The following is a 55,700-nucleotide window of genomic DNA, read 5'->3' on the forward strand; positions in this document are numbered from 1 at the left end:
TCCTTGTCGTTGAGGATGTCGAGGCGGACCGCAGCGTTGTCGTCACGCGAGTCGAAGATGAAGCGATGCGCGTTGACGATGGCCGCCGGACCGAAGTACTGTCCGTCCGTCCAGAACACCGGGCATGACGACGTGCACGCGGCGCAGAGGATGCACTTGGTGGTGTCGTCGAAGATCTCGCGGTCGGCGATGGACTGCGTGCGCTCCTTGCCCTTCTCCGGCACGGAGTTCGCGACGAGGAACGGCTGCACCTCGCGGTACGACGCGAAGAACGGCTCCATGTCGACGACGAGGTCCTTCTCCAGCGGCAGGCCCTTGATGGCCTCGACGTAGATCGGCTTCGAGATGTCGAGGTCCTTGATCAGCGTCTTGCACGCCAGGCGGTTGCGGCCGTTGATGCGCATGGCGTCGGAGCCGCAGATGCCGTGGGCGCAGGAGCGCCGGAAGGTGAGCGAGCCGTCGACCTCCCACTTGATCTTGTGCAGGGCGTCGAGGACGCGGTCGGTGGAGTAGAGCTCCACGTCGTAGTCGACCCAGTGCGGCTCGGCGTCGATCTCCGGGTCGAACCGACGGATGTTGAAGGTGACGATGAAGGACTGGATCCCGGTCTCTTCCGTCGTGTCTGCCGGGGCCTCGGCGAGGGCGTTGGACATGCTCAGTACTTCCTCTCCATCGGCGGGTAGTTGAACTCGCCCTTGTCGTTCTTGGTGAAGACGACGGGCTTCCAGTCGAGCTTGATGTGGTCGCTCGGGTCGGAGGAGTGCGGGTCGCCCGTGAGGTACGCCATGGTGTGCTTCATGTAGTTCTCGTCGTCGCGCTTCGGGAAGTCGTCGCGCATGTGGCCGCCGCGGCTCTCCTCGCGGTTCTGTGCGGCGTAGACGACGACCTCGGCGATGTCGAGCAGGAAGCCCAGCTCGACCGCCTCGAGCAGGTCGGTGTTGAACCGGTGGCCCTTGTCGTCGACGTGCACGTTCTTATAGCGCTCACGGAGCTCGGCGATCACGCCGAGGACGTGCTGGAGGGATTCGTGCGTGCGGAACACCTGCGCGCCCTTGTCCATCTCGTCCTGCAGCGTCTTGCGCAGCACGGCGATCCGCTCGGTGCCCTGGTTGTTGCGCAGGCCCTCGAGCATGTCGGAGACGAACGCCGCGGGGTTCTCCGGAAGCGGGACGAAGTCCGCCGTCTTGACGTACTCCACCGCGTTGCGACCCGACCGCTTGCCGAACACGTTGATGTCGAGCAGCGAGTTCGTGCCGAGACGGTTGGCGCCGTGCACCGAGACGCAGGCGCACTCGCCGGCGGCGTAGAGACCGGGGACGACGGTGTCGTTGTCCGCGAGCACCTCGCCGTTGTTGTTCGTGGGGATGCCACCCATGGCATAGTGCGCGGTGGGCATGACGGGCACCGGCTCGACGACCGGGTCCACGCCCAGGTACGTGCGGGCGAACTCGGTGATGTCCGGGAGCTTGGTCTCGAGTACCTCGGCGCCCAGGTGTGTGCAGTCCAGCAGCACGTAGTCCTTGTGGGGACCGGCGCCGCGGCCCTCCGCGACCTCCTGGACCATGCAGCGCGCGACGATGTCTCGGGGCGCCAGGTCCTTGATGGTCGGGGCGTACCGCTCCATGAAGCGCTCACCGGAGGCGTTGCGCAGGATCGCGCCCTCGCCGCGGGCGCCCTCGGTGAGGAGGATACCGAGGCCGGCGAGGCCGGTCGGGTGGAACTGGAAGAACTCGAGGTCCTCGAGGGGGAGGCCCTTGCGCCAGACGATGCCCACGCCGTCGCCGGTGAGCGTGTGCGCGTTGGAGGTCGTCTTGAAGATCTTGCCGAAGCCGCCGGTCGCGAAGATCACGGCCTTGGACTGGAAGACGTGCAGCTCGCCCGTGGCGAGGTCGTACGCGACGACGCCGGCGACCTGCGTCGCCCCCGCCGCGTCCTTCACGGTGATGAGGTCGAGCACGTAGAACTCGTTGAAGAAGTTGATGCCGAGCTTGACGCAGTTCTGGAACAGCGTCTGCAGGATCATGTGGCCGGTGCGGTCGGCGGCGTAGCACGCGCGGCGGACCGGGGTCTTGCCGTGCTCGGCCGTGTGGCCGCCGAAGCGGCGCTGGTCGATCTTGCCCTCAGGGGTGCGGTTGAAGGGGAGGCCCATGTTCTCGAGGTCGATGACCGCGTCGATGGCCTCCTTCGCGAGGATCTCCGCCGCGTCCTGGTCGACGAGGTAGTCGCCGCCCTTGACGGTGTCGAAGGTGTGCCACTCCCAGGAGTCCTCCTCGACGTTCGCGAGGGCCGCCGCCATGCCGCCCTGCGCGGCACCGGTGTGCGACCGCGTCGGGTACAGCTTGGAGATCACGGCCGTCTTCGCGCCGGGGCCGGCCTCGATGGCCGCCCGCATGCCGGCGCCGCCGGCGCCCACGATGACGATGTCGAACTGGTGGTAGTGCACGCCGTCACGGACGACGGAATCCTGCGTCTGGGTAGTCACTTCTCGTTTGCCTCTTCTTCTAGCCCTGCGCCTGGCAGGTCTCCCACAGCGTGCTCGACTCGGTCACACCCAGGCACGGGTCGAACGTGAAGACGACCAGGGTGCCGAGGAGGATGAGCAGGCCCGCGGCCAGGCCGAGGGCCCAGACGAGCGCCTTGCGCGCGGTGGGGTTGGTCACGTAGTCGTTCACGATCGTGCGCATGCCGTTGGCGCCGTGGATGAGGGCGAGCCAGAGCATCAGCACGTCCCACCACTGCCAGAACGGCGTGGCGAACTTGCCGGCGATGAAGGCGAAGTCGAGGGCGTGGATGCCCTCGCCGACCATGAGGTTGACGAAGAGGTGGCCGAAGATCAGCACGACGAGCACGACGCCCGAGACGCGCATGAAGACCCAGCCCCACTTCTCGAGGTTGATGCCGCGCTGACGGCGGGCGGGAGCGGCGACGGTCTGCGCGCTCATCAGTGTCCTCCTCCGAAGCCGGCGAACGCGAGCATCAGGTGACGCGGCACGAAGCCGGCCATGATGATGCCCCACACGAGCAGCACGCCCCAGAACAGCTGGCGCTGGTACTTGGCGCCCTTCGACCAGAAGTCGACGGCGATGATGCGCAGGCCGTTCATGGCGTGGAACACGATGCCCGCCACGAGCACGACCTCGCCGATCGCCATGACCGGGTTCTTGTACGTGCCGATGACCGCGTCGTACGCCTCCGGCGACACCCTGATCAGCGCCGTGTCGAGCACGTGCACCAACAGGAAGAAGAAGATGGCGACTCCGGTGATGCGGTGAAGCACCCACGACCACATGCCTTCGCGACCCCGGTAGAGGGTGCCGCGGGGGGTCTTGGACGTGGTTTCCGAAATCGACGGTGTCAAGCGAGCGCTTGTGGACACGGTCGTCCTCCCTGGATCGATGTGTTTCGGTCGCGTGCGCTGCTTCGTCCACATCTGGCCTGGAGGAGGGTCAGGCACGCCCGATCGGAGTCCATCCTATTCCCGTGCGGACGCCGCGGGCGACGAAGGGGAGCCTAAGTCGAACCCGCCGCTACGCTGGCCTGCATGAGCGAGCCGATCGAAGACTTCTATGCGGTCATCCCCGCCGGTGGCATCGGCAGTCGGCTGTGGCCGCTGTCCCGCGCGGACGCCCCGAAGTTCCTGCACGACCTCACCGGCTCCGGCCATTCGCTGCTGCGCGATACGTGGGACCGGCTGGAGCCGCTCGCCGGACCGGACCGGATCGCGGTGGTCACCGGCCGCGCCCACCGAGCTGCGGTGGAGGCGGAGCTGCCCGGCATCGCCGACCTCAACGTCTTCCTGGAATCCGAGCCCCGCGAGTCCGCGGCGGCGATCGGGCTGGCCGCGGCCGTGCTGCATCGGCGCAACCCGGACGTGATCATCGGCTCGTTCAGCGCGGACCACGTCATCCGGGGCACGCGGGTCTTCGAGTTCGCCGTCCGCGACGCCGTCGAGGTCGCCAGGGAGGGCTACATCTGCACGATCGGCATCGCGCCGACCGAGCCGGCGGTCGGCTTCGGCTACATCAAGAAGGGGCCGGAGCTGGTCGTGGAGCGCGCCAGGGAGGCGGCCCTCGTCGAGAGCTTCGTCGAGAAGCCGGATCTGGAGACGGCCAGGGCCTACCTCGCCGAGCGCACCTACCTGTGGAACGCGGGCATGTTCATCGCGAAGGCGAGCGTCCTGCTGGACGAGCTCGCGGCCAACGAGCCCGCCCTGCACGCCGGTCTTCTCGAACTCGCCGAGGCCTGGGACGACCGGGAGCTCCGCGGGCCCGCCGTCGACCGCATCTGGCCACGGCTGAAGAAGATCGCGATCGACTACGCCGTCGCGGAGCCGGCGGCGCGGCGCGGGCGTCTCGCCGTGGTCCCCGGGCACTTCGACTGGGACGACGTGGGGGACTTCGCGTCGCTGACGAAGCTCATCACGAACGGCCGCAAGAACGACCTCGCCGTCCTCGGGCCCCGCGCCCGGGTGCTGACCGACGCGGCCAGCGGCATCCTCGTCAGCCAGACCACCCGCGTGATCAGCCTGGTGGGGGTGCAGGACATCGTCGTGGTCGACACCCCCGACGCGCTCCTGGTCACGACGGTCGAGAACGCGCAGCGGGTGAAGGGCGTGGTGGAGTCGCTCAAACTCAACGGCCAGGGCGACGTGCTCTGATGAGCAGCGCTCCGTGCTCATCGGCAGGGTTGATTTCAGCTTTGTAACCATTGGCCCGGCCGCCCGGGGCCGACGTGCACGAACGTCGAAACACTAGGTAACTTTGATCGATCCGCGATGGCCGCGGGTTCGTTGAGGGAGGCATCCGTGACCATCTCCACCACCAAGAAGCTGCTCGGCGCGACGGTCGCCGCCGGTGTCGTCTTCGCTCTTGCCGGCTGCGGTCAGGCGCCGACCGACGAGTCCGAGGGCGGATCCGCCCCCGTCGACTCCGACTTCAAGCCGTGCCTCATCTCCGACGCCGGCGGCTGGAACGACAAGTCGTTCAACCAGTCGGCCAAGGAGGGCATGGACAGCGCCGCCGACGAGCTCGGCATCAAGCCGCTGGAGTTCGAGTCCGCCAACGACAACGACTACGCGCCGAACCTCGAGACCGCCGTCTCCGAGGGCTGCTCGCTCATCGTCTCGGTCGGCTTCAAGCTGTCCGCAGCCACGGTCGAGTCCGCGCTCGCGAACCCCGAGATCGACTACGCGATCATCGACGACTGGGCTGACAACGACTTCGACGGCACCACCGACGCGCCGAACATCAAGCCGCTCGTCTTCGACACCGCTCAGGCTGCCTACCTCGGCGGCTACGCCGCGGCCGCCTGGTCCGCAGAGGCCGGCGTGAACAAGGTCGGCACCTTCGGCGGCATGCAGATCCCGTCGGTCGCCGTCTTCATGGACGGCTACCAGCTCGGTGTCGAGAAGTACAACGAGGACAAGTCGGCCGACGTCCAGGTCTTCGGTTGGGACGCCGCCACCCAGAAGGGCTCCTTCACGGGCGGCTTCGACGCCAACGACACGGCCAAGCAGACCGCCCAGGGCGTGCTCGACCAGGGTGTCGACGTCATCCTCCCCGTCGGCGGCCCGGTCTACCAGAGCGCCGCAGCGGCGATCAACGACAGCGGCAAGGACACGCTGATGCTCGGTGTCGACAGCGACCTCGCCGTCGCCGACCCCAGCGTCGCCGACATCACGCTCGTCTCCATCATGAAGGCCATCGACGTGGCCGTCCGCGACGCGACGCTCGCGGCCGCCGCCGGCGAGTTCGATCCGGAGCCCTACATCGGCACGCTCGAGAACGAGGGCGTGAAGCTCTCCGGCTTCGGCGACTTCGAGGCGGACCTGCCCGAGGGCCTCACGGACGAGCTGTCCGCTCTCCAGGAGCAGATCATCTCCGGCGACATCACGGTGGAGTCCGAGAACTCTCCCACCCGCTGAGTCGGAGCCGTACCCAGCACGGGGCGAGTGGCGCAGGCTGCCACTCGCCCCGCACTGTGGGCGGCGACGATTCTCCTCGGTGACTCTTCTGGATAAGGTGCAGATATGAAGCTCGAACTTCGCGGCATCACCAAGCGATTCGGCAGCCTCGTGGCGAACGACCACATCGATCTCGTGGTCGAACCCGGTCAGATCCACGCTCTCCTCGGCGAGAACGGTGCAGGCAAGTCGACGCTGATGAACGTGCTCTACGGCCTGTATCAGGCCGACGAGGGCGAGATCCTCCTCGACGACGTCGTGCAGCACTTCCGCGGCCCCGGAGACGCGATGGCCGCGGGCATCGGCATGGTGCACCAGCACTTCATGCTCGTGCCGGTGTTCACGGTGGCCGAGAACGTCATGCTCGGTCACGAGCAGACCAAGGGCCTCGGCACGCTCGACATCGCGAAGGCGCGCGAGCACGTGCGCGCGGTCGCGGCGCGGTTCGGGTTCGACATCGATCCGGACGCCGTCGTCGGCGACCTGCCCGTCGGTGTGCAGCAGCGCGTCGAGATCATCAAGGCGCTGTCCCGCGACGCCAAGGTCCTCGTCTTCGACGAGCCCACCGCGGTGCTGACGCCGCAGGAGACCGACGAGCTCATGGCCATCATGCGCCAGCTCCGGGACGAGGGCACCGCGATCGTGTTCATCACGCACAAGCTGCGCGAGGTGCGCGAGGTCGCCGACCGCATCACGATCGTCCGGCTCGGACGAGTGGTGGGGGAGGCCTCGCCGACCGCCACCAACGCCGAGCTGGCCTCGCTCATGGTCGGCCGCGCGGTCGAGCTGACCGTGCATAAGGAGGCGCCCCGCCTCGGCGAAGGCGGCCTGGAGGTCCGCAACCTCCGGGTGCTCACCTCGACCGGAGCCATCGTCGTGGACGACGTCGACTTCACGGTCCGCCCCGGTGAGGTCCTCGCCATCGCCGGTGTGCAGGGCAACGGCCAGACCGAGCTCGTCGAGGCCATCGTCGGCCTCGCCGCACGCGTCGAGGGGAACATCATCCTCGACGGTACCGAGCTCGTGGGCAAGAGCGTCCGCGGCATCCTCGACGCCGGTGTCGGGTTCGTGCCGGAGGACCGTACCGAGGACGGCCTCGTCGCCGGATTCTCGGTCGCCGAGAACCTCATCCTCGACCGCTCCGACGATCCCGCCTTCAGCCGGGCCGGGACGCTGCGTCGCGGCGCCCTGGAGGACTTCGCCAAGAAGCGCATCGCGGAATACGACATCCGCACGCAGGGCCCGGACACCCCCGCGGGAACCCTCTCCGGAGGCAACCAGCAGAAGGTCGTGATCGCGCGCGAGATGAGCCGGGAACTGCGGCTCTTCGTCGCGGCCCAGCCGACGCGCGGGGTCGACGTGGGCTCGATCGAGTTCATCCACAAGCGCATCATCGAGACGCGGGACGCGGGCATCCCCGTGATCGTCGTCTCGACCGAGCTCGACGAGGTCGCCGCCCTCGCCGACCGGATCGCGGTCATGTACCGCGGCACCATCGTCGGCATCGTCCCCGGTGACACGCCCCGGGAGACACTCGGACTCATGATGGCCGGAGCGGCCGATGCGGAGGTGACCGCGTGAGCGGCGCGACACCCGGTGCAGGAGACGTCACGAAGGGGCTGCCCCCCGAGCAGCTCCCGCCCAGCACGGGCCTGGCGGACGAGGTGCCCCCGCCCCCGCGCGGCAACGCCGTCCTCAAGGAGATCCTCCGCGGGAGTGCGGTCACGACGATCCTGGCGATCGTCCTCGCGCTCATCGTCGGCGGCATCCTCATCGCTTTCACAAACGAAGACGTGCAGAAGGCCTCCGGATACTTCTTCGCCAAGCCGAGCGACACGTTCGTCGCGGCATGGAACGCGGTCTACAACGGCTACGAGGCGCTGTTCCGCGGAGCGATCTTCAACGCCCGCGGCGCCGACTTCGCCGCGCAGATCCGACCGCTGACGAACACGCTGGGCTTCGCGGCTCCGCTGATCGCCGCCGGTCTGGGCGTCGCGCTCGCCTTCCGCGTCGGCCTGTTCAACATCGGTGCCCGCGGTCAGATGCTCGTCGGCGTCGCGGTCGCGGCCCTGCTGACGTTCAACCTCGACCTGCCGATCTGGTTCCACCTGCCCGTCACCCTGCTGGCCGGTATCGCCGGCGGTGCGCTCTGGGGCGGCATCGCCGGTCTCATCAAGGCACGCACGGGCGCGCACGAGGTGATCCTCACGATCATGCTCAACTACATCGCGTACTACCTGCTGCTGTGGATGATCCGCACGCCGGGGCTCCTGCAGAAGCCGGGGACCAATCAGGCGCTGGGTTCTGCGACGCCCGAGAGCGCGCAGTTCCCGACCCTGCTCGGCCCGCAGTTCCCGCTTCTGGACCTCGGCTTCGTCATCGTGGTCATCGCGACGGTGTTCGTGTGGTGGCTCATCGAGCGCTCCTCGCTGGGCATGCGCATGCGCGCGGTGGGGGAGAACCCGCACGCCGCTCGCGCCGCGGGCATCAGCGTCAAGCGCGTCTACGTCTACGCGATGCTCTTCGCGGGTGCCCTCGCCGGCCTCGCCGGCATGAACCAGCTCCAGGGCGCCGTCACCACCGGCGTCACCGAGACCATCGACGCCGGCATCGGCTTCGACGCCATCACGGTCGCCCTCCTCGGACGCAGCCGCGCGTGGGGGACCTTCGCGGCCGGGATCCTGTTCGGTGCCCTCAAGGCGGGCTCGTTCTCCATGCAGGCGCAGGACATCCCCGTCGACATCGTGCTCGTCGTGCAGTCGCTCGTCGTGCTGTTCATCGCCGCGCCGCCGCTGCTGCGCACGGTGTTCTTCCTCCCCAAGTCCGACGCAGAGAAGGCGGCGAAGGCGAGAGCCAAGGCCGCGAAGAAGGCGGTGACGGCATGATGTCGCTCGTGCAGACCGAAGCCGCCGACGGCACGGTGCAGCTCGCCACCGTCCGGGAGCGTCACCTCAAGGCACCGATCAGCCTCGCGATCGTCACCGCGCTGCTGGCCGTGCTCTTCCTCGCCGTGCCGCGCAGCGGCACCAGCACCTTCCGCCTCGGCGACCGCACGTCGGCCTTCGAGCTCCCCGACGTGGAGCTGCCCACCGCGCCGACCTTCTGGGTCGTCTTCGCCGTGCTCGTCGTCCTCACGGTCGCAGCGTTCCTCCGGGCGTGGACGTACCGCGCCCCGTCGATCTGGCTCATGGTGGTCTACGGCGTGCTCGCGGTCTTCGCGTTCCTGGTCTGGGCCGCAGCCGGGGGCCTCGTCCCCGTCACGAGCCTGCTGTTCGGTGCCGTGTCGCTGTCGGTGCCGCTCGTGTTCGGCGCGCTCGGCGGCGTCATCGGCGAACGGGCCGGTGTCGTCAACGTGGCCATCGAGGGGCAGCTGCTCCTCGGCGCCTTCTCGGCGGCGCTGCTGTCCAGCATCACCGGCAACGCTTTCGTCGGCCTGATCGGCGCCATGATCGGCGGCGTGCTCGTCGCGAGCGTGCTGGCGGCGTTCGCCATCAAGTACCTCGTCGAGCAGGTCATCGTCGGTGTCGTGCTCAACGTCCTCGTCACCGGGCTCACCGGATTCCTCTACGGAGCGCTCCTCGCCCCGAACGAGGCCGAGCTGAACACCCCGGTCCGCTTCTCCCGCATCGAGATCCCGGTGCTGAGCGACATCCCGATCATCGGTCCGGTGCTGTTCAACCAGACCTTCATCGTGTACCTCATGTTCATCACCGTGGCCGTCGTCGCGTGGGGCCTGTACCGCACCAAGTGGGGCCTGCGCCTCCGCGCGGTGGGCGAGCACCCGCAGGCGGCCGACACGGTCGGCATCCGGGTCAACCCGACCCGCTTCTGGAACGTGCTGCTCGCGGGCGCGATCGCCGGCATCGGCGGTGCGTACTTCACGCTCGTGTCGGTCCCGCAGTTCGGCAAGGAGATGACGGCAGGTCTCGGCTTCATCGCTCTCGCCGCCGTGATCTTCGGCCGCTGGGACCCGATCCGCGCGACGCTCGCCGCCCTGCTCTTCGGATTCGCGACGAACCTGCAGAACCTGCTCTCGATCCTGAAGACGCCGATCCCCGGCGAGTTCATGCTCATGCTGCCGTACGTCGTCACGCTGCTCGCGGTCGCCGGATTCGCCGGTCAGATCCGGGGCCCTGCCGCCAGCGGCAAGCCGTACATCAAGTCGTAGAACCCGCAGGGAAGAAGGAACCACCACCATGACGGACATCGACTGGGATGAGCTGCGGCAGGTCGCCGCGGATGCCATGACCAAGGCGTACGCGCCGTACTCGCGCTACCGCGTGGGAGCGGCGGCTCTCGTCAGCGACGGGCGGATCGTCGCCGGATGCAACGTCGAGAACGCCTCCTACGGCGTCACGCTGTGCGCCGAGTGCGCGCTCGTGGGCGATCTGTTCATGTCCGGCGGCGGGCAGCTCGTCGCCTTCGTGTGCGTCAACAACGACGGCGAGACGATCATGCCGTGCGGCCGGTGCCGCCAGCTGCTGTTCGAGCATGCCGTACCCGGCATGCTGCTGGAGACCGTCTCCGGCATCCGCACGATCGACGAGGTGCTGCCCGACGCGTTCGGGCCGCGCGACCTGGAGGACGCACGATGACCGCGGGACAGGCTCAGGGAGCCATCGAGCAGTTCGACGCGATCGACGTGATCCGGGCCAAGCGCGACGGAGGCGTGGTCCCGGAGCCGGCCCTGCGCTGGATGGTGGACGCCTACACGCGCGGCTACGTGTCCGACGCGCAGATGGCCTCCTTCGCGATGGCGATCTTCCAGCGCGGCATGGAGCGCGACGAGATCCGCGTGCTCACCGACGCGATGATCGCGTCCGGGGAGCGGATGAGCTTCGCGACTCTCGGCAAGAAGACCGTGGACAAGCACTCCACGGGTGGCGTGGGCGACAAGATCACCCTGCCGCTCGCGCCCCTCGTCGCCTCGTTCGGCGTGGCGGTGCCGCAGCTCAGCGGCCGCGGCCTCGGCCACACCGGCGGCACGCTCGACAAGCTGGAGTCCATCCCCGGCTGGCGCGCTGCGCTCAGCAACGAGGAGATGTTCGCGCAGATGCAGGGCGACGTCGGGGCCGTGATCTGCGCCGCGGGGTCGGGTCTCGCGCCCGCCGACAAGAAGCTCTACGCGCTCCGCGACGTCACCGGCACCGTGGAGGCCATCCCGCTGATCGCCTCCAGCATCATGTCGAAGAAGATCGCCGAGGGGACCGACGCTCTCGTCCTGGACGTGAAGTTCGGTTCCGGCGCCTTCATGCAGGACATCGACAGGGCTCGGGAGCTCGCGCGCACGATGGTGGCGCTCGGCACGGACTCCGGTGTCGCGACCACGGCACTTCTGACCGATATGAACGTTCCCCTGGGCCGCGCGATCGGCAACGCCAACGAGGTCCGCGAGTCGGTCGAGATCCTCGCCGGCGGGGGACCCGCCGACGTCCGGGAGCTGACCGTCGCGCTCGCGCGGGAGATGCTCGCCCTCGCCGGTCAGCCTGACGCCGACGTGGAGGCAGCGCTCGACGACGGCCGCGCCATGGACACGTGGAAAGCGATGATCCGTGCGCAGGACGGCGACCCCGACGCGGCGCTCCCGGTGGCGCGGGAGACGCACGTCGTGACGGCGCCCGCGGACGGCGTCGTGACCCGCATGGACGCGCTTCCCTTCGGCATCGCCGCCTGGCGTCTGGGCGCCGGGCGTGCGCGCGCGGAGGACCCGGTGGTCTTCGAGGCGGGGATCGATCTGCATGCGAAGCCGGGGGACCGGGTGTCGGCGGGGCAGCCGCTGTTCACGCTCTCGGCAGCCGACGAGGCGCGCTTCCCCCGGGCGATCGAGGCGCTCGAGGGCGCCTGGGAGCTCGGCGACGAGGCTCCGACCGTGGGACCGATCGTCCGCGAGCGCATCACGGCGTGAGGCCCGGGCGCTAGCCTGGACGAACACCCCGCGACCGAGAGGATCCCCATGTCGATCGATGCGAGCGGCGACGTCGCCATCCAGGGCGTCTCCCTGCGGAGTCTGCCGAAGGTGTCGCTGCACGACCACCTGGACGGCGCGGTGCGCCCGGCCACGATCATCGAGCTCGCCGACGCGATCGGTCTCGAGGTCCCGGCATCCGACCCTGCCGCGCTCGGTTCGTGGTTCGCGAAGAAGAGCGACGCGGGATCGCTGGTGGAGTACCTGAAGACGTTCGAGCTCACCACCGCGGTCATGCAGACCCGTGAGGGGCTGACGCGCGTCGCGCGAGAGTTCGTCCAGGACCTCGCGGCGGACGGAGTCATCTACGGTGAGATGCGATGGGCGCCGGAGCAGCACCAGGCGCGCGGTCTCTCGCTGGAGGACGCCGTCGAGGCGGTGCAGCAGGGCATCGAGGAGGGTGAGGACGCTGTCGACCGCGACGGCCGCAGCATCCGCGTCGGCCAGCTCCTCACCGCGATGCGGCACACCGACCGGGCGCGGGAGATCGCCGAGCTCGCGGTGGACTTCCGCGGACGGGGCGCCGTGGGCTTCGACATCGCCGGCCCCGAGGACGGCTTCCCTCCGTCGGACCACCGCGCGGCCTTCGACTACCTCGCCGAGAACTTCTTCCCGGTGACCGTGCATGCGGGGGAGGCAGCCGGGCTCGCCTCCATCCGCTCCGCCCTCCTGGACGGGCGTGCGCTCCGACTCGGACACGGCGTGCGCATCGCGGAGGACCTCGAGGTCGTCACGCAGGAGGGCGACGAGGTGCAGGTGCGCTTCGGCGACCTCGCCCGCTGGGTGCGCGATCGGGAGATCCCGCTGGAGCTCTCCCCGTCGTCGAACCTGCAGACCGGAGCCGTCGCGGCGTGGGGGCAGACCCTCGCCGATCATCCGTTCGACCTGCTGTACCAGCTCGGGTTCGCGGTGACGGTGAACGTGGACAACCGCACCATGAGCGCGACCTCCCTCACGCGGGAGCTGGCGCTGCTCGTGCAGACGTTCGAGTACGACCTCGACGACCTCGAGGCCTTCCAGTTCAACGCCGCCGCTGCGGCGTTCCTCCCCGTCGAGGAGCGCGAGGAGCTCGTCGAGATGATCGCCGAGGGCTTCGGCGCCTGACCCGGCGGCCGACACGACCCGTCGCGGCCGACACGACCCGTCGGCACGGCCGGAACGGGAGGCGGGACGCGAGGATGGGGGCATGCCCGCCTCCGTCTTCCTCGCCGGTCCCGCCTCGTGGAACCGGATGGTCCTGCTCGACCGGCTCCCCGAGCCCGTGCCCCACATGCAGTTCGCGCAGGCGAGCTGGGAGACGGTCGGCGGCACGAGCGCCGGCAAGGCGCTGAGCCTGACGACGCTGGGGCGGCCGGTCGTGCTGCATGGCATCGCCGGAGAGGACGAGGACGGGCTGCGCGTCCGCGAGGCGCTGCAGGCGGCCGGAGTGGTCGCGCACTGGACGGACGGGATCACCGAGCGGCACCTCAACCTGATGACGCCGCGCGGTGAGCGGGTGTCGCTGTACCTCTCGACCCCGGCGGAGACGACGGGGGAGGCGGACGGGGCGCACGCGGCGGAGATGGCTGGAGCCGACGCCGTCGTCCTCGACCTGGCCGCCGAGCCGCGACGGCTGCTCCCGCTCGCAGTGGCCAGCGGCACGCCGCTGTGGGTCGACGTGCACGACTACGACGGCGTCGGGGAGTACCACCGGCCGTTCCTCGCGGCAGCCACGGCGGTCTTCTGCAACGCGGACCGGCTGGACGCGCCGGTGGAGTTCCTCCGCGCCGTCGTCGCGGAGGGAGCGGCGTTCGCGGTGTGCACGCTCGGCGCCGAGGGAGCGGTCGCGGTGGGGGCGGACGGTGCCGAGTTCCGGGTGCCCGCCGTGCCGACCACCGTCGTCGACACCAACGGCGCCGGCGACGCGTTCTTCGCGGGCGTCCTCGACGCGCGGCTGGGAGGCGCGGACCTGGCGTCGGCGCTCTCGGCGGGCGCACGCTCGGCCGCCGGAGTGCTGACCACCCGGCATCTGCACCCGCTGCTCGACCCGATCCTCGGGGATCCGCGGGCGGCCTAGGGCGCGACCTGCTCCAGGAACCCGCCGACGACCTCGGTGACCTCGGCGTCCATCTCGTCGTCGTCGATCGTCGGGGTACCGTCGCCGGACTGGGGTCCGTAGTCGCCGAAGGAGGCGTGGGAGGCGCCGTCGATCTCGACGAACTCGGCGTCCGCGGGGAGCTCGGAGCGGGCGTCCGCGATCTTCTCGGGTGTGGAGAGACCATCCTCGCTGCCGGAGACGCTCAGCACCGGGAGGTCGGTGCCTGCGAGGTCGGTCGCGCAGTAAGAGGCGAAGAGGACGAGGGCATCGGCGTCCGTCGCGAGTTGACAGGCGCGCACCCCGCCGAGGGAGTGGCCGCCCACGGCCCAGACGCCGACGTCGGGCGCGGCGCTCGTGAACGAGTCGAGTCCGCGGGGATCGAAGAAGGCGAGATGGAGCCAGGGCCGCGTGATGACGACCGTGGTGCCCTCCGCCGCGAGCCCCTGGAGGATCGACGCGTAGGCCCAGGGGTCGACCTTCGCGCCGGGGATGAAGACGAGTCCCCGGTCGGAGGAGCCGTCCGCGGGCTCCAGGACGATCCCCTCATCGGCATCGGTCACCGTGATCGCCGGGTTCTCGCGGACGGCGGTCAGCGGTGCGGGCTCCGCGTCCATGACGCCGACCTGGCTCCAGACGAGGACTCCGCCGATGGCGAGGAGGATGACGATCGCCACGCTCCACAGGACTCGCTTCAGGACGCGGCGCCGGGGCTTCTTCTGCACAGCAGCAACGCTACCCCGGCCCCGACGCCGCGTCCCTCAACCGGCGAGCGCCGCTTGACGGAGGGCCACGGCGTCGCGGACGGCGGGGAAGAGCGGGTGCTCCGGATCGAGGCCGGTGGTGCGGACGGTGAAGCCCGCCGCGTTCTCCGTGCGCAGAAGGGTCTGCAGCTCGACCGACTGCTCGTCGGCGGCGTCGTCGAACTCCAGCGCGGCGGCGACGGCGGCCACCAGGGCATCCGTCGGCAGTCCGTGCTCGGCTGCCATCGCCGCGGGGCCGATGAACCGCTCGTGCCGGGAGATCTTCCGCAGGGGCTGACGGCCGACGCGCTGCACGGTGTCCACGAGCTCCGGGTTCCGGAACCGCTCCAGGATGGTCGCACGGTACTGCGCGAGGTCTGCGGGGTCGAGCCCGTGCTCGACGACCAGCACCGCCGAGGTCTCCTCGAGGGCGGCCGACACCTGCGCGGCGATCGCGTCGTCCGCGAGGGCGTCCGAGATCCGCTCGATGCCCGCCCGTGCACCGAAGTACGCGGTGGCGGCATGACCGGTGTTCACCGTGAAGAGCTTGCGCTCGATGTACGGCGCGAGGTCGTCGACGAAATGGGCGCCGGGGATGCGCGGCGGGGTGTCGCCGAACGGCCGGGCCTCGATCGCCCACTCGAAGTACGGCTCGACGGTGACGTCGATGCCCCCACCGTCCGGCTGCGCCGGCACGATGCGGTCGACGGCGGTGTTCGCGAACACCGCACGCGCGAGGAGGACGTCGGCATCCGGCCCCGCCGCCGCGACGATCTCCTGCCGCAGCTGATCGGTGGCGCCGATGGCGTTCTCGCAGGCCATCACCTGCAGAGGCGCGGCCTCGGGGGAGCGCAACGCGAGCCCGGCGACGATCGACGGGGCGACGAACCGCAGCACGGTGGGGCCGACGGCGGTCGTGACGACGTCGGCCGTCGCCACCTCCTCCGCGACGACGGCGGGGTCCGTGCGGCTGTTCACCGCACGGAACCCGGAGACGACGTGGTCGGTCCCTCCGGGGCCGGCTTCGTGCACGGTGTACGAGCCCGCCCGGTCGATCGCCTCCACGAGTGCGTCGGCGACGTCGCTGAACACGACCTCGTATCCGCCCTCGTGCAGGAGCAGGCCGACGAAACCGCGCCCGATGTTGCCCGCCCCGAAGTGGACCGCCTTCATCCCTCGTTCACCTCCGAGAGGAGAGCGAACAGCTCGTCCGGCGTCGCCGCCGCTTCCAGCCGGGCGACGTCGTCCTCCTCCGAGAAGAGGATCGCGATGCGGGACAGGATGTCCAGGTGCTCATCGCCGACGCCGGCGATGCCGATCACGAACCTCGCCTGCTCGCCGTCCCAGTCGACGCCGCCGTCGTAGCGGACGACGGAGAGCGCGGACGCCAGGATCGTGTCCTTCGCCTCGTTCGTGCCGTGCGGGATGGCCAGGCCGTTGCCCATGTACGTCGACACGGTCTCCTCGCGCTGACGCATCGCATCGACGTACGCCGGGGTCACCGCACCGGCGGCGACGAGGATGTCCGTCGCCTCCTGGAGCGCGTCGTCCCGCGACGCGCCTCCCGGGTGGATGCGGACCTGCTCGGCTGTGAGAACGCTCATTCTTCGTCCTTTCGCTGTTCCTTGACCATCTCGACGACCTCGTCGTACTTCGGCGAGTTCATGAAGTTGTCCACCGAGACGTGCAGGGAGTCCGGCGACTTCGCCGTGGCCCGGTCGGTGAGCTGCTGCTGCGTGATGACCACGTCGGCGGCGCCGTCGAGGTTGGCGATGGCGGCGTTCGTGACGGTGATGCCCTCGATGCCGGCCTTCTTCAGCTTGTTCCGCAGCACGCTGGCGCCCATGGCGGACGAGCCCATACCGGCGTCGCACGCGAACACGATGGTCTCGATCGGGGCCGCCGCGACCGCAATGGTGGCGGGAGCGGGCGTGGACTCCGGTGCCGCCGTCGCGGTCGAGGTGCGCAGGGCGTCCATCGCCGCGGACGACTTGCCCTTGTTCGCCTCGGTCTGCGCGATGGCCGCACCGAACGTGTCGCCCTCGGCGGCGAGGTCGCGCTTGCGCGAGGCCCGCAGGATGACGCCGGTGATGAGGAAGGTCACCGTCGCGGCGATGATGACCGACAGGTACACCACGAGGAGGTTGGCGACGCCGGGGCCGATGGCCGCGGCGGTCACGGCGATGATGCTGCCCGGGGCGGCCGGGAAGGCCAGTCCGCCGCCGAGGACCATGTTCGTGGTGACGCCGGCCGCTCCACCCGCGATGAGCGCGAGGATCGTGGTCGGCTTGCTGAGAGCGTACGGGAAGTAGATCTCGTGGATGCCGCCGAAGAACTGGATGATGGCGGCACCGGGAGCCGAGGCCTTCGCGGCGCCGACCCCGAAGAAGGTGAAGGCGAGCAGCAGGCCGAGGCCGGGGCCGGGGTTCGCCTCGATGAGGAAGAGGATCGACTTGCCCGTCTCCGCAGCCTGCTCGATCCCCAGCGGGGTGAACACGCCGTGGTTGATGGCGTTGTTGAGGAACAGCACCTTGGCCGGCTCGACGATGATCGACACGAGCGGCAGCAGGTTGAGCGACACGAGCCAGTCGACGGCGGCGCCCAGCGCGGCGCTGATGCCCAGCATGACCGGACCGAAGGCGAAGAACCCGACGATGGCGAGGAGCATGCCCAGGATGCCGGCGGAGAAGTTGTTGACGAGCATCTCGAAGCCAGGGCGGATCTTGCCGTCCCACAGCCTGTCGACCTGCTTCATGATCCAAGCGGCGATCGGGCCCATGATCATCGCGCCCAGGAACATCGGGATGTTCGTGCCGACGATCACACCGACGGTCGCGATCGTGGCGACCACGCCGCCGCGCTCGCCGTAGACCATGCGGCCGGCCGTGTTCGCGATCAGGAGGGGCAGCAGGTAGGTGACCATCGGGCCGACCAGGCCCACGTAGGCCAGGATGTTGCCGTCTGCGCCTTCGGCGACCGCGGTCATCGCGCCTTGCCAGCCGAGGACGGCGGAGTCGCCGCCGCCGCCGATGATCTCGGCGACGCCGGCCCAGTGCCAGCCGAACGGGCTCTCGGCGCCGAAGAAGCCCTTCGGGATGAAGAGCATCGTGATGAAGCCCCAGGCGATGAAGGCCGCGATGTTCGGCATGATCATGCCGGAGAGGAACGTGCCGAAACGCTGCACGCCCACGCGGAGGCCACCGGGGGCGGTGGCGGCGGGTGACGTCGTCGTCATGATGTGGTCTCTTTCTGATGAGGGGGGAGTGCCGCGGCGAGGGTCGCCGCAGCGGTGCGGGCGGAGGGGGCGTCGTCCGCGGCGAGCGCGGCTTCCGCGAGGCGGAGGGCGTCGTCGCGAGTGCGGGCGGCGAGCGCCTGGCGGACGTCCGCGAGGGCCGACGGCGCCATGGAGAGGCTCGTCGCACCGAGCCCCACGAGGACGACCGCGAGCAGCGGGTCGGCCGCGGCCTCGCCGCAGATGCCGACCGGCTTGCCGAGGCGGGCTCCGGCGGTGCCGACCTCGCGCACCAGGCGCAGCACCGCGGGGTGCCAGGGGTCCTGGAAAGACGCGACCGAGCCGAGCAGCCGGTCCGCGGCCATCGTGTACTGCGTGAGGTCGTTGGTGCCGATGGACGCGAAGTCGGCGTGGGCGAGGACGCGGTCGGCGAGCAGGGCGCTGGACGGCACCTCGACCATGACGCCGGCCGTCTTCAGCCCGTACTCGCGGGCGAGGCCTGTGAAATACACGGTCTCCTCGACGGTGGCCACCATGGGCGCCATGACCCACAGATCGGCGTCGGTCGCGGCGTCGGCCTCGGCCAGCGCGGTCAACTGCTCGCGGAGGATGTCCTCGCTCGCGCGGAGAGCCCGCAGACCGCGCAACCCCAGGGCCGGATTCTCCTCGTGCGCGTCGTTGAGGAAGGCCAGGGGCTTGTCGGCCCCTGCGTCGAGCATCCGCACGACGACCTTCTTGCCGGGGAAGGCCTCCAGGAGCTCACGATAGGACTCCCGCTGCTGGGCCACGGTCGGCGCCTGCGACGCGGACAGGAACAGGAACTCGGTCCGGAACAGCCCGACGCCCTCGGCCCCGCGTGCGACCGCGTCGGCGGCGTCGGCGGGCTTCCCCAGGTTCGCGAGGAGGGCGACCGGTGTGCCGTCGGCGAGCGCACCGGGCGTGAGCGGCGCGTCGTCCGCGACCAGTCTGGCCGCGGCGCGCTCGGCGGCGCGGCTGCGCTCCTCGGCGGTCGGTTCGCGGGTGATGACGCCTGCGGCGGCATCGACGATCACGGTCTCCCCGGTCGTCAGCGCGTGCCCGTCGCCGACGCCGACCACAGCCACGATGCCCTTCTCCCTGGCGAGGATCGCCGTGTGGGAGGTGGGGCCGCCGTCGGTGGTGACGAGGGCGAGCACCTGGTCGAGGTTCAGCAGCGCCGTGTCAGCGGGCGCGAGGTCGCGTGCCACGAGGACGAACGGGTGCCCGGGATCGGGCACGCCGGGGGCGTCCACCCCGCGCAGCCGGGCCAGCACCCGCTGCGCGATGTCGTCGAGGTCGGCGGCGCGCTCGCCGAGGTAGCCGCCGACGGCCTCGAGCGTGGCCCGGAAGCCCGCGAAGGCGTCGTGAACGGCCCATTCCGCGGTGGCCCCGGCATCGATCCTCGCGTCGACCTCGTCCTGCAGCGTCGGGTCCTCGGCGATCATCGCCTGCGCCTCCAGCACCTCCTGCGCGGCGCCGCCGGCGGCCTCGCCACGCTGCGTCAGCTCCTGCGCGACGACGGCGACGGCCTCGCGGACCCGCGCGCGCTCGGCATCGGCCCCGGCGGTGCTCGGGACGTTCTCGGGCGCGGGCAGCGCCTCGGTCATGCGGACGACCGGTCCCTGCGCGACGCCGAGACCGATGCCCACTCCTCGCAACGCGCTCATCCGGCCGCGTCCTGGTCGTGGTCGGTCGTCAGCAGCTCGGTGAGCGTGTCCAGTACGCCCTCGGCGCCGTCGCCGTCGGCCGTGAGCGTCACGTAGTCGCCGTGCTCGATGGCCAGCGCGATCACCCCGAGGATGCTCGCGGCGTTGACCGGCGTGCCGGAGTCCTTGGCGATCGTGACCGCGAGCCCGGAGTCCTTCGCGGCCTGCGCGAAGATCTTTGCGGGCCGGGCGTGCAGTCCGTGCGAGGAGCCGATGCGGACGGTGCGGGTGGCGGTCATGGTGTTCCTTTCGGGGCCCCGCCGGCGGCGGCGAGGGTCGACTGGGCGAGAAGAAGGGTGCGGACGCCGTCGCGGTCCGCGAACACGTCGTCCGGCAGGACGGCGACGGGCGCGCGGGTCAGGTCGCGGATGGCGTCGAGGCGCTCACGCAGATGCGGGCCCACGAGGACGAGGTCGTGTCCGCCGAGGGGGACGGTGCTCTCGACCCCGGCATCCGCATCCCAGTCCAGGCCTGCTGCCGCTGCGGCAGTGCGCAGGCGCTGAGCGACGAACGTGCTCGACGCGCCGGCGCCGCAGACCACGAGAATCCTCATCGATGTCACCCTTCCTGAGAACAGTCTGGGAAACGTGACCACGGCGGCACCAACACGTTCTCTTCCGCCCCTGCGGAATGCTCCTCGCCGCGCCCGTGCCGCCGGAGGCTGTCATCATGGAGAGCAGTCGGACAGTGCCGTCAGCACGGGAACTCGGAGGGACCATGTCGCGCCAGCGTCAGGACCAGCTCCTCGCCGCGCTGCTGCGCGAGGAGGGCTGGGCGACCGCAGGCACGCTGGCCGATCTCCTGGGTGTGACCCCGCGGAGCATCCGCTCCTACGTCGCGGCACTGAACGCCCGCACGCCGGGCGCCGCGGTCGTCGAGTCCGGCCCCGCGGGCTATCGGGCGGGCCCCGGCGCCCGCGGCGCGCTGCGCGTCCGGCAGGGCGGCGACTCCGCCCCGCGCGAACGGCTGCACGCCCTCGTCCGGCTGCTCCTGGACGAGCCGGAGGGGATCGACGTCTTCGACACCGCGGATGCGCTGCACGTGAGCGAGGCGACGCTGGAGGCGGACCTGGTCCGCGTCCGCGGTCTCCTCGACGGGACCGACCTGACGCTCGACCGGGCCCGTGAGCGGGTGCGGCTCCGCGGAGACGAGGCCGCCCAGCGCCGCCTGCTCAGCCGCCTCGCCCACGACGAGATGGACGACGCGTCGTTCCACCCGGAGATCTTCCGGCGGGCCCTCTCCGGGACCGCGGTCGATGCGCAGGCGGTCGGACCCTTCAAGTCGGCCCTCGTGCGCGAGCTCGGCGAACTCGGCTACTACGTCAACGAACTCGCGATCGCCGACGTGCTCCTGCACATCGCGATCGCCGCCGAGCGGGTGGCCGCCGGCCGTGCCCTCGAGGCACCCCCCGTGGGAGCTCGACCGGAGATCCCGCGGGTGGGAGCGGTGATCGCCGGCCTCGCCGCCGAGCACTTCGCCGTGGTCCTGGGCGAGGGCGACAGCGGTCACCTCGCCTCCCTGGTCCTGACGCGGATCGTCGCGCCGGGTGGCGAGGCGGCGCAGGAGCTCGCCCGCAGCGGCGTCGCCCCGGACGTGGAGGCGGCGGTCAGAGCGGAGATCGCGCGGGCCGCGGAGGACTACCGCGTCGACCTCGTCGACGAGACGTTCGTGCTCCGCCTCGCGCTGCACGTGCAGAACCTCCTGCGCCGCGCCGAGGAGAGCGCCCTCACCCGGAACCCGCTGACCCGCTCGCTGAAGACGACCTATCCGATGATCTTCGAGGTGGCGGTGTCGATCGCGAGCGGTCTGCACGACCGGCTCGGCACGCCCATCCACGACGACGAGATCGCCTACATCGCCATGCACGTCGGGGGGCGGCTGGAGCGGAGCCGCAAGGCGGAGTCCATCCTCACCGCGACCATCGTCTGCCCCGGCTACTACGAACTCCACGAACTCCTGCGTTCGAGCGTGGACCGCTCGCTGGGTTCCGCGATCGAGGTCACCAGCGTCGTCACCAACGTCGACCCGGACTGGGCGTCGTTCGACACCGACCTCGTGCTGAGCACGATCGAACCCGGGGCTTCCGGCGACCGGTTCGTGCGCATCCAGCCGTTCCTCACGGACGCCGACGTCGACCGCATACAGCAGGCCGCAGGGCGGCTGCGCCGCGGTCGACGGCTCGCCCGACTCCGGGAGGAGCTCGCGCGCTACTTCCACCCCGATGCCTTCGTGCACCCGCTCCCTGACGAGGGCGAGGAGGCCATCATCCGGCGGCTCGGCGCGCCGCTGATCCGGGCCGGTCTGATCGGCGACGACTACGTGGAGAACACGATCGTGCGCGAGCGCATGTCCTCCACCGCGTTCACCGACGCGCTCGCCGTGCCGCACGCGCTGCAGATGACCGCGACCCGGACGGCGATCGCGCTCGGCGTCGCGGACGGGTCGGCGGCATGGGGGGACGGACGCGTGCAGGTCGTCGCGCTCGCCGCCTTCAGCGAGAGCGACAGGGCGGCTTTCCAGACCGTGTTCGAGCAGCTCGTCGAGGTGTTCAGCGAGCGGGAGAGCGTGCAGCGGATCGTCCGCCGCGGGGTGACCTTCGAGGGCTTCCTCGACGAGCTCGTCGCCGTGATCGACGGCTGAGACTCAGGCGTCGGGCGCGAGCACCAGGGCGAGCTGCGCGAGGACGCGCTCGGACGACGGACCCGGCGGCGTCTCCAGGGTCACGGCGTCCCCGGGGGCGAGGGCGAGGTCCATCACCGCGAGGACGCTGCGCAGATCCACGGCCGTGCCGCCGGCGGTGCGCAGCGTGACCGGGAGCTCGTGCGCCTGCGCGAGGCGCACGAGCTCCGCGACCGGTCGTGCGTGCACCCCGTTGTGGGCGCTGACGACGACGTGGCGGACGGGCATGGTCAGGAGCGCTCGTCCAGGAGGACCCGGACGCCGGCCTCCAGCTCGGCGACGGCGGCCGCCGCACCCTCCGCGGAGTCGGCTGCGGCGTCGATGTAGACCTTCAGCTTCGGCTCTGTTCCGCTCGGGCGCACGATGACCCGGTATCCGTCGGAGAGCCGGTACCGCAGCACGTCCCCGGAGGGCTGCCCCGGTGCGCTCTGCAGCAGGTCCTCGGTCGACGCGATCGAGCGTCCGCCGATCTGCGTGGGCGGAAGCGAGCGCAGCGACAGCATCACCGTGCCGATGAGCGACAGGTCAGCCACCCGCACCGACACCTGGGAGCTCGCGAAGTGACCGTACGTGTCGCCCACCTCGCGGACGAGGTCGGCGAGGGTCAGCCCGCGCTCCTGCGCCTCGGCGGCCAGCCCGAGCACGGCGACCGCGGCGGAGATGCCATCCTTGTCGCGCACGGTCTCGGGGTTGACGAGGTAGCCCAGGGCCTCCTCGAAGCCGAAGACGATGCCGGGAGCCCGCGAGATCCACTTGAACCCGGTGAGCGTCTCGTGGAAGTCCAACCCGTGGTGGGCGGCGATGGCGCCGAGCCCGGGGGAGGAGACGAGCGAGCACGCGAGCGAGGCCCCGGGAGTTCCGGCCGCGGCACGCGCGGCGCGGGCGCCGAGCAGCAGTCCGACCTCGTTGCCGGTCAGACGTCGCCAGCCGTCCGCGGCGGTGTCGTCGGGGACGGCCACGGCGAGCCGGTCGGCGTCCGGATCGTTGGCGAGGATGAAGTCCGCCTTCGCCCTCCGGGCCGTGGCGAACGCCAGGTCCATGGCGCCCGGCTCCTCCGGGTTGGGGAAGGACACCGTGCGGAACGTCGCGTCCGGGTGGAGCTGCTCGTCGACCACGATCGGCCGCGGGTAGCCGGCAGCGTCGAGGATGCGCGCGAACGTCTCCCAGCCGACGCCGTGCATCGCGGTGTAGACCCAGCGCAGGCGGCGGCCCGCCGCGGGCGCGGGGGCGACGGCCGCGGTGGCGGCGACGTAGGCCTGGACGAGATCCTCGCCCGCGGTCTCGTAGGCGGTGGACCGCGGCAGGGTCCGCACGTCTCCGCCGTCTGCGACGCGCTGGATGTGGGCGGCGATCTCGGCGTCGGCGGGAGCCACGATCTGCGAACCGTGATCCGCGCCGCCGAGGTACACCTTGTAGCCGTTGTCGTCCGGCGGGTTGTGGCTCGCGGTCACCATCACGCCCGCGTCGGCGCCGAGGTGCCGCACCGCGAAGGCCAGCACGGGGGTGGGGAGCAGGCGGGGGAGCAGGATCGCGCGCAGGCCGGCACCGGCGAACAGCTCCGCGGAGTCCTGGGCGAACACGCGGGAGTTGCGGCGGCCGTCGTAGCCGATCACCACGGTCGGGGTCGCGCCCGCGGCCCGCTCGCGCAGATACGCCGCGAAGCCCGCCGCGGCCTGGGAGACGAGCACCCGGTTCATCCGGTTGCTTCCCGCCCCGAGCGCGCCGCGGAGCCCGGCCGTGCCGAACGCGAGACGACTGCCGAAGCGGTCGTCGAGCTCCGCCGTGGCGGCCTCATCCCCGGAGGCGGCGCGGGTGATGATGCCGGCCAGCTCGTCGCGGGTCTGCGGGTCGGGGTCCTGGCGCAGCCAGGCGCGGGCCTGGGCGAGCCGCTCCTCGCTCACAGGGCCTCGACCACCCGGGCCAGCAGGTCGGAGATCACCGGCTCCGCCTCGCGTCCGGCCTCGATGACCTCGGCGTGGCTGAGCGGGGTCTGCTGGATCCCGGCCGCGAGGTTCGTGATGAGCGAGAACCCGAGGATCTCCATGCCGGCCTCGCGCGCCGCGATCGCCTCGAGCGCGGTCGACATGCCGACGATGTGGCCGCCGATGTGCTTGGCCATCTGCACCTCGGCCGGGGTCTCGTAGTGCGGGCCGCGGAACTGCGTGTAGACGCCCTCGTCGAGGGCGGGGTCGACCGTACGGGCGATGTCGCGCAGGCGCTTCGCGTAGAGGTCGGTGAGGTCGATGAACGTCGCGCCCTCCAGCGGGGAGTCGGCGGTGAGGTTGATGTGGTCGCTGATCAGCACGGGCTGGCCGGGCTTCCAGGTCTCCTTGATGCCGCCGGCGCCGTTGGTGAGCACCATGATCTTCGCGCCGGTGGCTGCGGCGGTGCGGACGCTGTGCACGACCCGGCGGACGCCGTGGTCCTCGTAGTAGTGCGTGCGGGCACCGATGACGAGGACGTTCTTCCCGCCGGGCGTCCGGATGCTGCGCAGCGTGCCGACGTGGCCCTCCAGAGCGGGCTTCGAGAACCCGGTGACCTCCGTGGCGGGGATGGTCGCCACGGTCTCGCCGATGAGGTCGGCGGCCTTGCCCCAGCCGCTGCCGAGCGTGAGGGCGATGTCGTGCTTCTCGACGCCGGTCAGCCGCGCGATGTCGGCGGCGGCTTCGGCTGCGACCTCGAACGGGTTCGCAGCGGGGTCGTCGAGGGGGTTGCTGTGGGTTTCAGGCATGGATCCACTCTAGGAAGTGGCAGGCTCCGGTGCCAGGATTGCGGAAGAATGGAGAGCATGTCTTCCACCACTTTCGAGCGCACTCAGCGCGTCGCCGTCCTCGGCGGCGGACCCGGCGGTTACGAGGCGGCCCTGGCGGCCGCCCAGCTCGGAGCGGAGGTCACCCTCGTCGAGCGCGTCGGTGTCGGCGGATCCGCCGTGCTCACCGATGTGGTGCCCTCGAAGAGCCTCATCGCGACGGCGGACGCCGCGGTCGCCATCTCCGAGGCCAGCGACCTCGGCGTGAACTTCTACGCCAAGGGCGAGAACGGCAAGCCCCTCAAGCCGGAGATCGCCATCAACCTCGCGGCGGTGAACAAGCGCCTCGTGGCGCTGGCCGGTCAGCAGTCCGAGGACATGCGCACCACCCTCCTCGACGCAGGCGTGCGCATCCTCTCCGGTCACGGCCGTCTGGAGGGTCCGAACGCCATCGTCGTCTCCACGGGCGAGCGGGGCACGGACTTCGACCGCGTCGAGGCCGACACCATCGTCGTCGCGGTCGGCGCCTCGCCGCGCGAACTCGACTCCGCCAAGCCCGACGGCAAGCGCATCCTCACGTGGACCCAGCTCTACGACATGAAGGCGCTGCCCGAGCACCTCATCGTCGTCGGCTCCGGCGTGACCGGTGCCGAGTTCGCCTCCGCCTACATGAACCTCGGGGCGAAGGTCACGCTCGTCTCCAGCCGCGAGCAGGTCCTCCCCGGCGAGGACCAGGATGCGGCGCGCGTGCTGGAGAAGGTGTTCAAGCGCGGCGGCATGCAGGTGCTGTCCAAGTCGCGCGCCGAGAAGGTCGAGGTCACCGGAGACGGCGTCACGGTGACCCTGTCCGACGGTCGCACTGTCGAGGGCAGCCACTGCCTCATGGCGGTCGGCTCGATCCCGAACACGGCCGGCATCGGTCTGGAGGAGGCCGGTGTCGAGCTCGACGACTCCGGACACGTCCGGGTGAACCGCGTCGCGCGCACCTCGGTGCCGAACGTGTACGCGGTCGGGGACTGCACGAACTTCTTCCCCCTGGCCTCGGTGGCCTCGATGCAGGGTCGCACGGCGGTGTTCCACGCGCTGGGCGACATCGTCATCCCGCTCGAGCTCATCAAGATCACCTCCAACATCTTCACCGCGCCGGAGATCGCGACCGTCGGCTACGGCGTCAAGGACGTGGAGGACGGCCTCGCGGACGGCATGGTCTACAAGCTCCCGCTCGCCGCCAACCCGCGCGCGAAGATGATGGGCATCAAGGACGGCTTCGTCAAGCTCATCGCGCGCAAGGGCTCCGGCACCGTGATCGGCGGCGTGATCGTGGCACCGAAGGCCTCCGAGCTCATCTACCCCATCGCGATCGCGGTCGAGCGTCGCCTCACCGTCGACCAGGTCTCCCGGGTCTTCGCCGCGTACCCCTCGCTCTCGAGCAGCATCACCGACGCGAGCCGCGCGATGCACCTCGTGAACATCTCCTGACCCGAGACCCCGCGCAATCGCCGAGACCCCGGGCTGCAGACATCTGCAGCCCGGGGTCTCGGCGTGAAAGCGGGGTCTCGCGTGTCAGGAGATCGTGTCAGGAGATCGTGAGGAGCTGGTGGCCGGCGGACACCGTGGTGCCAGCGGCGGCGTCGATGCTGCCGACGACGCCGTCCTTGTGCGCCTGCAGCGGCTGCTCCATCTTCATCGCCTCGAGGACGACGACGAGGTCGCCCTTGACGACCTGCTGCCCTTCCTCGACGGCGACCTTGACGACCGTGGCCTGCATCGGCGACTTCACCGCGTCGCCGGAGGCCCCGGCGTTGGCGACCGTGGCGTGGCTGCGACGCGACGGCGGCACCGCCGCAGGGCGTCCCGTGGTGCCGGGGGCGACGGCGACGCGATCGGGCAGGCTGACCTCGAGCCGCTTGCCGCCGACCTCGACGACCACCGTGTGCCGGGCGTTCGCGGGGGCCGGAGCCTCGAGCTCGCCGTCCCACGCGGGGATGTCGTTGTCGAACTCGGTCTCGATCCACCGCGTGTAGACGCCGAACGTCCCGTCCTCGGCCGTGAAGGCGGGGTCGCGGACGACCTTGCGGTGGAAGGGGATGACGGTGGGAAGGCCTGCGACCTCGAACTCGTCCAGGGCCCGACGCGCGCGCTCCAGGGCCTCGGCGCGGTCCTTGCCGGTAACGATGATCTTGGCGAGCAGCGAGTCGAACGCGCCGGAGACCGCGTCCCCGGCGGTGACACCGGAGTCGAGGCGGATGCCGGGGCCGCCGAAGGTCTTGAAGACGTGGATGGGGCCGGGCTGGGGGAGGAATCCACGACCCGGGTCCTCGCCGTTGATGCGGAACTCGATGGAGTGGCCCTGCGGCTGGGGGTCGTCGTAGTCGATCGTGCCGCCGGCGGCGATGCGGAACTGCTCGCGGACGAGGTCGATGCCGGTGACCTCCTCGGACACGGGGTGCTCGACCTGGAGGCGGGTGTTCACCTCGAGGAAGGAGACCGTGCCGTCGGCGCCGATGAGGAACTCGCACGTGCCCGCACCGACGTAGCCGACCTCCTTGAGGATGGCCTTGGACGCCGAGTAGAGCTTCTCGTTCTGCTCGGGCGTGAGGAACGGGGCGGGTGCCTCTTCGACGAGCTTCTGGTGTCGACGCTGCAGCGAGCAGTCGCGGGTCGAGATGATGACGACGTTGCCCTCGGCATCGGCGAGGCACTGGGTTTCGACGTGACGGGGCTTGTCGAGGTACTTCTCCACGAAGCACTCGCCGCGGCCGAACGCGGCGACCGCCTCGCGCGTGGCGGACTCGAACAGCTCCTCGACCTCGTCGAGCTCACGGGCGACCTTGAGGCCGCGACCGCCGCCGCCGTAGGCCGCCTTGATCGCGATCGGCAGACCGTACTCCTGCGCGAAGGCGACGACCTCGTCGGCACCGGAGACCGGGCCGGGGGTGCCGGGCGCGAGGGGCGCGCCGACCTTCTCGGCCACGTGGCGGGCGGTGACCTTGTCGCCGAGCGCCTCGATGGCCTCCGGGGAGGGGCCGATCCAGATCATCCCGGCGTCGATCACGGCGCGCGCGAACTCGGCGTTCTCCGCGAGGAACCCGTAGCCCGGGTGCACGGCGTCGGCGCCGGCGCGGCGGGCGACGGAGAGGATCTTCTCGATCTGGAGGTAGGTCTCGGCGCTGGTCGCGCCACCGAGCGCATACGCTTCGTCAGCGAGGCGCACGTGCAGCGCGTCCCGATCCTGGTCGGCGTAGACGGCGACCGAGGCGATCCCGGAGTCACGAGCGGCACGGACGATGCGGACGGCGATCTCGCCGCGGTTGGCGACGAGCACCTTCGCGATTTCAGGCATGGTTGCCAGCCTAGCGAGTAGCATCCCGATACTTTTGACGACTCTCGACAAGAAAGAGGGAAAAACGTGGAGGGGAGTCTACGACCACAGATCCGTCCACCGCACTCCGAGATCGGCAGCGAGACGGCGCACGGTGGAGAGTGACATCCCCACGACGGTGGAGGGATCGCCCTCGACCCGGGTGATGAAGGCGCCGCCGAGGCTGTCCACGGTGAAGGCTCCGGCGACGTGCAGCGGTTCCCCCGATGCCACGTACGCGGCGATCTCCTCATCGCTGATGTCCTCGGCGAACGTCACGGCGGCCTCCGCGACAGCGGTCGCCTCGACGGGCTCGGCGCCGGGGGAGACGCGGAACACGGAGTGCCCGGAGTGCAGCACACCGGTGGCGCCGCGCATCTCCTGCCACCGGCGCGTGGCCTCCTCCGGCGTGTAGGGCTTGCCGTAGACCCGGTCCCCGAGCGCGAACATGGAGTCCCCGCCGATCACGATGCCGTCGAACACGCCCTCGGCGGCCAGCCGCTCGGCGACGGCGGCGGCCTTGGCGCGAGCGAGCAGCAGCACGAGGTCGGCGGGTGCGACGGGGCCCATGCGCTCCTCCGCGGCGGCGGCCAGGGCGTCCTCGTCCACCTCCGGCGACAGCGTGAGGGGTTCGATGCCGGCCTGACGCAGCAGCATGAGCCGGGCGGGGGATGTCGAGGCGAGGCAGACGCGCATGGAGACCACCGTATCCTCGAAGGATGACTTCCTCCGCAGCCGACGTGCTCGATCTCGACATCACCGGCATCGCCCACGGAGGCACCTTCATCGCCCGTCACGACGGTCGCGTGGTCTTCGTCTCCGATGCGATCCCGGGGGAGCGCGTCCGTGCCCGCCTGCTGGATCCGTCCGCCGGCGCCGGGGAGCCCGACACCCGCAGCTTCTGGCGCGCCGAGACGATCGAGGTCCTCGAGGCCTCTCCGCATCGGCGGCGGCATATCTGGCCGGAGGCGGACGTCGCGCACGACCCCGCCCAGCGGCCCGGGGGCGCGGACCTCGGGCACATCGACCTCGGGCACCAGCGCGTGCTCAAGCGACAGGTTCTCTCGGAGGCGTTCGACCGCTTCGCCGGTCCCGGCCTCGAGGCCCCGGAGATCGAGGCCGTGGAGTCCGGGGACGGGACGGGGTGGCGCACACGGGTGACCCTGCACGTGGACGACGAGGGACGGATCGGCCCCTTCGCGGCCCGCAGCCACCGCGTCGTCCCGGTGTCGACGCACCCGCTCGCCCGCCCCGCGATCGCCGAGGCCGCCCTGGCCCTGCAGGGCGAGAAGGCCGGACGCATCGAGCTCGTGGAGCCCGCGGACGGCCGGGTGCGCATCCTCCGCCAACCCGAGGCCGAGCGGCGCTCACCGCGGGATCGTCGTCCTCGGCCGACACCCGAGGTCGTGCAGGAACGCGTTGGTGACCGCACGTTCGACGTCGACGCCGGAGGGTTCTGGCAGGTGCACCCCCGTGCCGCCTCCGTCCTCGACGGTGCCGTGTACGGGCTGCTCGACGGGCATGTGGAGCCGGACGCGACGCATTACGACCTGTACGGCGGCGTCGGCCTCTTCGCGCGGACCCTCGCGGATCTCGGCGGCACCGATGTCGTCACGGTGGAGTCCAGCCGCCGGGCGACGCAGCACGCCGCCGCGAACCTCGCCCCGCTCGACGTGACGGCGGTCACGGCTCGCGTCGACCGCTTCCTGCAGCAGTCGCGGCGCGGAGGTGCCACGGGAGCCGTCGTGCTCGATCCGCCGCGGTCGGGGGCCGGGCGGGCGGTCGTGGAGGGCGTGCATGCGCTGAGCCCGTCCGCGATCGCCTACGTCGCCTGCGACCCGGTGGCCCTCGCCCGCGACCTCGGCACCTTCCGCGGCCTGGGGTGGGAGGTCGGTGCCCTCCGCGGCTTCGATCTGTTCCCGCACTCGCATCACTTCGAGGTCGTCGCCCTGCTCACCCGGTGAGCGCATTCCCGGCCCCGGGTCCGCGACTCACTAGGCTGTGGGCATGAGCACCGTCGCCCTCATCGACGACCACGAGTCCGTCCGCCTCGGCCTCGAGGCCGCGTGCGCCAGGGACGGGCAGACCGTCGTGTTCACCGGGAGCACGGTCGGCTCCTACCTCGTGTGGCGCTCGTCCACGGGCGCTCCACCCGCAGACGTCGTCGTGCTCGACCTCACGCTGGGGGACGGAACGACGGTCACGGAGAACGTCGTGTCCCTCGTCGCCGACGGCGCCAGCGTGGTGATCCACAGCGTCGCCGACCGTCCGGCGGCCGTGCGCGAGGCGCTGGCGGCCGGCGCGGCCGGAGTCGTCAGCAAGTCCTCCGCCCTCGACGACGTGCTGGATGCGATCCGCACCGTGGCGCAGGGTGAGGCGCTGAACAACGTCGAATGGGCCAGCGCGGTCGACGGCGACCGCGCGTTCGCCGACGCCCAGCTGTCCACCCGGGAGCGGGAGGTGCTCCGCCTGTATGCGACCGGCCTGCCCCTGAAGGCCGTGGCCGAACGCCTCGGCGTCGCGTACTCCACCGCGAAGGAGAACATCACCCGGATCCGGGTGAAGTACGTCGAGGTCGGTCGGCCGGCGCCCACCAAGGTCGATCTGCTGCGGCGCGCGATGGAGGACGGCATCGTGACGGCCGACGGGGCGCCGAGTGCCCGCTGAGCCGCTGAGCGTCCGCGACGCCTGGAGCAAGATCCCGTCTCCCGGCAGCGCGGAGAACGGCTTCGAGCGGTTCACCGGGAAACGGATGGAGCGCATCCTCGCGATCGTCGTCGCCCTGGGCTCCGCCGTGCTCGGGGCGCAGGCGCTGATCGCGGCCGTGCACACGATGTCCCGCGCGGACGTGCCGCACATCGCGATGCTCATCGCCGTGTTCGTGCCGTTGGCGGCGATGCTCGTCGCCTGCCTGGTCGGACGCGGCGTGCGCCTGGCCTCGGGGGTCTTCGCCGTCGTGTACGTCCTCGCGCTCGCGGCATGGCCGGTCGTCGTCGATCCCACCGACAAGGTGGCGGGGGACCAGCCGTGGATCTTCTTCCTCGTGAACGTCGGAGTCGTGGCGGCGATGCTGGCCTTCCCCGTGCGGCTGCAGTTCGCGTGGGCGGTCGGGGTGCCGTTCGTCTACGGGTACGTGCGTCTGGTGCAGGGCGACTTCTCGCGCGAGTTCTGGGTGACGACCGCGTTCGACGTCTCCTTCACGCTCATCCTCGGCGTCGTGATCGTCTCGCTCGGCTGGATGTTCCGCTCGGTCGCCGCGGGCGTGGACGAGGCGCGGGGCACGGCGGTGGCGTCGTATGCGACGGCGGCGGCCGCGGCGGCGGCGGAGGAGGAGCGCGTGGCGATGTCGGCGCTCATGCACGACAGCGTGCTGGCCGCACTCATCGCCGCCGAACGCGCGGAGGGTGAGCGGGCGAGAGAGCTCGCCGTGGCGATGGCGCGGGAGGCGCTCACGCGGCTCGCGAACACGGAGGCGGCGGTCGCGGAGGAGGGTAGCGATGAGCCGGTGGGCGCCGCGCAGATCGTCGTGGAGCTGCGACGGGCCCTCTCCGAGCTCGGCGCGGACGCGATCGTGGAGGAGCGTGGCGGGAGCGGCCTCATCCCGGGGCGCGCAGCGAGGGCTCTCGTGCTCGCGGCGCGGCAGGCGATCGGCAACGCGGTCGCACACGCCCACGGTCGCGGCCTGCACATCCTCGTGGTCGGTCACGGCGACGAGGGCATCGCCGTGACGGTCTCCGACACCGGGAACGGGTTCGACGTCGACACGATCGGTCCGGATCGGCTCGGCATCCGCGCCTCCATCCTCGCCCGTATGGCCGGTGTCGCCGGCACCGCGCGGATCTCCTCCGACGAGGGCGGCACCGTCGTCACCTTGGGCTGGGAGCGCTCATGAACCGGACCGTGCGGAGTGTCGCGACCTCGCTCGCCGTCGGGTTCGCGCTGTACTTCGTCGCCCGCGGGATCTGGTGGATCGAGCAGCCGACGGCACCGCTGCTCATGGTCCTCGCGATCGCCGCGTACCTCGTCGTGGTGAACATCGCGATCCTCGGCAGCCCGGCCACGGTCCGGATGCCGCTGTGGTCGGCGCTCCTCGCGCTGGCCGTGAGCGCGGTGATCCCCGCGCTCGTGACCCTCTCGCTGGAACCGGACGATCGCACGGCGCCGTTCGCCACCTGGTACATCGGCGCTCTCGGGCTGCTCGGCGTGGTGTGCGTGGTCCGGCGCCGGCCCTGGGTGGGCTGGACGACGCTCGCCGTGCTCGTCGTCTCCGCGTCGCTCGCGCTGGGCATGGGCGTGGCGATGAACCTCGGCGTGGTGGGCTCGATCATGTGGGTGGCGGTCGCCCAGCTGCTGGTGATGTTCTGGGATCGCGCCGTCAGCGACACGGAGCGCCTGTCCGAGATCCAGCAGGCCGTGTCGGCCTGGCATGCGACGCAGCGCGTCCGGCAGCGCGAGCGTCGGCTGCGGACGCAGTTCGCCCTCGCGGTCGCCGGCCCGATCCTCAGCAGGGTGGTGGCCTCACGCGGGCTGCTCGACGACGACGAGCGCCTGGAAGCCCGGCTCGCTGAGGGACGTCTGCGTGACGAGCTGCGCGGCGCGGACCTGTTGAACGACGACGTCCGCAATGCGATCGACGCCGCGCGCCGCCACGGTGCCTCGGTGACCGTGTTCGACGAGGGTGGGCTCGACGGCGTGGACGAGGGGCGGCGGATGGAGATCCGGGACGAACTCGCGGCGGTCCTGCGCAGCGCGGGTACCGGCCGGATCATCATCCGCTCCGCACGGGATCCGCTCGTGGCGGTGACGGTCGTCGGCCGCGCGGGCCTGCGGGCCTCGGACGACGACTCCGTGGACCTGTGGCACGAGATCGCCAGAAAGCGGCGTGAGACCGCCTCCGACGCACGGAAGTGAGAGTGGGCGAGGGGCGGCGAATCCGCCTGCCCCTCGCCGTGCGGACAGTTACCCGAAAACCGTCCGCTGGTGGCCGATCAGCGTCTGTCTACCCTGGGACAGAGAGACCAGCCGAACGCGAAGCGTCCCCTTCAGTCTGCGGGGTCGTGCAACGGTTGTCTGTAGGTATTTTGGGGGACAAAACACGACGACCCGATTCAGCCGGCGAAGCGTCCCCAGGGGATGTCGCGACGCAGCGGTCGGCGCAGCGGGCGCTGCGTGCGCGTCCACGCCGACACCCGCGGCTCCTCGACCGTCGCCTCCGCCTGCTCGGTCTCGTAGGCGTCGCCGAGCACCGCGATGAGGGCCGCGAGTTCCTCCTCCGTGGCGGCGCCGCGCGTGATCTCCAGAAGGAGCGGCGCGGGGGCCGTCCCGTCGACGGCGGATTCCTGCGCGCTCACAGCGGGATGTTCCCGTGCTTCTTCGGCGGCAGCTCTGCGCGCTTGCCGCGGAGCGCGCGCAGCGCCTTCGCGATCGCGACGCGCGTGTTCGCCGGTTCGATGATGCCGTCGAGCTCGCCGCGCTCGGCCGCGAGGAAGGGCGAGGCGACGTTGTAGGTGTACTCGTTGGCCAGACGCGTGCGGACCGCCGCCACGTCCTCGCCGGCTTCCTCCGCCTTGCGGATCTCGCCGCGATAGAGGATGTTGACGGCGCCCTGGCCGCCCATCACGGCGATCTCCGCGGTGGGCCAGGCGAGGTTCACGTCGGCGCCGAGCTGCTTCGACCCCATGACGATGTACGCGCCGCCGTACGCCTTGCGCAGGATCACCGTCACGAGCGGCACGGTGGCCTCCGCGTACGCGTAGAGGAGCTTGGCGCCGCGGCGGATGACCCCTGTCCACTCCTGGTCGGTGCCTGGCAGGTATCCCGGCACGTCGACGAGGGTCACGATCGGGAGCGAGAACGCGTCGCAGAACCGCACGAACCGGCTCGCCTTCTCGCCGGCCTCGATGTTGAGCGTGCCCGCCATCTGGGACGGCTGGTTGGCGATGATGCCGACCGAGCGGCCCTCGATGCGGCCGAAGCCGATGACGATGTTGGGAGCGAACAGCGGCTGCACCTCGAGGAAGTCGCCGTCGTCGACGACATGCTCGATCACCGTGTGGATGTCGTACGGCTGGTTCGGGGAATCCGGGATGAGCGTGTTGAGCGTGCGGTCGGCGTCGGTCGTCTCGAACTCGAACGCGCTCTCGTAGGACGGCAGCTCCGCCATGTTGTTGTCCGGCAGGAATCCGAGGAGCGTGCGGGCATAGTCGATCGCGTCGTCCTCGTCCTCCGCGAGGTAGTGGGCGACACCGGAGCGCGTGTTGTGCGTGTAGGCGCCGCCGAGCTCTTCCATGCCGACGTCCTCGCCGGTGACCGTCTTGATCACGTCGGGCCCGGTGACGAACATCTGGCTGGTCTTGTCGACCATGATGACGAAGTCGGTGAGGGCGGGCGAGTAGACGGCGCCGCCGGCGGCCGGGCCCATGATGATCGAGATCTGCGGGATCACGCCGGAGGCGCGGGTGTTCAGACGGAAGATCTCGCCGTACTTGCCGAGCGCGACCACACCCTCCTGGATGCGCGCCCCGCCGGAGTCGAGGATGCCGATGCAGGGCATGCCGCCGGCCAGGGCGAACTCCATGACCTTGACGATCTTCTCGCCGGCGACCTCGCCGAGCGACCCGCCGAAGGTCGAGAAGTCCTGCGAGTACACCGCCACGGTGCGGCCGTGGATGGTGCCGACGCCGGTGACGACGGAGTCGCCGTAGGGGCGCGAGCGGTCCATCCCGAACGCGGTGGTGCGGTGGCGCACGTACTCGTCGAACTCGACGAAGCTGCCGGGGTCGACGAGGAGTTCGATGCGCTCGCGGGCGGTCATCTTGCCCTTCGCGTGCTGCTTCTCCTTCGCCTTCGCCTCGGCGTCGACGACGGCCTCGGTGTAGCGAGCGCGCAGGTCCGCGATCTTGCCGGCGGTGGTAAAGGGGTCGGGCTTGTCCGTCACGGATTCCACCCTAGCGTCGGGTCCGCGCCGTCCGTTGGATGATCGGCACAACGGGCCGGCGGATCCTTTGGCGAGGTGCGCGACCCCTCACGTCCCGGTCGCGTCGGAACCCGGGCGCGGCGGCAGATCGTGGTCGCCGTCTCTATCGCCCGCCTCGATCTCGTCCGCCGCATGCTCACGCCGGCGTCCGGCGATCTCACCCACCCGATGACCGACCCACCCCGCTCCGCGCGCCACGGTGCCGGCGGCTCCGGCGACGGCGGTGCCGGCGTAGCGCGCCCCCCGGAGCATCCGCAGCTCCACCTTCTCGGCGCCGGGCACGGGCTCCAGCTCGGCCGGCAGGGTGAGCGGTGCGGCGCCGAACGCGCGGTGGGACGTGGTGAGCACCCGGCGGCCGAGGATGTGGTTGCCCGCCCCGCCGATGGCCGCGCCGATCCCGAAGGGCATCGCCTTGCCGATGAACGAGGCGCCGCCCCTGGCCGCGAACTGCTTCACGAACATCCCCTTGAGCTGGTCCACCAGGGGTCCCACCGCGGCGCGGGGCAGCGACTTCGTCACCATCTCGCCCCAGTACGCCGAGCGGCTGCCCCCGCGCCCCGCGACCTGCCGGGCGAGCTGGCCGACGAGGTCGACGCCCTCCTTGCCGAGCATGAGCGTCATGACGAGAGCGCGTGCGCGGTCGGGGTTGCCGACCGCGATGCCGTGCACCTCGGCCACCGACTGCGCGAAGAGGGCCGTGGACTCCACGAATCCCACGGTCTCGACGCCGGAGAGCGCGAGCGTGATCCCGGTGCCGATGCCGGGCACGACGGCGGTCGCCCCCACCGCGGCCCCACCCGTCGTGACGGCCGCGAGGTAGCGCCGCTCCAGGATCCGGATGATCTCGTCGGGCGTCGCGTGGGGGTTGCGGAGCCGGATGCTGCGGATGTGGGCGAGCACCAGCGGCCGCTGGATCGACAGGACCCGATCGAGCCCGCGCACCATCATGGGGTGCTCGGGGGAGCCGACCGGGGGTACGCCCTTGTCCCACGGGGCGTCGTCCGGCAGGGAGTGGATCTTGTGCACCTTGGGGGCCATGCGCCGATCCTATGGAGCCCGTCCGCGAAAACACCGAGAGCCCCGGTCCGTGGCGGAACGGGGCTCTCGGAGGGGAGCGTCACACGAAGAGGTTCGCGCGCTCCAGGTCCTCTGCGAAGTCGACCTCGACCGCGTACAGGTCGGAGACGTCCATCGGCTCGAGCAGCAGGCCGTCCTCGGCGATCGCCAGCTCGAGGCCGCGCTCGAAGTAGTCCTGGTCCTCGACGCGCTGCAGCTGGCGCATGAACGCCTTCTTGAAGCCCGACGAGATGTAGTTGATGCCGACGGCCTCGCCCAGGCCGCCCTTGACCGACTTGGACAGCTCCTTGATGAAGCCCTCCGCGGTGACGGTGTACTTCACCTCTTCATCGCTGACCTTGGCGGTGTTGACGGTGACGAACGACTGGTCGCGCTCGATGTATGCGGCGGCGCGGCCGAGGATCATCGGGTCGAAGACGACATCGCCGTTCATCCACAGCACGCCGCTCTTGCCGGTGGCGCCCAGGGCGCGCAGCAGGCTCTTCGACGTGTTCGTCTCGTCGTAGCGCTCGTTGTGGACGTAGTTCACCGAGGGGAAGGCCTCGATGATGGTCTCGGCGCGGTAGCCCACCACCGTGGTGATGCGTGCGTCGGAGCCGAAAGCGGCGCGGATGTTGTCGTGCTGCTGGCCCATGATCGTGCGGCCGTCGTTGAGCTCGGTGAGCGGCTTGGGCAGCGCGCGGCCGAGGCGAGAGCCCATGCCGGCTGCGAGGATGACGGTCTGAAGAGTCACGAATACTCCTAAGGAAGTTGTGTTCACGGTCGGTTCACCGACCAGACACTTCGTCGTGCCGGGGATCATGCTAGCGATTCCCCCTGAGAACCCCGGGGCCAGGCAGGCCCCGTTGCCATTTCGTGATCGAGTACACACGCAACGCACAGGGACGACAACCCCCTTGCGGAAAGCGCCGGGGAGGGGATCCGGTTGCGGAATGTCGCGTGGGGCCTTGGCTCTCAGCCACCCGTTGATACCGTAGGACGGTGACTTCCTCCCCTGATGACCCCACCCCCCAGGCAGAGGGAGCCGAGACTCCGACCGAGGCCTCCGCGCCCGCTCGGAAACCGGCCGCCAAGAGACCTGCCGCGTCCACCGCCGCGAAGAAGTCGACCTCGGCCTCGGCCAAGGCGCAGACGGCCGCAGCGGACAAGCCGGCTGCGAAGAAGCCCGCGGCCGCGAAGAGCACCGCGGCGAAGTCTGCTGCTGCGAAGACCACGGCTGCGAAGACCCCCGCGGCGAAGTCTGCTGCGGCGAAGACCACGGCCGCGAAGACCGCGGCTCCGAAGTCGGCAGCTGCGAAGACGACGGCCGCCACACCCTCCGCCGCGAAGACCACGGCCGCGAAGTCCACCGCGGCGAAGTCCTCCACTTCGACGAGGACTGCCGCGGCGAAGAAGCCGACCGCCGCGCGGACGGCGAGGCCCGCACCGACCAAGGCGGCAGCCGAGAAGGCCGCGCCCACGGCTGAGGTCGTGGTCGAGCCCACCCCCGCGGCGAGTGTCGATCCCGCGACCGCTCCAGCAGGCGCTCGCACGGCGTCCGCCGCCCGCGCGGCTGCGGCGAAGAACACGGCTGCACGCTCGACCGGCTCGAAGCGTCCGGCCGCGACATCGACGAAGGCGGCGAGCACATCGGCGGCCAAGACGGCTGCGGCCAAGACGGCTGCGGCCAAGGCCGCCGCGGCGAAGACCGCTGCCGCGAAGGCCTCGGCGGCCAAGACGACGGCCAAGACCACCGCCGCCAAGACCGCTGCGGCGAAGGCAGCTGCGGCGAAGGCGGCTGCGGCGAAGGCCGCCGAAGACGAGGCAGCGAAGGCCGCCGAAGACGAGGCCGTGAAGGCCGAGGCCGCGGAGGCCCAGGCGGCTGAGGTCGGGACCGTCGAGTCCGCAGCCGCAGAGGTGAGCACGGCCGAGACGCAGCCGGAGGAGTCCGGCGCGGTGCAGGCGCAGACCGTGGCCGCAGAGACCGTCGAGACGGACGAGGCCGGCACCTCGTCCGTCGAGACGGCGACACCGGCCCGAGACACCGCCGAGGAAGCGACGCCGGTCGAGGAGCCTGCTGCGGCGGAGTCCGTGGTGGAGGTGTCGGACACCGCGCTGCCGGTGACCAAGGAGCCCGCGCCCGATGACCGGCGCGTCGCGGAGGTGGAGACCGTCGAGGTCGTCGAAGCGGTGATCGCCGAGGAGCCCCCGACCGAGGCCGATGACTCGGCGGCAGCCGAGCCCGCCACCGAGGCGATCCGCATCCGCGGTCTCGTGAAGCAGTTCGGCGAGAACCGCGCGGTCGACGGCATCGACCTCACCGTGCCCGCGGCCTCCTTCTACGGCATCGTCGGCCCCAACGGCGCCGGCAAGACCACGACCCTCTCGATCGTCGCGGGTCTCCTGCGCGCGGACGAGGGCAGCGTCCTCATCTGCGGCATCGACCAGGCGGCCGAGCCCCTGGCGGCGAAGCGCGTCATGGGCGTCCTGCCCGACCGGCTGCGCACCTTCGACCGGCTCACCGGCCGGCAGCTGCTGTACTACTACGGGCTGCTGCGTGGGCTCTCCGCCGACGTCATCGAGAAGCGCACCGGCGACCTCGCCAGGGCCTTCGACCTCGGCGACGCCCTGAATCGGGTCGTGTCGGACTATTCCGCGGGCATGACGAAGAAGATCATGCTCGCCGGCGCGATGATCCACTCTCCGCGCGTCCTCGTTCTCGACGAACCGTTCGAATCCGTCGATCCGGTCTCCTCCGCCGTGATCCTCGACATCCTCCGCGCCTACGTCTCGCACGGCGGCACGGTGATCCTGTCGAGCCATGGGATGGATCTCGTCGAGCGCGTGTGCTCCCGGGTGGCCATCATCGTCAACGGTGAGGTGCTGGCCGAGGGCACGATCGACGAGGTGCGCGCGGGACAGACGCTCGAATCGCGCTTCGTGGAGCTCGCAGGTTCCAGCGGAGAGGTGGAGGGGCTCGAGTGGCTGCACACGTTCTCCGACTGAGGTTCGCGCTTCTCCTGGGCGCCCTGCGCGGGGAACACCGGGCGCGCACCCTGCTCTCCTTCGGCGCGGTCGTCGCGGTCACCGTGGTGGTCTGCGTGGCGGTCTTCAGCCTCGGCGACGCGCCGGTGCCGGTCTCCCAGGCCGTGACGGTGCTCGGTGGCGCTGCCCTTCTGCTCGGCTTCCTCGTGGGGCCGCTGCTCGTGGGAGCCGTCGATCAGCTCGATCCGCGGCGCTTCGCGGTGTTCGGCGTCGACGAGCGGAAGATGCCAGGGGTGCTGGCGCTCGCGTCGCTGGTCAGCGTGCCGAGCCTCGCGCTCCTCGCGGTCTACATCAGCGTGACGGTCGTCGCGATCCGCGCCGGCGCACCGTGGGTGCCGGCCGTCCTCCTGGCGGTGATCGGGCTGCTGTCGACCATCCTCCTCTCCCGGGTCGGGATGGCGCTCAATGCGCTCCTGCTCCCGGAGCGTCGTTCCCGGGAGCTCACCGCGCTGTTCGCCCTGGCCCTGATCGTCATCGCGTTCCCGGTCGCCGTGTTCCTCGGCTCGCTCCGCTGGGACGGTGAGGTGCCGGCGTCACTGGCGACCCTGACCTCGGTGATCGGCTTCACCCCGCTCGCCGCCTCGCCGGCGGCGATGTTCGCGGCGGCCGAAGGCGAGACGGCTGCGGCGTGGGGAAGCGGACTGGTGGCTGCCGTCACCCTCGCGCTGCTGTGGTTCGCCTGGACCTGGTTCGTACGGCGCCTGCTGACGACGACCGAGCGTCCGGTGGCGGCGCGCGAGCGCAGCGGACTCGGCTGGTTCGGCCTGCTGCCCTCCAACGCCTTCGGCGCCATCGCGTCGCGAAGCCTCGTGTACTGGCTGCGCGACCGCCGGTACATCATGAACATCATCGTCGTGCCCGTGGCGGGCGTGCTGACGGTGTTCCCGCTGATCGTCGCGGGCGTGCCGGTCGAGATCGCCGCCCTCGTCCCCGTGCCCGTCATGGCCCTCTTCTTCGGATGGCTGCCCCACAACGACGTCGCCTACGACTCGACGGCCCTCTGGACGCACGTCGCGAGCGGGGTCCGCGGGGTTCCGGACCGTCTCGGACGCCTGGTGCCGGTGCTCCTGGTCGCCGTGCCGGTGCTGGCGATCGCCGTACCGCTCTCGCTCCTGCTGGCCGGGCGCTGGAGTCTTCTCCTCCCGCTCGTCGGCCTCGGTGCGAGCCTGCTGTTCTCCGCCCTCGGCATCTCCAGCGTGGTGTCGGTGGTGGCGCCGTACGCGGTATCCCGTCCCGGCGACAGCCCGTTCCAGCAGCCGCAGCGCCCGACCTCCCGAGGGATCTACGGCCCGGCGGCGGCGTTCCTCGGTGCGATCGTCCTGAGCGTGCCCACCATCTGGCTGTTCGGTGCGAGCATCGTCGCCGATCCGGGCTTCACGCCGGCGGCTTTCTGGGTCGGCATCGCCACCGGCATCGTCGCCTTCATCGGAGGAGCTGTGATCGGCGGACGCATCTTCGAGCACAGCGGCGAACGTCTGATGGAGTTCGTCGAGACCGCGTGAGACCGCCCCGCCGAGGCGGAGACGCGGCTAGAATCGCGGGATGAGTACTCCGCTGGACAGCCCCGATCAGGGCGGCGTGGCAACGCTTGATCGCGAACTGGAAGAGCTCCTCCGCGAGGAGAACATCGAACCGGGCGACCACGAGCGCTTCTCGCACTACGTCAAGAAGGACAAGATCCTCGAGTCGGCGATCACGGGCAAGCCCGTCCGCGCGCTCTGCGGCAAGAAGTGGACGCCGGGCCGCGATCCGGAGAAGTTCCCGATCTGCCCGACGTGCAAGGAGATCTACGAGTCGATGGTCGGCTGACCGCCGTCGCTCGGCCCCGCTTCAGTCCGCCTCGACGTAGACCGTCGGGATCGCCGGGTCCGACTTGCTGAGTGCCAACGCACGCACTGGCAGCTCTTCACGGACACGCAGGTGATGCGCGCGGGCGGAAGCCGTCCCTGCGGCGCCCTCGAAGGCGGTCTCGATCTCTCCGCCCTCGACGAGGGTGACCTGGAGCGGTCGGCCGTCCAGGTGCTCGGCAGGCGTGTCCAGCGCCTCGAACCCGTCCGAGACGACGACCGTCTCCGCCGCGGCGACCCCGTCGCTGAGCGTGCGGAACGCCGCCTTGCGGCCACCGAACGACGCCTTGTCCGCGGACGCCTTGGCGACCCCGACCCACGAGCCGTCGGCGTCCTGCCGGGCGACGAGCTTGTAGACCATGCTCGCCGTGGGGTATCCGGAACCGGTCACGACGGAGGTGCCGACGCCGTACGCGTCCACGGGGGAGGCCGCCAGCGCGGCGATCGCGTACTCGTCGAGGTCGCTCGTGACCGTGATGCGGGTCTCGGTGGCTCCGAGCTCGTCCAGTTGCGCTCGGACCTCGGCGGCGACGGTCGGCAGGTCCCCGGAGTCGATGCGGACGCCGCCGAGCCCGGTCCCGGCCACCCGGATCGCCGTCTCGACGCCGGTGCGGATGTCGTAGGTGTCGACGAGGAGCGTCGTGTCCACGCCCATGCTCTCGACTTGAGCACGGAAGGCGTCCTCCTCGCTGTCGTGCAGCAGCGTCCACGAGTGCGCAGCGGTGCCCATGGTCGGGATTCCCCAGGCGCGGCCGGCCTCGAGGTTGCTCGTGGCGCCGAACCCGGCGATGTATGCCGCCCGTGCTGCGGCGACAGCGGAGCGCTCGGCTGCCCGCCGGGAGCCCATCTCGGCGAGAGGACGCTCGCCGGCGGCGATGCTCATGCGGGCCGCGGCCGTGGCGACCGCGGAGTCGTGGTTGAGGACGCTCAGGGCGAGCGTCTCCAGGACGACGGCGTCCGCGAACGATCCCTCGACCGTGAGGATGGGCGACCCGGGGAAGTAGAGCTCGCCCTCGCGGTAGCCCCGGATCGTGCCGGTGAAGCGATAGCGCTCGAGGGAGGCGAGGGTGTCGGCGTCGACGACGCGCTCGTCGCGGAGGAAGCGCAGCTCGTCGTCACCGAAACGGAAGTCGCGCAGCAGGCCGAGCAGTCGTCCGGTTCCGGCGACGACGCCGAAGCGGCGTCCGCCGGACAGGCGTCGGGAGAAGAGCTCGAAGACGCTCGGGCGGGACGCGGTGCCGTCCCGGAGCGAGGCGGCGAGCATCGTGAGCTCGTAACGGTCGGTGAGCAGCGCCGTCGACGTGGTCATGCGCTCAGCTTAGTGAGGCCGTGATGCACGAGGCGGCGCGCACGCGGGTAGGCTGGGGAGTCATGAACGACGCGCCCATCGGGATCTTCGACTCCGGTGTCGGCGGGCTCACGGTGGCCAGGGCCATCCGCGCCCAGCTGCCCCGCGAATCGTTCGTCTACATCGGCGACACCGCCCACTCGCCGTACGGGCCCAAGCCCATCGCCGATGTCCGGCGCTATGCGCTCGAAGTGCTCGACACCCTGGTCGACCAGGGCGTGAAGATGCTGGTCATCGCCTGCAACACCGCGTCGGCGGCGATGCTGCGCGACGCACGCGAACGCTACGACGTGCCGGTGGTCGAGGTGATCGGCCCCGCCGTGCGCCGCGCGGTGTCGACCACGAGGAACGGCCGTGTCGGTGTGATCGGCACGGTCGGCACGATCGGTTCGCGGGCCTACCAGGACATGCTCGAGGTGAACGAGCGCCTGCAGGTGTTCACCGCCGCGTGCCCCCGGTTCGTCGAGTTCGTCGAGGCCGGTGTCACCGGCACCCCCGAGGTGCTGGCCGTCGCCGAGGAGTACCTCGCGCCACTGCGCGAGGCCGACGTGGACACGCTCGTCCTCGGGTGCACGCACTATCCGTTCCTCCGCGGCGCCATCAGCTACGTCATGGGGGAGGGCGTGACGCTGGTCTCCAGCGACGACGAGACCGCGGGCGACGTCTACCGCCAGCTCGTCCGCGGCGATCTGCTGGCGCCGGCCGATGCCACCGCCACCTACGTGTACGAGGCCACGGGCGACTCCGCCGACGACTTCACGGCGCTCGCCAACCGCCTCATGGGTCGCGAGGTGCGCGACGTGCAGCTCGTCCAGACCGGCGTCATCACGCTTCCCGATTCCGCCCTCGACGCGCGCTGAGCCCGTCGCTCCATCCCCGACCGAGAGAAGCTCATGACCGACATCGTCCGCGCCGACGGCCGTTCCACCTCGCAGCTGCGCGAGATCACCATCGAGCGCGGCTGGAGCGCGCAGGCCGAGGGGTCGGCCCTCATCAGCTTCGGCGGCACGAAGGTGCTGTGCACCGCCTCGTTCACGAACGGCGTGCCCCGGTGGCTCACCGGCAAGGGCAAGGGCTGGGTCACGGCCGAGTATGCGATGCTCCCGCGAGCGACGAACAGCCGCAACGACCGGGAGAGCGTGAAGGGCCGCATCGGCGGTCGGACGCACGAGATCTCCCGACTCATCGGCCGCGCGCTGCGCGCCGTCGTCGACACCAAGGCGCTCGGCGAGAACACCATCGTCATCGACTGCGACGTGCTCCAGGCCGACGGTGGCACCCGCACCGCGGCGATCACCGGCGCCTATGTCGCCCTGGCCGACGCGATCGAGTGGGGCCGGGAGAAGAAGTTCATCGGCAAGAACTCGACGCCGCTGCTCGACTCCGTCTCCGCGGTGTCCGTCGGCATCGTGGACGGGGAGCCGATGCTCGACCTCGCCTACGTCGAGGATGTCCGCGCCGAGACCGACATGAACGTCGTCGTGACCGGCCGCGGCCTGTTCGTCGAGGTGCAGGGCACGGCCGAAGGGGCGCCGTTCGACAAGCGTGAGCTCGACGCGCTCCTCGACCTCGGCGTCGCCGGCTGCGCGGACCTGAAGGACCGGCAGCTCGCCGCTCTGGCAGGAGCCTGAGCATGCGCGTCGTCCTGGCGACCCACAACCCGCATAAGGTGGCGGAGTTCCAGCAGATCGTGCAGCAGACACGGCCCGACCTGGAGGTCGTCGGCTACGACGGCCCCGAGCCGGTCGAGGACGGAGTGACGTTCGCTGAGAACGCGCTCCTCAAGGCGCGAGCGGCCGCCGCGCACACCGGCCTCGCGGCGCTCGCCGACGACTCCGGCATCTGCGTGGACGTGCTCGGCGGGTCGCCCGGAGTGTTCTCGGCGTACTGGGCCGGTCAGAAGAAGGACGCCGCGGCGAACCTGGAGCTGCTGCTCGATCAGCTGCGCGACATCGCCGACCCTCATCGCTCCGCGCACTTCACCTCGACGATCGCCCTCGTCCTCCCGGACGGTCGCGAGCACGTGGTTGAGGGGAGCTGGCCAGGACGGCTCGCCCGCGAGGCGTCGGGAGCCGGGGGTTTCGGGTACGACCCCGTCTTCATCCCGGACGGTCAGCCGGCCGGCGCGGAGCGCACCGTGGGGGAGTTCACGGCGGAGGAGAAGCAGGCGCAGTCGCATCGCGCCCGCGCCTTCGCCGCGCTCGTGCCGCTGCTCGCCGCGCTCTGAGGGACTCGCAGAAGAACCCCTGCTGACGGTGAGAATCGTTACTGTTCCCGACTAGCCGGGAACGGCCTTGACGGGCCCGCCGCCGGGCTAGCCTGGGGGCATGCACGATCATGCGCCCGCCCCCGGCGGTCTCCGTTCGGCGAGCAGCCGCCGCCTGCTCGCGATCTCCCTGACCCTCACGGCCACGGTGATGATCGTGCAGGTCGTCGGAGCTCTGCTCACGGGCTCGCTGGCGCTGCTCGCGGACGCCGCGCACATGTTCACGGACGCCTCGGCGCTCGTCATCGCGCTGATCGCCGCGACCGTGGCGGCGCGCCCCGCGGACGACCGCCGGACGTTCGGCTACCAGCGGGCCGAGGTGTTCGGCGCGCTCATCAACGCGGTCATCCTCATCGCCCTCGCCACGGTCGTCGCCGTGCAGGGCGTGCAGCGGCTGCTGAACCCCTCCGAGGTCGAGGTCGCGGGAGGGCTGATGCTCGTCGTCGCCGTCGTCGGCCTCGTCGCGAACGCGGTGTCGATGTGGCTGCTCAGCCGGGCCCAGCGGACGAACCTCAACGTGCGCGGCGCCTACCTCGAGGTGATGGGCGACCTGCTCGGCTCACTGATGGTCATCATCGCGGCCGGTGTGATCCTCGTGACGGGCTGGATGCCCGCCGACGCCCTCGCCTCGCTGTTCATCGCGGCGATGATCATCCCCCGGGCATTCGTCCTGCTCAAGGAGGTGTTCTCCGTCCTCGCCGAGTCGGCGCCGAAGGGCATGGCCGTCGGCGAGATCCGCACCCACCTGCTCGGCTACGACGGCGTCGTCGGAGTCCACGACGTGCACGTGTGGCAGCTCACCCGCGGAGCCCCCGTCTTCACCGCGCACGTCAGCGTGCGCCCGGACCTGCTGGCGGACGGCCGCTCGGCGGCGCTGCTGTCGGAGATGCAGGCGTGCCTCGCGGATCACTTCGACGTGGCGCACTCCACGTTCCAGATCGAACCCGCCGAGCAGAGCGACTGCGAACCGCACCACGCCTGAGGGCGGGAGCCGCTCACGCCTCGACGGTGATCTCGTCGACGGTCTTGTCCGGGCGCAGACCCCGCCAGCGGGCGTGCCGGAGGATGCCGTCCGGCGTCCAGTTCGCGAACTCCACCTCGCCCACGAGTTCGGGGCGCACCCACAGGGCGTCCGAGGCGTCCGGGCGGGGGACGCCGTCGAGCGGTGCGCCTGGCACCCGCAGCGGCTCCAGGCGGGCCAGGAGGTCGCGGAGGATGCGATCCGTGAAGCCGGTGCCCACGCGGCCGATGTAGCGGAGGTCGCCACCCTCCGGGATCGCGAGGAGGAGAGAGCCGAGAGTGCCCTCGCGCTCGCCCTTCCCCGGGCGGATGCCGACGATCACCGCCTCCTGCATGCGGGTGTTCTTGAGCTTGAGCCAGGAGGGTGAGCGCTGGCCAGCACGGTACCGGGAGGCGGGATCCTTCACGACGACGCCCTCCAGCCCGAACTCCTCGCTGGCGGCGAGCGCTGCGTCCACGTCGTCGAAGACGGGAGGGACCTGGATGGGCGCGTCGACCCCCGCCACGATGTCGCCGAGCAGAGTGCGGCGCTCGCGGAGCGGCATCCCGGTGAGATCGTGGCCGTCGAGACGGAGCAGGTCGAACAGCATGTACACGACCGGTGTGCGCACGACCTCGCGCTCGATCTCCCGGGGCCGGGTGAGGTGCATGCGGTTCTGCAGCAGGGAGAAGCTCGGCCGGGCGGCGCTGTCGAAGGCGACGATCTCCCCGTCGACGATCGCCTCGTCGACCGGAAGGAACGGGGCACCGTCGGCCGTCAGCTCGGGATAGCGCGCGGTGATGTCGGTGCCGCGACGGGCGTGCAGCGACATGTGCCCGTCGCGCCAGGTGCCGATCGCACGGATGCCGTCCCACTTCACCTCCACCCACGACGGCGTGCTGAGGCTTCGGGCGATCGCGGGCGTGCCGTTCTCGGCGAGCATCGGCGCGAGGGACGGGAGAGTGGTCCCGGTGGGGGACGCCGTCTGCTCGGCGAGCGGCCGGCCGCGACGGGTGGAGGAGGGCGCCGCCGCCCGGATCGCGGGGGCTCGAGCCGGTGTCGCGGCGCGCGCGTTCGCCGGCAGTGCAGGAGTGTCGGAGCGGAGGGGGGAGAGCGGATCGATTCCGGCGGCGGCGCGCGCGAGCACCTCGTCCAGCTCGAGGTGAGCGAGGCCCGGGTCGTCGAGCTCCTCCCAGGTGCGCGGCGTCGCGACGCCGGGGCGGGCGCGCCCGCGCAGGGAGTACGGGGAGATCGTCGTCTTCTTGCCGTTGTTCTGGCTCCAGTCGAGGAACACCTTGCCCCCGCGCACGGCCTTGGACATGACGCTCGTGGCGAGGTCCGGGTGCTCGTTCTCGATGATGCGCGCCAGCTCTTTGACCACGGCGGAGACCTCGTCGCTGGTCTGCTCGCCGGGGAGGGCCGCGTAGAGGTGGATGCCCTTGCTGCCGCTGGTCACGGGCAGAGGGTCGAGCCCCATCCCGGTGAGGAGCGTCCGAGCGATCCGGGCGACCTCGGCGCACTGCGCGAGGTCGGCGCCGGGTCCGGGGTCGAGATCGAGCACGAGACGGTCGGGACGGCCGGGAAACCCCTCCGGGGTGAACCGCCACTGCGGCACGTGCAACTCGATCGCCGCGACCTGCGCGAGCCAGACGAGCGTGGGCACGTCCTCCACCAGCGGGTACGCCTTGGGGCCGTCGGAGTGCTGGATGTCCTGTCGCGGGATCCAGTCCGGGGCGCCGGGCTCGAGCTGCTTCGTGAAGAAGGAGTCCTCGGGAGCGGCGGCGGTGCCGACCCCCTCGACCCAGCGCTTGCGGGTGACCGGGCGGCCGTCGAGGAGCGGGAGGAGGAGCGGGGCGATGGTGGTGTAGTAGGCGATGACCTCGCCCTTGGTCGTGCCCGTCTCCGGGTAGACGACCTTGTCGAGGTTGGTCACCCGCAGCCGTCGGCCGTCGACCTGCACGACCTGCGCCTCTCCCACCATGGAGCCAGCGTAGTCAAGGGGTGGTCGTGACGGGTGTGGCTGGTGTCTACTGGTGTGATGAGGACGATCTGGAAGGGCGCCCTGACGTTCGGGCTGGTGAACGTGCCGGTCAAGGTGTACTCGGCGACCGAGGACCACGACGTGCCGCTGCATCAGGTGCATGAGAAGGACGGCGGTCGCATCCGCTACCAGCGCACGTGCGAGGTGTGCGGCGAGACGGTGGCCTACTCCGACATCGATCGCGCCTACGTCGACGACGGGCAGACCGTCGTGCTCACCAAGGACGACCTCGCGGCGCTGCCGGCGGAGAAGAGCCGCGAGATCGATGTCGTGGAGTTCGTGCCCTCCGACCAGGTCGATCCGCTCACCCTCGACAAGCCGTACTACCTGGAGCCGGACTCGAAGTCTCCCAAGGCGTACGTGCTGCTGCGCAAGACCCTCGAGCAGACCGACCGCACCGCGATCGTGCGGTTCACGCTGCGTCAGAAGACACGGCTCGCCGCGCTGCGCGTGCGGGGCAAGGTCCTCGTGCTGCAGACACTGCTCTGGTCGGACGAGGTCCGAGAGGCGGAGTTCCCGTCGCTCGACGAGGACGTGCGGATCTCGAAGAAGGAGCTGGAGTTGTCCTCGTCGCTCGTGGACAGCTACTCGGCCGACTTCGACCCCGAGGAGTTCGTCGACGAGTACCAGAAGGAGCTCCGTACCCTCATCGACGCGAAGATCGAGGCCGGGGAGACGTTCGACGTGGCGGAGACCTTCGGCGGCGATGCCGAGAAGGCGGCCGACGGCGGCGAGGTCATCGACCTGATGGAGGCGCTGCGCGCCAGCGTCGCCCGCTCCAAGGAGAAGCGCTCCAAGAACGCGGGCTGATCCGCGGCAGGGTCAGTGCTTCCCGTCGCCGTCCAGGTCGGGGGCGCGATCGAACACGTCGGCGTCGAGGACGAGCTCCTCGGCCTCCACGTGATCGGTCACGACGTCCTCTCCTGCGGCCGCGGCCTTCTTGGCCTTGTGGCGCTCGGAGAAGTAATGCCACAGGGTGACGAGCGCGGTGCCGCCGACGGCGATGAGCAGGATGATGTCGATGTACTCGACGACGAGGCGGCGGATCCACGGGATGTAGGCGATGAGGTAGCCGACCATCGTGAGTCCGAAGCCCCAGATCATCGCCCCGATGAAGTTGTAGAGCGAGTAGCGCCGCCACGGCATGTGGCCCACACCCGCGGCGACCGGGGCGAACGTGCGCACGATCGGCACGAAGCGCGCGAGGATCACGGTGAGGCCGCCGAAGCGCTCGAAGAACGCGTTGGTGCGCTCGACATTCTTGCGGCTGAAGAGGCCGGACTCCTTGCGTTCGAAGACCGCGGGGCCGCCCTTGTGGCCGATGAGGTAGCCGACCTCGCCGCCGATGAACGCCGACAGCGCGATGAGGAGCGAGACGACCCAGATGTTCACGCCGAAGACATTGCTCGTGTGGGTCAGCAGGCCCGCGATGATGAGCAGCGTGTCACCGGGCAGGAGGAAGCCGACGAGCAGCCCGGTCTCGGCGAAGATGATGAAGCAGACCACGAGCAGCGCCCACGGGCCGGCCGCCCCGATGATCGTCTGCGGATCGAGCCACGGGATGAGCGCGGTGGGGGCGTGCAGCATGCTTTCGAGCACTGGCGGGATTCCCGTCGGTCGTGAAGTGTCGGCGGTGGAGCGATGCGGGCGCCGAAGCACCCGTCGTGCGGAAGGTGGGACTTGAACCCACACGCCCTGGGGCACAGGAACCTAAATCCTGCGTGTCTGCCAATTCCACCACTCCCGCGCGGTGGCTTCAGTCTACTGACCCGCGCCCCGTTCGACCCTGGGGATCGTCCCGCAGTTCCGCGCCGTCACGCCGAGCGGCGACGCTCCAGCCGGACGACGGCGACGAGGACTCCGGCCGCAAGAGCCCCGAGTCCTCCCATCGCCATGTCGCCGATGGTGTCCTCGTAGGTGACGAAGATCTCGTCGGTGACGAAGGTGCGGCCCGCCCACTCGATCATCTCCCACACGGCGCTCGCCGCGAGCCCGATCACGGTGCAGAGCACGAGGGGGATGCGGGCGCGGAACGCCGCGGACTCCTGCGCCGTGACGACGCCGAGGCGGGAGAGCACGAGGTAGCCGGTGGCGGCGAGGGCTCCCGTGCAGACGAAGTGCACGACGAGGTCCCACCCGGTGAGCGTGCGGTACAGGTCGAACACGTTGCTCGCGGCGGCGATGAGCACGATCAGGCCGATGGCCAGGTCGATGCCGCCGCGCATGCCGAGGACGCGGGGGAGCATGAGGGCGGGGAGGGCGAGTGCGAGTATGCCCGCATCCGTCGGGGTCGACCAGATCGCCGCGACGAGGACGCTGAGGACGCCGATCACACGAACGGCGTCGGCGCCGTACTCGGCGATGGAGTGCGGCGGGCGGAGGAAGTCCTCCTTCATGCGGTCTCCTCGGGTGGGATGGCGCCGTGGGCGAGGTCGATCAGGGCCTGCACGGCGAGATGATCCGACGGCCAGCCTCCTCCATACTGCCGGGCGTTGATGCCCGCCCGGCGCACGGGCAGCGCGGGGGAGGTGAGGATGCCGTCGATGCGGCGTCCTCGGCGGGGTGACCGGTAGCCGGCGAACGTGCTCCAGGCCGGTGTGCGGCGGGAGACAGCCGCCGTCCACGAGTCGCGGAGGACGTCGTCGGCTTCGACGGCGCACCACGGTGCCGTGCCGGCGGGGGCGTTGAAATCCCCGACGAGGACGACGGGGCTCTCCGCTGCGGCGGCGACGTCGTGCACCGCCTGCGCTTGACGGAGCCGGGCCCACGGCGAGAACGCGTCGAGGTGGGTGTTGAGCACGGTGAGGGCGGCGCCGGTGCGGCGGTCGCGGAAGGACGCCTCCACCACCACCCGCGGGGAGACGCTCAGCCAGGAGCGGGAACTGGGGCGGTCGGGGGTGCGGGAGAGCGCGACCTGTCGCCAGCCGCCCAGTTCCAGTCGGTCGGCGTCGTAGAAGAGCGGACAACCCTCGCCGCGGGGTCCGGCGAGGCGGCCGTGGCCGACGCGGTGGAACGACGGGCCGAGCGCGGCGGAGACCTCGGCAGCCTGCGCGGGCAGGGCCTCCTGTACGCCGAGGATGTCCGGCCGCTCCGCGCGGAGGAGCGCGGTGAGCCGGGGACGTCGAACCGACCAGCGGTCGGCGGGCGGCCAGGCGAGCGCGCCGAGGTCGCGGCGGATGTTGAGGGTCATGACGTGCAGCTCGGTGGTGGACGGCGATCCGAGGAGCGGCGCGGTCATCGGCGGGCTCCCGGCGCGGGGACTCCGAGGCGGTGCAGCACTCGGCGCAGCGCGAGCCGCACCCAGCGCACCGGAGGGAAGTCCTCGGGCCAGTGCACGAGGACGGTGCGAGCGCCGATCCAGGAGCGGCGGGCGAAGGAGCGTCCGCTGCCGAACGGGCGCATGGAGATGCCCATATCGGTGTGCAGGAGCCAGCGGATGCGGTGGAGCTCGCCGACATGGAAGGCGAGGTCGAGGTCGTCGTGAAGCGCGGCATCGTCGCGGTGCACCCGGTCCCGGACGGCGAGCCAGGCCGAGCGGCGGAGGGCGAGGTTCGATCCGAACAACGGCCCGTGGCCCAGGGCGGAGCCGCACACGACGACGTAGGAAAGGAGGTAGGCCGCCGCGAGGGGCCTCCGCAGGAACCGGGGACCGTCGACGAAGTGCGCCCCGCCCGTCCAGGCTCCGACCCGCGGATCGCGTGTGCACGCGGTCGCCATCGTCTCGACCCACCGCGGCCCCGGTACCCCGTCGGCGTCGAGCCGCAGGATCACGTCGCCCGTCGCCGCGTCGTAGCCGCTCGCGCTCGCCGCGGGGATGCCCGGAGTGTCGCACCGCACGACCCGCGCGCCGTGCCGGGCGGCCACCGCGGCCGAATCGTCGGTCGAGGCGTTGTCCACGACGATGATCTCGTCGGGCGGGAGTGTCTGCCGGGCGAGGGCGCGGAGGCATCGCCGCAGTTCCGCCGCATCGTCCTTGACCGGGATGACCACGCTCAGGGTCGGTTCAGGGGCGGCTGGTGTGGCGCGGTGCACGTCGTCTCCTCGCAGGTCTGCTCCTCAGCCTAGGGAGCGCGACCACAGGGGACGTACCGGTTGACACCGGGGCGGGCGGCTCGATACGGCGGCGTCAGGACGAGCCCTCGATGCAGACGGCCTGCCCCTCGACGAACGTGTCGATCGCAGTCCGGCGGAGTGCCTGCTCGCGGTCGGGGTCCGCGGCGTCGCCGTTCTGGACGCCGACGCGGTAGTCGTAGAGCGCGCGCAGGTCGTCGCTTACGGCCGTCGCCGCTTCCTGTACCTCGCCGTCGACGTCGAGATCGGCGTATTCGTCCGCCAAGTCCTTCAGGCGCTCGGTCTGCTCCGGAGTCGCCGTACCGCCGACCGTGTCCTGTGCGAAGAAGGCCTCGAGTTCGGTGTCGACGGCGGCCACGCTCTGGCACTGCAGGAGATCGGGACCACCGGTGCAGCCGGACAGGAGGAGAACGCCGAGGAGCCCGCACGAGACAGTGAACCGCTTCATGCCTGCACCGTATCGGGTGCCGGACCGCCTCCGTTCGGAGGCCGCGCAGGGGGGTGTGGATAACTCCGCGGGCCGGGAGCTGATCGTTGCGAGGATGCAGGGATGGAGCAGCCCGCGTCGATCATCGCCGACCTCGTTCGGCGTCGGCTGCGGACCGAGGGTGTGGATCCGGCGATCGACCCAGAGCGGGCGCGGGAGGTTACAAGGGCGGAGGTGCGGCGCCACGACGATCGGGCTCTCGCGCGGGGCGGCGTGCTCGTGGAGGACGAGGCGGCGTGCGTGCGGGACGTTCTCGCGGCGGTGAGTGGGTTCGGCGCTCTGCAGCCCCTGCTCGACGACCCCGGCATCGAGGAGGTGTGGATCAACGGAGACGGGTTCGTGCATACCGCGCGGGGTGGTGTGGCGGAGCGGACAGCGCTGCGGCTGGACGAGGCGACGGTGCGGGATCTGGTGGAGCGCATGCTGCAGGCGACGGGGCGGCGCGTGGACATAGGGCAGCCGTTCGTCGATGCCTCGCTGCCGGACGGTTCGCGGCTGCACGTGGCGATCGCCGATACTGGTAGGGCCGAATGTCGCAGGGTGCACTATTCATCCTGGGATTAGTTCAGTCGACACTGTATGATCAGTGCATGCTGACCATTGCTCCACGTCTCGACGTCATGAACCGGCTCGGCCGGGCCATGGCGGACCCGACGCGCTCCCGGATACTGATGACCCTGCTCGACGGCCCCAGCTACCCGGCGGTGCTCTCGCGTGAGCTGGAGCTGACCCGCTCGAACGTCTCGAACCACCTGACCTGCCTGCGCGACTGCGGCATCGTGGTCGCCGAGCCGGAAGGGCGGCAGACGCGCTACGAGATCGCGGACCCGCATCTCGCGGCGGCGCTCACCGCGCTGGTGGACGTGACGCTCGCTGTCGATGAGCACGCGCCCTGCGTGGACTCTTCGTGCACGGTGCCGGGCTGCTGCGGGACGGGAGCGGGCGAGTGAGCGCGGCGTGCGGCTGCGAGCACGACGAACCTGAGACCGCAATCGGCGAAGAGGCCGAGGAGGCGGAGCGCCCCTGGTGGCGGGACCGCGGGATCATGGTCCCGGTCTTCTCCGGTGTGGCGTTCCTCACCGGTCTGGCGCTGGAGTGGTCCGGGATGGAAATCCCTGCGCTGGTGCTGTTCTGGATCGGCCTGCTGCTGGGCGCGTCGACGTTCACCCCCGGCGCGATCCGGAACCTCTTCAAGGGCAAGCTCGGCATCGGGCTGCTGATGACCATCAGCGCGGTCGGCGCAGTGATCCTCGGCTACGTCGAGGAGGCCGCAGCGCTGGCATTCCTGTACTCGATCGCCGAGGCACTGGAAGACAAGGCGATGGACCGTGCCCGCGGCGGGCTCCGGGCACTGCTCAAGCTCGTCCCGGAGACCGCCACCATCCGCCGCGACGGAGCATCGGTCGACATCGCCGCGAAGGATCTGGCTGTCGGGCAGCTGATGCTGGTGCGGCCGGGTGAGCGGATCGCGACCGACGGCATCGTCCGCACGGGGCGCTCCAGCCTGGACACCTCCGCGATCACCGGGGAATCGATCCCGGTCGAGGTCGAGCCCGGCGATGCCGTCTCCGCGGGCGCGATCAACACCGCTGGGGCGATGGAGGTCGAGACGACCGCGGCAGGCACGGACAACTCGCTGACCACGATCGTCGACCTGGTGGAGCAGGCTCAGGTCGAGAAGGGCGACCGGGCCCGTCTCGCCGACCGCATCGCCCGCCCGCTCGTCCCGGGCGTGCTGATCCTCGCCGCCCTGGTCGCGATCATCGGCTCGCTGCTTGGCGACCCGGAGCTGTGGATCACCCGCGCCCTCGTGGTGCTGGTGGCGGCGTCGCCGTGCGCGCTGGCGATTTCGGTGCCGCTGACCGTGGTGGCCGCGATCGGCTCGGCGAGCAAGTTCGGCGTGATCATCAAGTCCGGTGCCGCGTTCGAGCGGTTCGGCGTGATCCGCCACGTCGCCGTCGACAAGACCGGCACCCTCACCCGCAACGAGCCCGCCGTCACCGCCGTCCTCACCGTGGACGGTGTGAGCGAGGTGCAGGCGCTGGCGTGGGCGGCCGCTCTGGAGCAGCACAGCACCCACCCCCTCGCCGCCGCGATCACCGCCGCAGCGCCGGGCGCTCCTGCGGCGGAGGGCGTGACCGAGCAGGCCGGGCACGGCATCGAAGGCAAGCTCGCCGGCGCGCGGATCACCGTCGGCAGCCCCCGTTGGCTCGACGCCGGACTCCTCGGCGACCAGGTCGCAGGCCTGGAAGAGCAGGGCATGACAGTCGTGATCGTCCACCGCGGCGGCGTCCCGGTCGCCGCGATCGGCGTCCGCGACGAGCTGCGCCCCGAGGTCCCCGAGGTCGTCCGTACCCTCGCCGCGCAGGGCATCGGGGTCACCATGCTCACCGGCGACAACGCCCGCACCGCCCGCGCCCTCGCTGCGCATGCAGGGATCGATGACGTCCGCGCCGAGCTGCGCCCCGAAGACAAGGCCGCTGCGATCAGCGAACTCGGTAGGAAGAACGGCTCGGTCGCGATGATCGGCGACGGCATCAACGACGCCCCCGCCCTGGCCGCCGCGGACATCGGGATCGCGATGGGCGCGACGGGCTCCGACGCCGCGATCGAGTCGGCCGACGTGGCCTTCACCGGTCACGATCTGCGGCTTCTCCCGCGCGCGTTCGCCCATGCCCGTCGGGGGCGGCGCATCATCAACCAGAACATCATCCTGTCGCTGCTGATCATCACCGCCCTGCTCCCGCTCGCCCTCTTTGGCGTCCTGGGGCTTGCGGCGGTGGTGCTGGTGCACGAGATCGCCGAGGTGATCGTGATCCTCAACGGCCTGCGCGCCGCGTCGACGCGGAAGGCAAGCACGTGACCGCGCAGGACGTCGCCGCCGCGTGACGGCTTGATCCGGGACCATGCGGATGACCTTTAGATTTCACATCAGAGTTCGCGCGCGTTGATCGGCGGCTTGCCTGCTGACTAGGGGCCTATCGGGCGGGCCGTATGCCGGGGTCTAATGGCCATGATCATTTGGTTCCGGTTTCCCTTCGCCTCGGGTCTGTCTTCGTTATGGTCGGGCGAAG

The 55,700-nt window shown here is 70.8% G+C and carries 54 protein-coding genes and 1 tRNA gene (2 of these 55 running past the window's edge); 26 read left to right on the plus strand and 29 right to left on the minus strand.

What is annotated here, in order from left to right; all coding sequences use genetic code 11:
• The 4 genes in view from AB0310_RS16455 to sdhC are tightly spaced (at most 19 nt apart) and all read right to left on the minus strand, a layout consistent with a single transcriptional unit that may run on beyond the window.
• On the minus strand, positions 1–653 hold the 5' portion of the coding sequence (locus AB0310_RS16455; protein WP_187661947.1) for a succinate dehydrogenase iron-sulfur subunit. It extends 115 nt beyond the left edge of the window; the window shows 653 of its 768 coding nt (coding positions 1–653); its start codon is at positions 651–653; the stop codon falls past the left edge of the window.
• A 2-nt stretch (positions 654–655) separates the two neighbouring features.
• Complete coding sequence (gene sdhA, locus AB0310_RS16460; protein ID WP_259954611.1) at positions 656–2,482, minus strand: succinate dehydrogenase flavoprotein subunit; 1,827 nt, start codon at positions 2,480–2,482, stop codon at positions 656–658.
• Between the two features lie 19 nt (positions 2,483–2,501).
• Positions 2,502–2,942: a succinate dehydrogenase hydrophobic membrane anchor subunit gene (locus AB0310_RS16465; protein WP_149085820.1), complete on the minus strand. Its 441-nt coding sequence runs from the start codon at positions 2,940–2,942 to the stop codon at positions 2,502–2,504.
• Positions 2,942–3,376: a succinate dehydrogenase, cytochrome b556 subunit gene (sdhC, locus tag AB0310_RS16470; RefSeq protein ID WP_082758508.1), complete on the minus strand. Its 435-nt coding sequence runs from the start codon at positions 3,374–3,376 to the stop codon at positions 2,942–2,944. Before sdhC ends, AB0310_RS16465 begins: the two co-directional genes overlap by 1 nt.
• 165 nt (positions 3,377–3,541) lie before the next feature.
• Here sdhC and AB0310_RS16475 point away from each other — a divergent pair, with 165 nt between their 5' ends.
• From AB0310_RS16475 to AB0310_RS16515, 9 genes are all read left to right on the plus strand, one after another.
• Positions 3,542–4,657, plus strand: coding sequence for a mannose-1-phosphate guanylyltransferase (locus tag AB0310_RS16475; protein WP_071329657.1), 1,116 nt, complete (start codon positions 3,542–3,544; stop codon positions 4,655–4,657).
• 147 nt (positions 4,658–4,804) lie between these two features.
• The gene (locus tag AB0310_RS16480; protein ID WP_187661944.1) at positions 4,805–5,923 is read left to right on the plus strand and encodes a BMP family lipoprotein; all 1,119 of its coding nucleotides are present in this window, start codon (positions 4,805–4,807) and stop codon (positions 5,921–5,923) included.
• A 105-nt stretch (positions 5,924–6,028) separates the two neighbouring features.
• Positions 6,029–7,543, plus strand: coding sequence for an ABC transporter ATP-binding protein (locus AB0310_RS16485; RefSeq protein WP_259954614.1), 1,515 nt, complete (start codon positions 6,029–6,031; stop codon positions 7,541–7,543).
• Entirely contained in the window at positions 7,540–8,847 is a 1,308-nt protein-coding gene (locus AB0310_RS16490) for an ABC transporter permease (RefSeq protein WP_187661942.1), read from the plus strand. The genes AB0310_RS16485 and AB0310_RS16490 overlap by 4 nt, the downstream gene beginning before the upstream one ends.
• The gene (locus tag AB0310_RS16495; RefSeq protein WP_396667033.1) at positions 8,847–10,130 is read left to right on the plus strand and encodes an ABC transporter permease; all 1,284 of its coding nucleotides are present in this window, start codon (positions 8,847–8,849) and stop codon (positions 10,128–10,130) included. Before AB0310_RS16490 ends, AB0310_RS16495 begins: the two co-directional genes overlap by 1 nt.
• 28 nt (positions 10,131–10,158) lie before the next feature.
• Entirely contained in the window at positions 10,159–10,557 is a 399-nt protein-coding gene (locus AB0310_RS16500; protein ID WP_187661940.1) for a cytidine deaminase, read from the plus strand.
• Positions 10,554–11,867 (plus strand): thymidine phosphorylase, encoded by a 1,314-nt coding sequence (locus AB0310_RS16505; RefSeq protein WP_268776828.1) that lies wholly within the window; start codon positions 10,554–10,556, stop codon positions 11,865–11,867. The genes AB0310_RS16500 and AB0310_RS16505 overlap by 4 nt, the downstream gene beginning before the upstream one ends.
• A gap of 48 nt (positions 11,868–11,915) precedes the next feature.
• Positions 11,916–13,031, plus strand: a complete 1,116-nt coding sequence (locus tag AB0310_RS16510) for an adenosine deaminase (RefSeq protein ID WP_187661938.1) — start codon at positions 11,916–11,918, stop codon at positions 13,029–13,031.
• 82 nt (positions 13,032–13,113) lie between these two features.
• Entirely contained in the window at positions 13,114–13,983 is an 870-nt protein-coding gene (locus AB0310_RS16515; RefSeq protein ID WP_259954618.1) for a carbohydrate kinase family protein, read from the plus strand.
• Here the strand turns inward: AB0310_RS16515 and AB0310_RS16520 are convergent.
• From AB0310_RS16520 to AB0310_RS16550, 7 genes are read right to left on the minus strand one after another with little or no spacing between them, the layout of a single operon-like run.
• On the minus strand, positions 13,980–14,726 hold the full coding sequence (locus AB0310_RS16520) for an alpha/beta hydrolase (protein ID WP_268776829.1): 747 nt from the start codon (positions 14,724–14,726) through the stop codon (positions 13,980–13,982). The two genes, AB0310_RS16515 and AB0310_RS16520, sit on opposite strands and share 4 nt — an antisense overlap.
• A 36-nt stretch (positions 14,727–14,762) precedes the next feature.
• Positions 14,763–15,917 (minus strand): mannitol-1-phosphate 5-dehydrogenase, encoded by a 1,155-nt coding sequence (locus AB0310_RS16525; protein WP_366237651.1) that lies wholly within the window; start codon positions 15,915–15,917, stop codon positions 14,763–14,765.
• The gene (locus tag AB0310_RS16530; protein ID WP_187661934.1) at positions 15,914–16,348 is read right to left on the minus strand and encodes a PTS mannitol transporter subunit IIA; all 435 of its coding nucleotides are present in this window, start codon (positions 16,346–16,348) and stop codon (positions 15,914–15,916) included. Before AB0310_RS16530 ends, AB0310_RS16525 begins: the two co-directional genes overlap by 4 nt.
• The gene (locus AB0310_RS16535) at positions 16,345–17,979 is read right to left on the minus strand and encodes a PTS mannitol transporter subunit IIBC (RefSeq protein WP_366237652.1); all 1,635 of its coding nucleotides are present in this window, start codon (positions 17,977–17,979) and stop codon (positions 16,345–16,347) included. The genes AB0310_RS16530 and AB0310_RS16535 overlap by 4 nt, the downstream gene beginning before the upstream one ends.
• Positions 17,976–19,661, minus strand: a complete 1,686-nt coding sequence (gene ptsP, locus AB0310_RS16540; protein ID WP_363447002.1) for a phosphoenolpyruvate--protein phosphotransferase — start codon at positions 19,659–19,661, stop codon at positions 17,976–17,978. The genes AB0310_RS16535 and ptsP overlap by 4 nt, the downstream gene beginning before the upstream one ends.
• On the minus strand, positions 19,658–19,939 hold the full coding sequence (locus AB0310_RS16545; RefSeq protein WP_187661931.1) for an HPr family phosphocarrier protein: 282 nt from the start codon (positions 19,937–19,939) through the stop codon (positions 19,658–19,660). The genes ptsP and AB0310_RS16545 overlap by 4 nt, the downstream gene beginning before the upstream one ends.
• Positions 19,936–20,253 (minus strand): PTS sugar transporter subunit IIB, encoded by a 318-nt coding sequence (locus tag AB0310_RS16550; RefSeq protein WP_363590086.1) that lies wholly within the window; start codon positions 20,251–20,253, stop codon positions 19,936–19,938. The genes AB0310_RS16545 and AB0310_RS16550 overlap by 4 nt, the downstream gene beginning before the upstream one ends.
• A gap of 164 nt (positions 20,254–20,417) precedes the next feature.
• On the opposite strand from AB0310_RS16550, the gene AB0310_RS16555 reads away from it, so the two are divergent.
• On the plus strand, positions 20,418–22,340 hold the full coding sequence (locus tag AB0310_RS16555; RefSeq protein ID WP_366237653.1) for a BglG family transcription antiterminator: 1,923 nt from the start codon (positions 20,418–20,420) through the stop codon (positions 22,338–22,340).
• 3 nt (positions 22,341–22,343) lie between these two features.
• Here AB0310_RS16555 and AB0310_RS16560 read toward each other — a convergent pair whose 3' ends face one another.
• From AB0310_RS16560 to AB0310_RS16570, 3 genes are read right to left on the minus strand one after another with little or no spacing between them, the layout of a single operon-like run.
• Positions 22,344–22,607 (minus strand): HPr family phosphocarrier protein, encoded by a 264-nt coding sequence (locus AB0310_RS16560; RefSeq protein ID WP_187661928.1) that lies wholly within the window; start codon positions 22,605–22,607, stop codon positions 22,344–22,346.
• Between the two features lie 2 nt (positions 22,608–22,609).
• A complete protein-coding gene (locus AB0310_RS16565) occupies positions 22,610–24,280 on the minus strand; it encodes a phospho-sugar mutase (protein ID WP_366237654.1) in 1,671 nt (556 codons plus the stop codon).
• Positions 24,277–25,110: a purine-nucleoside phosphorylase gene (locus AB0310_RS16570; RefSeq protein ID WP_366237655.1), complete on the minus strand. Its 834-nt coding sequence runs from the start codon at positions 25,108–25,110 to the stop codon at positions 24,277–24,279. The genes AB0310_RS16565 and AB0310_RS16570 overlap by 4 nt, the downstream gene beginning before the upstream one ends.
• Before the next feature lie 48 nt (positions 25,111–25,158).
• Between AB0310_RS16570 and AB0310_RS16575 the strand changes: the two genes are divergently transcribed.
• Positions 25,159–26,607 (plus strand): NAD(P)H-quinone dehydrogenase, encoded by a 1,449-nt coding sequence (locus AB0310_RS16575; RefSeq protein WP_025105680.1) that lies wholly within the window; start codon positions 25,159–25,161, stop codon positions 26,605–26,607.
• A gap of 97 nt (positions 26,608–26,704) precedes the next feature.
• On the opposite strand, the gene AB0310_RS16580 is transcribed toward AB0310_RS16575, so the two are convergent.
• Positions 26,705–28,471 (minus strand): acetyl/propionyl/methylcrotonyl-CoA carboxylase subunit alpha, encoded by a 1,767-nt coding sequence (locus tag AB0310_RS16580; RefSeq protein WP_259954231.1) that lies wholly within the window; start codon positions 28,469–28,471, stop codon positions 26,705–26,707.
• A gap of 78 nt (positions 28,472–28,549) precedes the next feature.
• Entirely contained in the window at positions 28,550–29,185 is a 636-nt protein-coding gene (locus tag AB0310_RS16585) for a Maf family protein (RefSeq protein WP_268776835.1), read from the minus strand.
• A gap of 23 nt (positions 29,186–29,208) precedes the next feature.
• Here AB0310_RS16585 and AB0310_RS16590 point away from each other — a divergent pair, with 23 nt between their 5' ends.
• Genes AB0310_RS16590 through AB0310_RS16605 form a run of 4 tightly spaced genes read left to right on the plus strand, consistent with a single transcriptional unit; the run spans position 29,209 to position 33,400 of the window.
• Positions 29,209–30,453, plus strand: a complete 1,245-nt coding sequence (locus tag AB0310_RS16590) for a class I SAM-dependent RNA methyltransferase (RefSeq protein ID WP_366237656.1) — start codon at positions 29,209–29,211, stop codon at positions 30,451–30,453.
• Positions 30,454–30,496: 43 nt separating this feature from the next.
• On the plus strand, positions 30,497–31,156 hold the full coding sequence (locus AB0310_RS16595; RefSeq protein ID WP_071329676.1) for a response regulator transcription factor: 660 nt from the start codon (positions 30,497–30,499) through the stop codon (positions 31,154–31,156).
• Positions 31,146–32,381 (plus strand): sensor histidine kinase, encoded by a 1,236-nt coding sequence (locus AB0310_RS16600; protein ID WP_366237657.1) that lies wholly within the window; start codon positions 31,146–31,148, stop codon positions 32,379–32,381. The genes AB0310_RS16595 and AB0310_RS16600 overlap by 11 nt, the downstream gene beginning before the upstream one ends.
• A complete protein-coding gene (locus tag AB0310_RS16605; RefSeq protein ID WP_187661922.1) occupies positions 32,378–33,400 on the plus strand; it encodes a hypothetical protein in 1,023 nt (340 codons plus the stop codon). Before AB0310_RS16600 ends, AB0310_RS16605 begins: the two co-directional genes overlap by 4 nt.
• A gap of 197 nt (positions 33,401–33,597) precedes the next feature.
• Here the strand turns inward: AB0310_RS16605 and AB0310_RS16610 are convergent, their stop codons facing one another.
• The 4 genes from AB0310_RS16610 to AB0310_RS16625 form a co-directional block, all read right to left on the minus strand.
• The gene (locus AB0310_RS16610) at positions 33,598–33,840 is read right to left on the minus strand and encodes an acyl-CoA carboxylase subunit epsilon (RefSeq protein WP_187661921.1); all 243 of its coding nucleotides are present in this window, start codon (positions 33,838–33,840) and stop codon (positions 33,598–33,600) included.
• A complete protein-coding gene (locus AB0310_RS16615) occupies positions 33,837–35,426 on the minus strand; it encodes an acyl-CoA carboxylase subunit beta (RefSeq protein WP_370428473.1) in 1,590 nt (529 codons plus the stop codon). The genes AB0310_RS16610 and AB0310_RS16615 overlap by 4 nt, the downstream gene beginning before the upstream one ends.
• Before the next feature lie 87 nt (positions 35,427–35,513).
• Positions 35,514–36,503, minus strand: coding sequence for a hypothetical protein (locus AB0310_RS16620; protein WP_366237658.1), 990 nt, complete (start codon positions 36,501–36,503; stop codon positions 35,514–35,516).
• Between the two features lie 79 nt (positions 36,504–36,582).
• Complete coding sequence (locus AB0310_RS16625; protein WP_336501841.1) at positions 36,583–37,275, minus strand: phosphocholine cytidylyltransferase family protein; 693 nt, start codon at positions 37,273–37,275, stop codon at positions 36,583–36,585.
• A gap of 248 nt (positions 37,276–37,523) precedes the next feature.
• Here AB0310_RS16625 and AB0310_RS16630 point away from each other — a divergent pair, with 248 nt between their 5' ends.
• From AB0310_RS16630 to AB0310_RS16640, 3 genes are read left to right on the plus strand one after another with little or no spacing between them, the layout of a single operon-like run.
• Positions 37,524–39,527 (plus strand): ABC transporter ATP-binding protein, encoded by a 2,004-nt coding sequence (locus tag AB0310_RS16630; protein ID WP_366237659.1) that lies wholly within the window; start codon positions 37,524–37,526, stop codon positions 39,525–39,527.
• Positions 39,503–41,068 carry a phosphatidylglycerol lysyltransferase domain-containing protein gene (locus AB0310_RS16635; protein WP_366237660.1) on the plus strand — a complete coding sequence of 522 codons (1,566 nt, stop codon included), beginning with the start codon at positions 39,503–39,505 and terminating at the stop codon, positions 41,066–41,068. Before AB0310_RS16630 ends, AB0310_RS16635 begins: the two co-directional genes overlap by 25 nt.
• 40 nt (positions 41,069–41,108) lie before the next feature.
• Positions 41,109–41,375, plus strand: a complete 267-nt coding sequence (locus tag AB0310_RS16640; protein WP_060923586.1) for a DUF3039 domain-containing protein — start codon at positions 41,109–41,111, stop codon at positions 41,373–41,375.
• 21 nt (positions 41,376–41,396) lie between these two features.
• Here the strand turns inward: AB0310_RS16640 and AB0310_RS16645 are convergent, their stop codons facing one another.
• On the minus strand, positions 41,397–42,722 hold the full coding sequence (locus AB0310_RS16645; protein WP_366237661.1) for a nicotinate phosphoribosyltransferase: 1,326 nt from the start codon (positions 42,720–42,722) through the stop codon (positions 41,397–41,399).
• Positions 42,723–42,784: 62 nt separating this feature from the next.
• Between AB0310_RS16645 and murI the strand changes: the two genes are divergently transcribed.
• From murI to AB0310_RS16665, 4 genes are all read left to right on the plus strand, one after another.
• Entirely contained in the window at positions 42,785–43,621 is an 837-nt protein-coding gene (murI, locus tag AB0310_RS16650) for a glutamate racemase (RefSeq protein WP_187661916.1), read from the plus strand.
• A 33-nt stretch (positions 43,622–43,654) separates the two neighbouring features.
• Positions 43,655–44,392, plus strand: a complete 738-nt coding sequence (gene rph, locus AB0310_RS16655; protein WP_259954222.1) for a ribonuclease PH — start codon at positions 43,655–43,657, stop codon at positions 44,390–44,392.
• Positions 44,393–44,394: 2 nt separating this feature from the next.
• Positions 44,395–44,988 carry an RdgB/HAM1 family non-canonical purine NTP pyrophosphatase gene (gene rdgB / locus AB0310_RS16660; RefSeq protein ID WP_366237662.1) on the plus strand — a complete coding sequence of 198 codons (594 nt, stop codon included), beginning with the start codon at positions 44,395–44,397 and terminating at the stop codon, positions 44,986–44,988.
• Positions 44,989–45,088: 100 nt separating this feature from the next.
• Positions 45,089–46,009 carry a cation diffusion facilitator family transporter gene (locus tag AB0310_RS16665; protein WP_025105315.1) on the plus strand — a complete coding sequence of 307 codons (921 nt, stop codon included), beginning with the start codon at positions 45,089–45,091 and terminating at the stop codon, positions 46,007–46,009.
• Positions 46,010–46,022: 13 nt separating this feature from the next.
• Here AB0310_RS16665 and ligD read toward each other — a convergent pair whose 3' ends face one another.
• Positions 46,023–48,008, minus strand: a complete 1,986-nt coding sequence (gene ligD / locus AB0310_RS16670; RefSeq protein WP_366237663.1) for a non-homologous end-joining DNA ligase — start codon at positions 48,006–48,008, stop codon at positions 46,023–46,025.
• Between the two features lie 57 nt (positions 48,009–48,065).
• On the opposite strand from ligD, the gene ku reads away from it, so the two are divergent.
• On the plus strand, positions 48,066–48,878 hold the full coding sequence (gene ku / locus AB0310_RS16675) for a non-homologous end joining protein Ku (RefSeq protein WP_187661912.1): 813 nt from the start codon (positions 48,066–48,068) through the stop codon (positions 48,876–48,878).
• Between the two features lie 12 nt (positions 48,879–48,890).
• Here the strand turns inward: ku and AB0310_RS16680 are convergent, their stop codons facing one another.
• The 6 genes from AB0310_RS16680 to AB0310_RS16705 all read right to left on the minus strand — a co-directional run bounded on the left by AB0310_RS16680 (position 48,891) and on the right by AB0310_RS16705 (position 52,587).
• Positions 48,891–49,655 (minus strand): DedA family protein, encoded by a 765-nt coding sequence (locus AB0310_RS16680; protein WP_366237696.1) that lies wholly within the window; start codon positions 49,653–49,655, stop codon positions 48,891–48,893.
• Between the two features lie 78 nt (positions 49,656–49,733).
• Positions 49,734–49,815: transfer RNA gene (locus AB0310_RS16685), tRNA-Leu, on the minus strand.
• A 67-nt stretch (positions 49,816–49,882) separates the two neighbouring features.
• Positions 49,883–50,464 carry a DUF2238 domain-containing protein gene (locus AB0310_RS16690; RefSeq protein ID WP_280568815.1) on the minus strand — a complete coding sequence of 194 codons (582 nt, stop codon included), beginning with the start codon at positions 50,462–50,464 and terminating at the stop codon, positions 49,883–49,885.
• Positions 50,461–51,306, minus strand: coding sequence for an endonuclease/exonuclease/phosphatase family protein (locus AB0310_RS16695; protein WP_366237664.1), 846 nt, complete (start codon positions 51,304–51,306; stop codon positions 50,461–50,463). The genes AB0310_RS16690 and AB0310_RS16695 overlap by 4 nt, the downstream gene beginning before the upstream one ends.
• Complete coding sequence (locus AB0310_RS16700) at positions 51,303–52,100, minus strand: glycosyltransferase family A protein (RefSeq protein WP_366237665.1); 798 nt, start codon at positions 52,098–52,100, stop codon at positions 51,303–51,305. Before AB0310_RS16700 ends, AB0310_RS16695 begins: the two co-directional genes overlap by 4 nt.
• A gap of 94 nt (positions 52,101–52,194) precedes the next feature.
• Positions 52,195–52,587 (minus strand): hypothetical protein, encoded by a 393-nt coding sequence (locus AB0310_RS16705; protein WP_268776847.1) that lies wholly within the window; start codon positions 52,585–52,587, stop codon positions 52,195–52,197.
• Positions 52,588–52,689: 102 nt separating this feature from the next.
• Between AB0310_RS16705 and AB0310_RS16710 the strand changes: the two genes are divergently transcribed.
• From AB0310_RS16710 to AB0310_RS16720, 3 genes are read left to right on the plus strand one after another with little or no spacing between them, the layout of a single operon-like run.
• Positions 52,690–53,190, plus strand: a complete 501-nt coding sequence (locus AB0310_RS16710; RefSeq protein WP_366237666.1) for a hypothetical protein — start codon at positions 52,690–52,692, stop codon at positions 53,188–53,190.
• 26 nt (positions 53,191–53,216) lie between these two features.
• On the plus strand, positions 53,217–53,576 hold the full coding sequence (gene cmtR, locus AB0310_RS16715) for a Cd(II)/Pb(II)-sensing metalloregulatory transcriptional regulator CmtR (RefSeq protein ID WP_230114035.1): 360 nt from the start codon (positions 53,217–53,219) through the stop codon (positions 53,574–53,576).
• Positions 53,573–55,489, plus strand: coding sequence for a heavy metal translocating P-type ATPase (locus AB0310_RS16720; protein WP_230114036.1), 1,917 nt, complete (start codon positions 53,573–53,575; stop codon positions 55,487–55,489). Before cmtR ends, AB0310_RS16720 begins: the two co-directional genes overlap by 4 nt.
• Positions 55,490–55,643: 154 nt before the next feature.
• Here AB0310_RS16720 and merT read toward each other — a convergent pair whose 3' ends face one another.
• Positions 55,644–55,700 carry the end of a mercuric ion transporter MerT gene (merT, locus tag AB0310_RS17055; protein ID WP_522727344.1) on the minus strand. 264 nt of this gene lie beyond the right edge of the window, so 57 of the gene's 321 nt are visible here — the last part of the coding sequence; its start codon lies beyond the right edge, outside the window; it ends in the stop codon at positions 55,644–55,646.

This window comes from Microbacterium meiriae, from assembly GCF_040702565.1.
Classification (GTDB): Bacteria; Actinomycetota; Actinomycetes; order Actinomycetales; family Microbacteriaceae; genus Microbacterium; species Microbacterium meiriae.

What these genes read in the sequence shown, in the direction of transcription:
- AB0310_RS16575 (WP_025105680.1), top strand. Translation starts at nt 25,159, where the DNA reads ATGGAGAGCATGTCTTCCACCACTTTCGAGCGCACTCAGCGCGTCGCC.
- ptsP (WP_363447002.1), bottom strand. Translation starts at nt 19,661, where the DNA reads ATGAGCGCGTTGCGAGGAGTGGGCATCGGTCTCGGCGTCGCGCAGGGA.
- AB0310_RS16640 (WP_060923586.1), top strand. Translation starts at nt 41,109, where the DNA reads ATGAGTACTCCGCTGGACAGCCCCGATCAGGGCGGCGTGGCAACGCTT.
- AB0310_RS16620 (WP_366237658.1), bottom strand. Translation starts at nt 36,503, where the DNA reads ATGGCCCCCAAGGTGCACAAGATCCACTCCCTGCCGGACGACGCCCCG.
- AB0310_RS16585 (WP_268776835.1), bottom strand. Translation starts at nt 29,185, where the DNA reads ATGCGCGTCTGCCTCGCCTCGACATCCCCCGCCCGGCTCATGCTGCTG.
- AB0310_RS16665 (WP_025105315.1), top strand. Translation starts at nt 45,089, where the DNA reads ATGCACGATCATGCGCCCGCCCCCGGCGGTCTCCGTTCGGCGAGCAGC.
- AB0310_RS16605 (WP_187661922.1), top strand. Translation starts at nt 32,378, where the DNA reads ATGAACCGGACCGTGCGGAGTGTCGCGACCTCGCTCGCCGTCGGGTTC.
- AB0310_RS16510 (WP_187661938.1), top strand. Translation starts at nt 11,916, where the DNA reads ATGTCGATCGATGCGAGCGGCGACGTCGCCATCCAGGGCGTCTCCCTG.
- AB0310_RS16515 (WP_259954618.1), top strand. Translation starts at nt 13,114, where the DNA reads ATGCCCGCCTCCGTCTTCCTCGCCGGTCCCGCCTCGTGGAACCGGATG.
- AB0310_RS16465 (WP_149085820.1), bottom strand. Translation starts at nt 2,942, where the DNA reads ATGAGCGCGCAGACCGTCGCCGCTCCCGCCCGCCGTCAGCGCGGCATC.
- AB0310_RS16705 (WP_268776847.1), bottom strand. Translation starts at nt 52,587, where the DNA reads ATGAAGCGGTTCACTGTCTCGTGCGGGCTCCTCGGCGTTCTCCTCCTG.
- AB0310_RS16475 (WP_071329657.1), top strand. Translation starts at nt 3,542, where the DNA reads ATGAGCGAGCCGATCGAAGACTTCTATGCGGTCATCCCCGCCGGTGGC.
- rdgB (WP_366237662.1), top strand. Translation starts at nt 44,395, where the DNA reads ATGCGCGTCGTCCTGGCGACCCACAACCCGCATAAGGTGGCGGAGTTC.
- ku (WP_187661912.1), top strand. Translation starts at nt 48,066, where the DNA reads ATGAGGACGATCTGGAAGGGCGCCCTGACGTTCGGGCTGGTGAACGTG.
- AB0310_RS16525 (WP_366237651.1), bottom strand. Translation starts at nt 15,917, where the DNA reads ATGAAGGCGGTCCACTTCGGGGCGGGCAACATCGGGCGCGGTTTCGTC.
- AB0310_RS16535 (WP_366237652.1), bottom strand. Translation starts at nt 17,979, where the DNA reads ATGACGACGACGTCACCCGCCGCCACCGCCCCCGGTGGCCTCCGCGTG.
- AB0310_RS16560 (WP_187661928.1), bottom strand. Translation starts at nt 22,607, where the DNA reads ATGCCCGTCCGCCACGTCGTCGTCAGCGCCCACAACGGGGTGCACGCA.
- rph (WP_259954222.1), top strand. Translation starts at nt 43,655, where the DNA reads ATGACCGACATCGTCCGCGCCGACGGCCGTTCCACCTCGCAGCTGCGC.
- AB0310_RS16550 (WP_363590086.1), bottom strand. Translation starts at nt 20,253, where the DNA reads ATGAGGATTCTCGTGGTCTGCGGCGCCGGCGCGTCGAGCACGTTCGTC.
- murI (WP_187661916.1), top strand. Translation starts at nt 42,785, where the DNA reads ATGAACGACGCGCCCATCGGGATCTTCGACTCCGGTGTCGGCGGGCTC.
- AB0310_RS16495 (WP_396667033.1), top strand. Translation starts at nt 8,847, where the DNA reads ATGTCGCTCGTGCAGACCGAAGCCGCCGACGGCACGGTGCAGCTCGCC.
- AB0310_RS16590 (WP_366237656.1), top strand. Translation starts at nt 29,209, where the DNA reads ATGACTTCCTCCGCAGCCGACGTGCTCGATCTCGACATCACCGGCATC.
- AB0310_RS16485 (WP_259954614.1), top strand. Translation starts at nt 6,029, where the DNA reads ATGAAGCTCGAACTTCGCGGCATCACCAAGCGATTCGGCAGCCTCGTG.
- AB0310_RS16580 (WP_259954231.1), bottom strand. Translation starts at nt 28,471, where the DNA reads ATGCCTGAAATCGCGAAGGTGCTCGTCGCCAACCGCGGCGAGATCGCC.
- AB0310_RS16545 (WP_187661931.1), bottom strand. Translation starts at nt 19,939, where the DNA reads ATGACCGCCACCCGCACCGTCCGCATCGGCTCCTCGCACGGACTGCAC.
- AB0310_RS16645 (WP_366237661.1), bottom strand. Translation starts at nt 42,722, where the DNA reads ATGACCACGTCGACGGCGCTGCTCACCGACCGTTACGAGCTCACGATG.
- AB0310_RS16570 (WP_366237655.1), bottom strand. Translation starts at nt 25,110, where the DNA reads ATGCCTGAAACCCACAGCAACCCCCTCGACGACCCCGCTGCGAACCCG.
- AB0310_RS16680 (WP_366237696.1), bottom strand. Translation starts at nt 49,655, where the DNA reads ATGCTGCACGCCCCCACCGCGCTCATCCCGTGGCTCGATCCGCAGACG.
- AB0310_RS16710 (WP_366237666.1), top strand. Translation starts at nt 52,690, where the DNA reads ATGGAGCAGCCCGCGTCGATCATCGCCGACCTCGTTCGGCGTCGGCTG.
- AB0310_RS16555 (WP_366237653.1), top strand. Translation starts at nt 20,418, where the DNA reads ATGTCGCGCCAGCGTCAGGACCAGCTCCTCGCCGCGCTGCTGCGCGAG.
- AB0310_RS16530 (WP_187661934.1), bottom strand. Translation starts at nt 16,348, where the DNA reads ATGAGCGTTCTCACAGCCGAGCAGGTCCGCATCCACCCGGGAGGCGCG.
- cmtR (WP_230114035.1), top strand. Translation starts at nt 53,217, where the DNA reads ATGCTGACCATTGCTCCACGTCTCGACGTCATGAACCGGCTCGGCCGG.
- AB0310_RS16695 (WP_366237664.1), bottom strand. Translation starts at nt 51,306, where the DNA reads ATGACCGCGCCGCTCCTCGGATCGCCGTCCACCACCGAGCTGCACGTC.
- AB0310_RS16500 (WP_187661940.1), top strand. Translation starts at nt 10,159, where the DNA reads ATGACGGACATCGACTGGGATGAGCTGCGGCAGGTCGCCGCGGATGCC.
- AB0310_RS16690 (WP_280568815.1), bottom strand. Translation starts at nt 50,464, where the DNA reads ATGAAGGAGGACTTCCTCCGCCCGCCGCACTCCATCGCCGAGTACGGC.
- AB0310_RS16595 (WP_071329676.1), top strand. Translation starts at nt 30,497, where the DNA reads ATGAGCACCGTCGCCCTCATCGACGACCACGAGTCCGTCCGCCTCGGC.
- AB0310_RS16505 (WP_268776828.1), top strand. Translation starts at nt 10,554, where the DNA reads ATGACCGCGGGACAGGCTCAGGGAGCCATCGAGCAGTTCGACGCGATC.
- ligD (WP_366237663.1), bottom strand. Translation starts at nt 48,008, where the DNA reads ATGGTGGGAGAGGCGCAGGTCGTGCAGGTCGACGGCCGACGGCTGCGG.